Below are 56,930 nucleotides of genomic sequence, written 5' to 3'. Positions count from 1 at the left end.
ACGCTCACCGCCCTCGCGGACCGCGCGGGGGCCGTCGGCGTACAGATCGCGCACAGCGGCTCCGTCGCCGGAGTCCTCTTCGACCCGGCGGCCCCCGGGACCAGGCACCGCATCCGTCGCTGCGCGCAGGACCTGGAGCGTGAGGGCCTGCCCGTCACCCGGACCTTCACGACCTTCCCCACCCCTGAGGAGTTCGCCCATGGAGCAGCACATCGCCGAGGCGATCGGCCGACCGGACCTGATACGCCTCGACGACCGGCTCGTCTGCCTGCGCTTTGAGACCATGAAGGTGGTATCCGCCCTCACGGCCGTCGAGCACCTGCTCGCCACCGGCGCGGTACGCCGCGGCGACACCCTCCTCGACAGCTCCAGCGGCATCTACGCCTACGCACTCGCGCTGGCCTGCCACCGGCACGGCATGCGCTGCCACATCGTCGGCTCCACCACCGTCGATCACACGCTGCGCACCCAACTCGCCCTACTTGGAGCGACGTTGGAGCAGATGGAGCCGTGCGCCGACCTCAAGCTGGATCAGAAGCGGCGGGTCGCCCGGATCCAGGAGATCCTCGCCGAGCACCCCGACTACCACTGGATGCGCCAGTACCACGACGACATCCACTATCTCGGCTACCGCGCGGTCGCCGACCACGTACGCGAGCAACTCGGCGCGAGCGAGCCGCTCACGGTCGTCGGCGGCGTCGGGTCCGGTGTCTCGACCGGGGCGCTCGCCCGCTATCTGCGGGAGTCGGGCGGCGATGTCCGCCTCGTGGGTGTGCAGCCCTTCGGCAGCATCACCTTCGGCAGCGAACACGTCGCCGACCCGGACATCATCATCGCCGGGATCGGCAGCTCCATCCCCTTCGGTAACGTCCGCCACGCGTCGTACGACGTCGTCCACTGGGTCTCGTTCGACGCCGCGCTCGCGGGCAGCGTCGACCTGCTGCGCCGCCACGCCGTCTTCGCGGGCCTGTCCACGGGAGCCGGGCACCTGACGGCCGGCTGGGAACGGGCCCAGGACCCGGGGCGCACCGTGCTGTTCATCGCCGCCGACACCGGCCACCGGTACGTGGACAGTGTGTTCGCCCGCCATCACGAGGCCGCCCGCGTGGCGGATCTCGCCCCCCGCCCCGTCACATCCCTCGACGAACTCGCCCTGCCCTGGTGCCGGATGAGCTGGGCGGGGGCGGACGCGCCCGCCGCCGCGGTGGCGTAGCCGAGCGCCGACCCCGACGACCGTTCCTCTCGATGGAAAGGGTGGCCGCATGCCCCCGCCCCTCACCGCCCCGCCGACGAAGCGGTCCGGCGCTTCCCCGCCGGACCCGGCCACCGGCAGCCCGGAGCCGACCCCCGGCAAGAAGAGGCTCCTTGCCACCCTCCCCGGCCTCCTCCTGACCTGCGCGGTTCTCGGCGTGCTGCTCGTCGTCTCCGTCGTCGTCGCCATCGGCCTCGGAGCCGCCGTGGTCACCCCGGGCGAGACCGCCCACTACCTGTGGGCCGCGCTGACCGGCGGGACGATCCGGGCCGACGAGGTCACCACGTACCAGATCATCTGGCAGATCCGCACACCCCGGGTCCTGCTCGCCGCGCTGGTCGGCGCCGGGCTGAGCGCGATCGGCGTCGCCGTCCAGGCCATGGTGCGCAACGCACTCGCCGACCCGTTCGTCCTCGGTGTCTCGTCCGGCGCCTCGGTCGGAGCGGTCACCGTCACGGTCACCGGAGGCCTCGCCGCGCTCGGCATCTACGCGGTGTCGGCGGGGGCGTTCCTCGGCGCGCTGGCCGCGTCCGTCCTCGTCTACGTGGCCTCCGCGCGCCGCGGCGCGCTCTCGCCACTGCGCCTCGTCCTGACCGGCGTGGCCCTGTCGTTCGGCTTCCAGGCGCTGATGAGCGTCATCGTCTACCTCGCCCCCGACAGCGAGGCCACCAGCACCGTCCTGCACTGGACGCTCGGCGGCTTCGGCGCCGCCACCTGGGGTGTGCTGCCCCTCGTGACCGCCGTCGTGGTGGTCGGCATGGTCGTCCTGCACCGGCACGCCCGCGCACTCGACCTCCTCGCGCTCGGCGACGAGACAGCCACGAGCCTGGGCATCGACCCCGACCGACACCGCAAGGCGCTGCTCCTCCTGGTGTCACTCGTCACCGGTGTCCTGGTCTCGGTCAGCGGCGCCATCGCCTTCGTCGGCCTGGTGCTTCCGCATCTGGTGCGCATGGTCGTCGGAGCCACCCACGCCCGGGTGCTGACCGTCGCGCCGCTCGCCGGAGCCGTGTTCATGGTCTGGGTCGACCTGGTCTCCCGCACCCTGGCAGCCCCGCGTGAACTGCCCCTCGGTGTCATCACCGCGCTCGTCGGCGTGCCGGTCTTCATCACGTTGATGCGCCGCAACGGCTATGTGTTCGGGGGGCGTTGAGATGGATCTGCGCCTTGACGGCCTCTCGGTCGTCACCGACGGCAAGAGCCTGGTGCGCGACCTGTCCCTCGACGTGCCCGAGGGCCACGTCGTGGGTCTCGTCGGCCCCAACGGCAGCGGGAAGTCCACCGCGCTGCGCTGCGTCTACCGGGCCCTGCGTCCCACCTCGGGGGCCGTACGGGTGGGTGGTGACGACCTGTCCCGCCTGACACTGCGGCGCGGCGCGCAGCTGATCGCGGCCATGACCCAGGACGGCGCCGTCGACCTCGACTTCACCGTCGAGGAGGCCGTCGCCCTCGGCCGCGCGCCCCACCTGCGCGGCAACCAGCGCCTGAGCCGGCGGGAACGCGAGGTGTGCGCCGCGACCATGGAACGCCTCGGCATCCGCCACCTCTCCGACCGGGGAGTCCTGACCCTGTCCGGCGGCGAACGCCAACGCGTCCTGGTCGCCCGCGCGCTCGTCCAGGACCCCGAGATCCTGGTCCTGGACGAACCGACCAACCACCTCGACGTACGCCACCAGGTACAACTCCTCGCCCTGCTACGGGAGTCGGGGCTCACCGTCCTGATCGTCCTGCACGACCTCAATCTCGCGGCGGCCGCCTGCGACCGGATCGGCGTGCTTTCACAGGGACGCCTGGTGACTGCCGGGACACCGAAGGACGTCCTCACGCCCGAGCTCGTCCGGGACGTGTTCGGGGTGGAGGCCAGCGTCGTCCCGCATCCGCTGACCGGCGACCCCCAGCTGCTCTACTCGCTCACCTCCACCGCCACCTCCATCCCTTCCCCGGCCCCCTGACACACCCACTCGCCACTCGCCACACTCCGAAAGGTGCACCACACATGCCGCAACTCCTCCCGCCCCGCGCCTCGTTCCGCAGACGGGCCGCCCTGAGCACCGCCGTGGCCGCCGCCTTCCTGACCACCGCCTGCGGCGCCTCCGTGGAACCCGACTCCAAGACGGCCACCGCCGAGAAGACCACCGTGAAGCGATGCGGCGAGAGCGTCGCGTACACGAAGCCGAAGCGCGCCGTCGCCTACGAGGGCGGCAGCGCCGACAAACTCTTCAGCCTGGGCCTGACCGACCGGGTGCTCGGCTACGTCATGCCGCCCGCGAACCCGCCGGTCGAGGAGTCCCCCTGGGCGAAGGAGTACGCGAAGGTCAAGAAGCTCAGCGACGACCTGCTCAACAAGGAGATCGTGGTCGACGCCAAGGCCGACTTCGTGGTCGCGGGCTGGAACTCCGGTTTCAGCGACCAGCGGGGCATCACCCCCGCGATCCTCGACAAGCTGGGCGTGCAGAGCTTCATGCACACCGAGAGCTGCTTCAACTACCCCAAGCACCCACAGACGTTGACACCCTTCAATGCTCTCTACTCCGACCTCGACCGACTCGGCAGGATCTTCGGTGTGGAGGAGCGTGCGAAGGACGTCGTCGGCGACCTCAAGCAGCGCGTTCGGGCCGTCGAGGCGAAGGCCCCCAAGGGCGAGCGCGTGCCGGTCTTCCTCTACGACTCGGGCACGGACCAGCCGTTCACGGCGGGCGCCCAGGTGCCACCCACGGACATCATCAAGAGCGCCGGAGGCCGCAACGTCTTCGCCGACGTCGATCAGCGCTGGACCCAGGTCAACTGGGAGGCCGTCGCCACCAGTCGGCCCGAGGTCGTCATCGTCCTGGACTACGGTGACCAACCCGCCAAGAAGAAGATCGACTTCCTGAAGAGTTCGCCGCACACGAGGGACCTTCCCGCGGTCAAGAAGGACAACTTCTTCGTCCTCGACTACAACGAGGGCATCAGCGGACCGCGCAACATCGACGGCCTGGAGAAGTTCGGCACGTATCTGCGCGACCTGAAGGGCTGAAGTTCGGGGGGTGCTACTCCAACGGGCAACTGGTGAGCAGCGTCGCACTGTCCGCTGCGGCCGGGCGCCGGACGGTGTGGTCGGCCGGGGGCCGCCCCTTTCCGGCGCCCCACTCCTCCATGGCCTCGAAGGCCGAGCGATAGCACGGCACGATGGGGCGGAGTTCGTCGGGGAAGGTGTCGACGAGGGAGTCGACGTGGGTGCCGTCCTCGATGCGGTAGTAGCGCAGGAGCGCGCCGCGTCCGGACTCCCGCACCATCTTCGCGTAGACGTCGGAGTCCTTGCTGATGGGCAGCAGGACGTCGAGGGTGCCCTGGAGTGTGATCAGAGGTTTTCCGATACGTCCCGTCAACGCGATGCGGTCGACGGCCTGTTGGACTGCCTTGGGCCGGTCCGCGTAGTCGTAGTCGGCGTCGCAGGCGGGGGTTCCCGGGGCACAGTAGGGGGTGCCGGCGTCGGTCGCGCCGTCGTAGTCCGGGTCGAGTTCCTCGCGGTAGATGCGCTGGGTCAGATCCCAGTAGACCTTGTGGTGGTAGGGCCACAGGAACTCGGAATCTTCCGGGTATCCGGCCTGGTGCATGGCCTGTTGTGCGGTGTCGGCGCCCTCGCCCCCGGCGGCGTACGTCGGATAGTTCCTCAGGGCCGGGGGCAGGAAGGTGAGCAGGTTGGGGCCCTTTGTGCGCCAGAGCGTGCCTTCCCAGTCGACTCCGCCGTCGTAGAGCTCGGGGTGGTTCTCCAGTTGCCAGCGCACGAGGTAGCCGCCGTTGGACATGCCGGTGGCGAGGGTGCGGGCGGGTGCGCGGTGGTAGCGCTGGGCGACAACTGCCTTGGCGGCGCGGGTGAGTTGGGTGACGCGGTCGTTCCACTCGGCGATGGCGTCGCCCGGCTTGTGGCCGTCGCGGTAGAAGCTCAGGCCGGTGTTGCCCTTGTCGGTGGCGGCGTACGCGTAGCCGCGCTTGAGGACCCAGTCGGCGATGGCGCGGTCGTTGGCGTACTGCTCGCGGTTGGCCGGTGTGCCGGCGACGACGAGCCCGCCGTTCCAGCGGTCGGGCAGCCGGATCACGAACTGGGCGTCGTGGTTCCACCCGTGGTTGGTGTTCGTGGTGGAGGTGTCGGGGAAGTAGCCGTCGATCTGGATGCCGGGGACGCCGGTGGGGGTGGGCAGGTCCTTGGGGGTGAGGCCGTTGTAGTCGGCCGGGTCCGTGTGTCCGGACTGGACCGTACCCGCCGTGGTCAACTCGTCGAGGCAGTCTGCCTGTTGGCGCTCCGCACCGGGTACGTGGAGTGGGGCACGGGCGGCGCAGTGGCCACCGGGGGCTGCCGCCGCGTCGGCCGCGGGTACGGTCGCGGCGGACGCGAGAACGAGTGAACAAGCCCCCACGAGCGAGAGCGCCGCGCATGCGGTGCGTCTGCGGGGTGGGGTGGTTTGCGTTTGCGTTTGCGTTTGCGTGCGGGCCGGGGGCATCCGTTCCTCCAAGTGACGTGGTGCGGACGAGCCGGAGGCTAGAGCCTGCGTGGGCGCCCCGGACATGTGTGGGCCCGCCATGACGTCGGCGTCGACAAGGGCGCCGGACACCATGGCGGGCCGGTGATTGCTTACCCCGCGAGGCCGAAGAACTTGCTGATCCAGTGGCTGGAGCAGATCGAGTCCAGGAAGTACGGGGCGCCGGTGCTGCCGCACTGTTCGGCCCCGGTTCCCGGGTCGACGGGGGTGCCGTGGTTGATGCCGGGCACCTTGTCGACCTCGACGGCCACCGTCCCGTCGGACGTCGCGTAGGTGTCCTGCTGGGTGGCGTTCGGGCCGATGCTGCCGGTCTTCGTCGGCGTCTGGCCCACGCCGTGCAACTCCGTCCACTGGTCGCGGAGTTCGGTGCCGTTGCGCGGTGCGACGGTGGTGTCCTTGTCGCCGTACCAGATGGCGACGCGCGGCCAGGGGCCGGAGTGCGACGGGTTGGCGTCACGCACCAGCTTCGCCCACTCGCTCGGGCTCTTGTCCACGCCCGGGCTCATGCAGGAGTACGCGCTGACGACATCCTTCGCGCACCCGGAGGGTAGGCCCGCGACGATCGCCCCGGCGGAGAACACGTCCGGGTAGGCGGCCAGCATGGCCGAGGTCATGGCACCGCCGGCGGACAGGCCCGTCACGAACACCCTCTTGGGGTCGCCGCCGTAGGACGAGACCGCGTGGTCGGCCATCTGCTTGATCGACAGCGCCTCACCCTGGCCACGTTGGACATCGCCGGGCTGGAACCAGTTGAAGCACTTGTTCAGGTTGTTCGACGACGTCGTCTCCGCGAGCACGAGCACGGACTTGTCACGGTCGGCCATCTCGGGCAGGCCCGAGTTGTCGGCGTACGTCTGGGCGTTCTGCGTGCATCCGTGCAGCGCGACCACCACGGGCGCGCCCGCCGGCAGTGACGCCGGCTTGTAGACGTACATCTTCAACCCACCGGGATTTGAACCGAAGTTGCTGACCGGCATGAGGCTCACCGCGGCGCTCGCCGAGGATGCGGGACCGACGAGAACGGACGCGAGCACGAGCGAGGCGACGGCGGCGAGGCCGGCCGCCCATCGGCTCCACCGTCTCCGTTGCCGCGCATGTTGTGGGGGCACTGACATGCGGAACGCTCCTTGATTCGACACACGCCCGGCGCCTTGGGGTCGCCGGCGCGGCGGTGTGCGCTGTGTGCGGCGCTGTGCCGTGCCGGAAGCACCGGGCGTGTTCGGAACCGTAGGGTCGGGGCCGTGTCCGGCCTATGGTCCCGGGCACCACAGGCGGACGTACCGTGTTCGGCGCCGCACGGATTGCGCGGTGCACGGCGCGTCTGCTACGCGCTCGCGCAGCGCCCGTCAGTGCTCCGCGTCGCGGACCAGGAGGGCGATCTGGACCCGGTTCTCGACCCCCAACTTGGCGAACAAGCTGCTGGTGTGCGCTTTGACGGTCCCGACGCTGATGCGCAGCCGCTCGGCGATCTGCGGATTGCCGAGCCCGTCCGCGATGGCCCTGGCGGTGTCGAGTTCGCGTGCGGTCAGCGCGGACAGCCGTTTCCGTGCCGCCTCGCGTGAGGTGTCGCGGGAGTGGGCGGAGTGCGGTGCGGTGGCTGCCGCGATGACCCGTGCCGTGGCCGCCGGGGACAGCACGGGGTGGCCGTCCGCGACGGTGCGCACCGCGTCGACGAGCTGCGCCGGCCTGGTGTCCTTGAGGACGAATCCGAGGGCTCCCGAGCGCAGCGCGCCCAGCACCAGTTCGTCGGAGTCGAAGGTGGTCAGCATGAGCACCCGCGGAGGTGCCGGTCGGCCGAGCAGTTCCCGGGTCGTGCTGAGGCCGTCGCGTCCCGGCATCCGTACGTCCATCAGCACGACGTCAGGACGCAGCTCTTCGGCGGCCGCGAGCGCGCTCTCCGCGTCGGCGGCCTCCGCGACGACGGTCAGGTCGGGTTCGCCTTCGATCACGAGCCGCAGTGCCATCCGGACGAGTTCCTCGTCGTCGACGATGAGGACGCGCACTGACTCCTGGCGGCTGTTCACTCGTGCCCTCTTTCGCCGTGGTGCTTCGCGTGCGGCCAGGGTAGGTGTGCCGTGAGGACGTATCCGTGGTCGGGCGTGGGGTGGTGGTCGAGTTCGCCGCCGGCGAGGGTGATGCGTTCGCCGAGGCCGAGCAGGCCGTATCCCGAGCGCGGTGGTGGTTCGATGCCGGTGGTGGGCCGGGAGTTGTGGACGCTGACGTGCAGTGTGTCGCCTGCCGTTCCGTCCAGCGTGATGTGCACACGGGCACCCGGGGCGTGTTTCGCGGCGTTGGTGAGTCCTTCTTGGACGAAGCGGTAGCAGGTGCGTCCCAGGGCGTCGGGCGGGTCGCCCGTCACGGTGGTGGAGCAGGTGACATCCACTCCGGACGAGCGGGCGTCGGCCACGAGTTCCGGGATGCCTTCGAGGGAGGGCTGCGGTGGTTCCGGTCCCGCCGGGTCGGCGCGGAGCACCCCGAGTACGTCACGTAGTTCCTCGAGTGCCTGTCGGGAGCCGTCGGCGATGCCGCGGACCAGCGTGCGGTTCTCCTCCGCCGGGAGGTCGCCGCGGTGGTCCAGGGCTCCGGCCTGCATGGCGACCAGGGAGATCCGGTGCGCGAGCACGTCGTGCATCTCGCGGGCGATCCGGTTGCGTTCCACCGCCCGTACCTGGGCCACGCGGGCGGCGTGTTCGCGCTCCATGCTGTGTGCCCGGTCCCGCAGGGACCGTACTTCGACGCGCCGCGAGCCGATGGCCATGCCCACGGCCACCGCGATCCCCGCGGCCAGCGCCGGGAGCACGATCTGTAGCCACCACGAGTCCTGCGGCGTCCGGATCGCGTAGACCCGGCCGGTGAACTGGGCCACGGTCACGTAGGCGAGTACGACGGCCCCGATCTCCCTCGGACGGCGGCGGGCGGCGAGCGAGGCCAGCGCCCACAGCGCCGCTCCGGCGGCGGCCGCCGAGACGGTCCCGGCAACGACAACCGTGAGGGCGACCGCGACGGGGAAGCGCCGTCGCCACAGCAGCACGGCCAGACATCCGAGGGCCACCAGCGGATCGCCGACGAGGAACCACGCCCCCGTCCCGTCGCCCTGCCAGTGCACCGCCACACCGGTGTAGAGCCAGGCGACCACGCCCACGGCCGCTGCCGCCAGCAGCCGCCAGGTCTGCTGCCACGCTCCGGGGCGTGGCGAGATGTCCGTGTTCACCCGGCAATTATCGCGAGGGCCCCCGGCCGGTACGTCCGACCTGAGGCGGGTGCGCCTATGCCCCAGGTCCAAGGCGGTCCGAGCCGCCGGGCCGATGTGCGGGCCACGCCCGGCGGTCAGAGTCGTTCACACGCCGTGCCGGCCGGGTCCGCCGGGCGCTCTCCCCATGCCACCCATCAGGAGGAAAGCTCATGCGCAGAACGCCCCTGTCCCTCGCCCTCACCCTCGCCCTCCTCGCGGTCACGGCGACAGCGACCGCGACAACCGGAGCGTCGGCGACGACGCCGGACACCGGGCTGCGGAATGCGGGATCCCCGCGCTGGGGCGCGTGCCCGCAGCCGGAATCGTCACCGCGCCTCGAATGCTCGACGCTCCAAGTCCCCCTGGACTACGGCGAACCCGACGGCCGGCGGATCGAGATCGCGATCTCCCGCCTAGCGAGCGACAAACCCTCCAAGCGCCGCGGCGTCCTGTTCCTCAACCCCGGCGGCCCCGGCGGCGAAGGACTCGCCTACCCGGCCCTGCTCGCGCGTTCGCTGCCGCAGGGCGTGCTCGACTCCTACGACGTGATCGGCTTCGACCCACGAGGCGTCGGCCGGAGCACACCCGTGACCTGCGACCTGACACCACAGCAGCGCCAACGCGGCAACTTCCCTCGGTACGCGCACACCGCGGCCGACGTCCTGCGGGAGACGAAGCACGCGCGGACCGTCGCCCGCCAGTGCGCCGACTCGCGCACATCGTGGATGCTGCCGCACATCACCACCGCGAACACGGCGCGCGACATGGACCGCGTCCGGGCGGCGCTGGGCGCGCCGAAGCTGTCCTACCTCGGTCACTCCTACGGCACCCATCTCGGCGCGGTGTACACGACGCTGTTCCCCGAGCGCAGCGACCGGATCGTGCTCGACAGCAACCTGGGCCCCGGCGGCTACGACCGCACCGCCTTCCGGATGCTGGGCCGTGGCATGCGGGACCGGTTCCCGGACTTCGCCGTGTTCGCCGCCGCGCACCCCGCGTACGGTCTCGGCGGCACGCCGCGGCAGGTGACCGCCACGTTCTTCCGGCTCGCGAAGCGGCTGGACGCGGACCCGGTCGACGGCATCGACGGGACGGCGTTTCGCGGGTTGACCTTCGACCGCCTCTACAGCGACGCCCTCATGCCCGCGCTGGCCGAGGCCTGGCAGTCGCTCGACCAGGGCGAGCCGCTGCCGCCCAGTCCGTCGATTTCGGAGAACTCCATGGCCGGCTGGCTCCACGTGCTCTGCAATGACACGTCCTGGCCGAGGAAGGTCGGTGACTACCAGCGCGACGCGGCGCTCGACCGTCTCAAGTACCCCATGGTGGGCGGGTCCACAGGGAGCATCGGGCCGTGCGCGTTCTGGCCGGACGAGCCCGCCGAGCCACCGGTACGGATCACCGACCAGGGCCCCGCGAACGTCCTCATGGCACAGAACGAACGGGATCCCGGGACGCCGCTGGCCGGGGCCAGGAAGCTGCGCCAGGCCTTCGGCGAGCGGGCCACGATGGTGACGGTCGATCAGGGCGGCCACGGTGTCTATCCGTTCGGCCGCAACACGTGCGCGAACGACACGGTGACCGCGTTCCTGACCACCGGACAGCGCCCGCCGCGGGACCTCGCGTGCGCGGCCGAGCCGGCCAAGTGACGGGGGTGCGCACATGATGCGGGAGTGGCGGCGGCGCCGAGCGGTGCGGCGCGTGGAGCCGGGCGACGGGCGTCCGCTGAAGCGATTCCGTTGGTGGCAGGTTCCGTTCCGGGCTCTGTTCCACCTGCGGCTGACACACACCGACGGGCGGCATGAGGTGTACTCCGTCGACGTCCGACACGGCCAGAACCAGTCGTCCGGCAACGTCAGGGCCCGCCTCTACCTCGGCGGCAGGCTCCACTCGCAGTCCCGGCTCCCCGCCGTCCTGCCCGTCCCCGGCGGCGTCGTCGAGGTCCGGATGAGCGGCTTCGGTCTCAAGCGCTGCCACTACGTCACCGATGACGGGGCCGAGCACCAACTCACCCCGGACCCCGCCTCGGCCGAGGGCCGCCGGGCGCGCCTCGACCGGTCACACCCCGCGCTGAGCCGGTGCGTCGCGACCTTCTCGGCAATCGTCCTCGTCGCAGCGGTGGCCGTCCTCGTGCCGCAACTCGTCGAACAGCTCACGGCACCGGCCGCGATCGCGCAGCACACCGGCCGGTTCCACTCCCCCGTCGACCTGCCGAAGTGGGCCAACATCGCGATCGGACTCGCCACGGCGGCGGCCAGCACGGAGCGTGCCCTGCGGTTGCGGTACAGCCGGCTGCTCGACGGGGCGGCGGGGTGAAGCGCAGGGCTCCCGCCGCCGGGCCCAGGCAGGCCCGCCGGCGTCTCCTTACGCCTCGCGGGGACACCGCGCCGCGCCCGCCGGGCCGTCTCCCCGCCAACGCCCCCTCACACCCCACCGATCCGTTCCAACATCCGCTGCTGGTGACGGTGTCCGATGGTCTCGTAGCCGACAACCGTGACGAACGGCGCGAGCATCACCACGAGCAGGCAGACCGCGACGGACACCCCGGCCGCGACAAGCACCACCGCGGCCGTCAGCACCAACACGGTGAGCGCGATCAACAGCAGGTGGAAGCGGTCCCCCGCGGACACCAGCAACGTGTGCAAGAGGTAGACCATGAGGAGGTAGAGGCCGACCGGCAGAGCCAGGGCGAGGACCACCGCGGTGCCGGAGACCTCCGCATGGTGCTCCATGTACAGGCCTGCCACGTGCAGCCCAGCACCGGATCCGGCGATGCCGATGAACAAGGGGATGTGACCGTAGCCGAAGAGGTATCCCCGGCCGCGGCGGTGCGCCAGGATGTCACCGAACGGCGTGGCGAAGTACACCCACCACATGCCGAAGGTCAGCCCCACCCCGGCGATGACCACGGCGACCGCGTTCCAGGTCCAGTGCGTGCCGTCGCCACCGCCCAGGAGGTCGCCCGAGGAGGCGACCGTGCCGACGACGCCCTCGCCAAGAGTGATGATCGCGAAGAGACCGTAGCGCTCGGCGACATGGTGCGGATGCCAGGGCGTGCCGCCCGCCGAGCCCTGGGTCAGCACCGGGAGGACCAGTTCGAGTACACCCAGGACCACGAACGCGACGAGGACGCCGCCGAGGGGCATGTGGACGAAGGCCACCACGATCCAGCAGACCTGGGCGATCACCGTCCAGCGGATGTTGGCCAGCCCCACGTCACGGAAGTCGGGCGACTCTCGAACGGCACGTCCCCACTGGAACACCATTGCGATGCGCATCACCACGTAGCCGATGACCATGGCCCGCAGTTCGAGGTGACCGCCCTCCTCCACGGAGTGGAACATCGCGGGCAGCCCCAGCGCGAACACGACGACGCCCATCATCTGAACCATCGTCAGGGCGCGGTAGAGCCAGTCGTCGGTGGCGAACGCGGAAGCGAACCAGGAGAAGCTGATCCACGCGACGCTGATCGCGAACATCGCCAGCACGAACGCGGCGGTCGCCTCCCCGGCGCGTCCCTGGGCGAGCATCTCGGCGAACTGGGACGCAGCCGTGCCCACCGCGACCACGAAGGTCAGGTCGAACAGCAGCTCCAGCGGTGACGACACCCGCCCGCGCTCGTCCGGGTCGCGGCCGGTCATCGGCACCAGGCGCCGCCGCAGCGCACGCGTGCCATGGGTACTGGTGGGCCGGGGATCATTCATGTGCGACATCTTTTCCGACATCTCCGGGGTGTGCCAGCACCGTGAGGTTCACGTCCGCCAGATCCAGGCCCGGCTCACCCCGACATCGGCGCCGGGGCAGCGGCCCGCTCAGCAGAGTCCGTCACCGGTCGGGTTTCCTTGGCCAGGAACACCGTGCCCGCCGTGAGGCCGCTCATCAGGGCGATGAAGACGACGACGCCGGCGACGCTGTGGTCGAACCAGAGCAGCAGCGCCGTGGCGAGCATCGGGGCGAGTCCGCCGGTCAGGACGGTGCCGATGTTGTTGGCGACGCCGACCGCGCTGAACCGGACCTTCGTGTCGAAGAGTTCGGCGAAGAAGGCGGGCTGCGAGCCGAGGATCGCGGACTGGCCGATGCCGAGCGTGACGAGCAGCGCGACCCAGATGAGCGCGGTGCTGCCGCCCTCGACGATCCAGAAGAACGGCCATGCCGCGAGCAGCAGTACCAGCGCCCCGCCGATCGACACGCCCCGCCGTCCGACGCGGTCGGAGAGCGCGCCGAACGCGGGCACCGTCACCAGTTTCACCGCCGCCGCGATCGAGATCCCGCTGAGCAGCGCGGCGGTCGACAGGCCCCGGTCCTCTGCGTAGGCGACGGAGAAGGTGCCGAAGATGTAGTAGCCGGCGTTCTCGGCGGCGCCCGCGCCGATGACGATCATCATCTCCTTGGGGTAGCGCCGCCAGGCCTCCACGAACCGGGTGCGGGCGAGGCGTTGGCGCCAGGTGCCGGTCCGTTCCCGGGGAGCGGGTGCGCCGCTCTCCTTGAACTCGGCGGTCTCGTCGAGGGACCTGCGCACCCACAGGCCGAACAGGGTGAGCACCGCGCTGAGCAGGAACGGGATGCGCCAGCCCCAGGCCAGGAACGCGTCGTCGCTGAGCAGCCCGGTGCACAGTGCGAAGACGCCGGTGGACAGCAGAGTGCCGGTGCCCGTGCCGATGGCGGGCAGCGAGGTGAGCAGCCCGCGCCATTTCGGCGGGGCGTTCTCGAAGAGGATGATCAGCGCGCCGGTCTTCTCGCCGCCCGCGGCGAACCCTTGCACGAAGCGCAGCAGCGTAAGGAGCACCGGTGCGGCCACGCCGATCTGCCCGTAGGTCGGCAGCAGCCCGATGGCGGTGGTGGCCAGGCCCATCAGGAGCAGTGTCGCCACGAGGACCTTCTTGCGGCCCTGGGTGTCTCCCTTCTCACCGAAGTAGGCGCCGCCGAGCGGGCGGGCGAGGAAGCCGATGGCGAAGGTGCCGTAGGCGAGGATCGTGCCGACGAGCGGGTCGCTGTCGGGGAAGTACACCTTGTTGAAGACCAGGGACGCCGCGGTGCCGTAGAGCGCGAAGTCGTACCACTCGACGGTCGTCCCGAAGACGGCCGCGACCGCCACCCTCGGCTGCACCAGCCGCCTTCTGCTTGCCACTTGACTCATGGGACTCCCTCGTCGCCGAACGTCCGGCACGGACGAGAATCACCGGCGTACCGCCTGGTGGTTCTCTTGTGCCGCTGAATGGTTCGGTGATGTTATGGAGGGGCCCACCCCGTGACAAGGGGTCGGCGCCGACCTGTTCTGTTTCCGGGAGGAGACCCATGCCCGAGTCCGAAGCGGGGGGTGTGCGCAGCGTGCAGCGCGCGGTCGACCTGCTCGCCCTGTACGACGCCGAGCACCCGGCCCGCACCGTCCGCGAGCTGGTCGACGAGACGGGACTCGCCAAGTCCACCGTCGTCCGCCTCGTGCACACCCTGGAGCAGTGCGGCCTCCTGTGGAGCCGCGGCGACGGCCGCACGGTGCCGGGTCCCGGACTGCTGCGCTGGGCCGAACTGGCCACCTCCACCTGGCAGTTGCCGGAAGCCGCGCTCGCCCTGATGAAGCGGCTGAGCGAGGCCAGCAGCGGCGAGGCCGTGCACCTGTACGTGCGTCAGCAGGGCGCCCGCGTCTGCATCGCCCGGCAGGAAGGCACCCGCACCCTGCGGCACGTGGTCCGCGTCGGCGAAGAGATGCCGCTGTGGTCCGGCGCCGCCAGCCATGTCCTGCTCTCCCGCGCCGACCGCGCCGACGTCGAGGCCGTCGCGGCCGGGGCGCCGCACGAGGACTGGCCCGCGCTGCTGTGGGAGAGGGCGCAGCGGGCCGCGGTGGCGGGCTGGGCGGCCAGTGACGGGGAGCGCGAGGCGGGTGTGTCCGGTGTCGCCGCGCCCGTCTTCGACCCGTCCGGGCGCGTCGTCGCCGCGCTCGCGCTGGGCGGGCCCACCACCCGCTTCACCGAGGAGACCGTCGCCGACTTCGGGAAGCTCCTGATCGATGCCGCCACCGCACTCACCGCCCTCGACTGCATCGGAGGCACCGCCCGATGAGTACGCCACTGCTGGAGGGCATCCGCGTCCTCGATCTCACCAACGTCCTCGCCGGACCCTTCGCGGGCTACCAGCTCGCCCTCCAGGGCGCCGATGTCGTCAAGGTCGAGATGCCCGAATCCGGCGATCTGGCACGGCAGTTGGGCGCCGACCGCGCACTCAGCGAGGACCTGCTCGGCGCGTCGTTCCTCGCGCAGAACGCCGGCAAACGCTCCCTCACCCTCAACCTCAAGGAACCGGCGGGCAAGGAGGCCCTGCTCCGCGCCGTGCGCGACGCGGATGTCCTCGTGGAGAACTTCCGGCCCGGCGTGATGGACCGTCTCGGTGTCGGCTGGGACGTGCTCAAAGGCGAGAACCCGGGCCTCGTCTACTGCGCCATCTCCGGCTTCGGGCAGACGGGACCGATGCGCCACCGCCCCGCGTACGACCAGATCGTGCAGGGCCTCAGCGGCATGATGAGCGTCACCGGCACTCCTGATGTCACACCGCTGCGGGCCGGATTCCCGGTCGCGGACACCCTGGGTGGCATGGCGGCGGCGTACGCGATCGCGGCCGCGCTCGTGCGCCGGGCGCGGACGGGTGAGGGCGCCCTCCTCGACGTGTCGATGCTGGAATCCGCGCTGACCGCGATGGGCTGGGTCACCTCCAACTACCTGATCACCGGCCGCAGTCCGGAGCCCATGGGCAACGAGAACTTCACCGCGGCGCCCTCCGGTACCTTCGCGACCGCCGAAGGACACCTCAACATCGCCGCGAACCGTCAGCAGCAGTTCGCGACACTGTGCCGCCTCATCGACCGCGCAGACCTGCTGTCCGACCCGCGCTTCGCGCACCCCGCCGACCGCAAGACACACCGCGACGCCCTGCGCACCGAGGTCGAGGCCGGTCTCGCGCTGCGGACCGCCAAGGAGTGGGAGGAGATCCTCTCCGACGCGGGTGTCCCCGCGGCCCGCGTGCTGTCCGTCCCGGACGCGCTCGGCCTGGAACAGCTGGCGGCCCGCGGCTTCGTCCACCACCTCCCCTTCCCCGACGGCCGCGACCGGCCCCTCCAGGTACTGGGCAGCGCGATCCAGGTGGACGGCGAGCCGGTCGGCCCGGGCGGCCCGCCCCCGCGGCTCGGCGAACACACCGACACGGTCCTGGCCGAACTCGGTTACGGAGAGCGGGAGATCGAGGAACTGCGCACAAAGGGAGCGGTGTGAATGAGCGAGTCACCCATACCTGAAGGCCTGATCGAGCAGGACCGGGTCACGGACTGGTGGTCCACCGCCGTGAGCCGTATCCGCCCCGGTGAGATCCTGCTCCGCGGCTACCCGGTGGAACAGCTCATCGGCCACATCACCTTCGCCGAGCAGATCTGGCTGATGCTGCGCGGCCAACTCCCCACCCCCGCACAGGGAAAGCTCCTGGAGGCCGCCCTCGTCGCCGCCGTCGACCACGGCCCGCAGGCCCCCTCCATCGCCGCCGCACGGATGGCCGCCACCTGCGGAGTCGGCCTCAACAGCGCGGTCGCCACGGGCGCGGGACTGCTCGGCGACACCCACGGCGGGGCGGGCCAGCAGTGCATGGAGGTCCTGGAACGGATCGCAGCGGGGGCCCAACCCGCGGACGTGGTCGCGGAGTTCAGGTCACGCAAGGCGTACGTGCCCGGGTTCGGGCACCGCTTCCACCCGCACGACCCGCGCCGCGATCCCCTGCTGGCGCTGGTGCAGGAGGCGGTCGACGCGGGGGAAGTGCCGGGCCGCGCACTGGCCGCCGGCCTCGCCCTGGAGGAGGAACTGGCCAGCGGGCGCACCCGCCCCGTCCCGATGAACATCGACGGGGCGACCGCCATCATCTACGCCGAGCTGGGCTTCCCCGCCGAGCTGGGACGCGGCCTGTTCGTACTCTCCCGCAGCGTCGGCATCCTCGCGCACGCCTGGGAGGAGCACGAGACCGGCTCCCGGATCAAGGGCCCTTTGCCCAGGCCTCTGTTGGCCGGGTACCACGGTGCGGCGCCGCGCGACCTGGCGCCCGCCCCCGCCCCCCTCAGCGCCCCGGCGACACCGTCGACGCCCGAGGGATGAACCGCAGCGGCAGCTCACGGTGCGGAGCAGGGTCGGCGTCCGGGTCCGCGATCAGCTCCGTGACCAGGCCGCCGGCCACCGTGCCCAGGCTCACCGGGTCCTGGGCGACGGTGGTCAGGCCGGCCCACTCCGCCACCGGGTGGTCGTCGAAGCCCGACACGGAGAGCTGGTCGGGGACCTGGATCCGGGCCTCGCGCAGGGCCGTGAGCAGGTCGAGCGCGAGTTCGTCGGTCTCGGCGAAGACCGCGGTGGGCGGGTCGGACAGGGTCGTCAGGTCCCCGATGGCCTCCAGTGCCGCGCGCCGTCCGTGCGGCACCTCGCGGACGAGGGCTGGTTCGGTCCCCGCCTCGGCCAGGGCCTGGAGGCAGCCGGTCCTGCGCTGCCGCGAACTGTAAGTGAAGCCGTCGCTGCGGCGGCCGCAGAGATACGCGATGCGGCGGTGGCCGAGGGTGAGCAGGTGTCGGGTGGCGGTGCGGCCGCCCGCGACGTCGTCCACGTACACGCTCGGCCGGCCCTCGACCTTGCGGCTGACGTACACGACCGGCATGCCGAGGCCGTCGAGCCGCGCCGTCTCCTCCTCGGTGAGGTCGAAGCTGAGCACCATCAGCGCGTCGGCGTTGCGCCGGGCCGGGAGCCGCTCGAAGAAGGCCTTGCGCTCGGCCAGTTCGGCGACGGGATAGATCAGCAGGTCGAGGCCGGCGCCGCTCAGCTGCGTACTCAGGCCCTGCAACACGCAGCCGACGAACCACGAGGAGAGCGTGGGGGCCAGCACCGCGACGTTTCCCGTGCGCCCCGTGACCAGCGAGGAGGCCTGCCGGGACACCACGAACTCCAGGTCCCTGGCCGCCTGTTCGACACGCAGGCGAGCCTCGGGAGAGACCGTGGACATACCCCGCAGGGTGCGCGAGACGGTGGAGACCGACACCCCGGCCCGCTCGGCCACATCGGCCATCGTCGGGTATCGCTGGTCGGGTATCGGCATGGCGGGAACGTAGCACGGCCCTGACACGCTCCGACAGGAGCGTGACAGCGTTATCTCGCATGTGGGAGCACTGCCGGACACCATCCCGATCCGCGGGTTTCCGCAGCATGTTCACGAGAGTACGCATCGAGCTCCGTGCCGTGCAGACCCATTGACGCCCTCGGTCGGCACTGCCTAGCGTGCAAGCGTTCTCAGGAAGTTGTCAGCGACGGGTCAGCCGCCACTTCGGCAGGAGCACCTCCCCATGACATTGAGCCGTAGAAGAACCTTGTCCTCCTTGGGTATCGCTGCCGGTACCGCCGCCGCTGCCCCGCTCGTCTCGGCCTGTTCCCGGGCCTCGGCCACTCCCCCGGATCCGGCCGAGGCGCAGCAGGTGCCACGTCACGAGACGACCATCGACTGGTGGTACAGCTCGGTGGCCGCCAAGGACGGTGGCGATCTGGCACCCCGCCTGATCAGCGCTTTCCGTAAGCGGTACCCGCAGATCTCGGTGAACATCATCAAGGCGCCCGCCAGCACCGACACCCAACGCTCGGCGCTGTCCACGCAGTTGGGAGCGGGCAGCGCGAGTCCCGACGTGTATCAGGGTGACATCACCTGGGCCGCCCAGTTCGGTGCCGCATCCTTCGCGCTGCCGGTGGAGTCACTGCTGGACGAGGAGGAGTGGCAGCGTTATCCCAAGGCCCTGCTCACCTCGCTCGGTTACCAAGGTCACCGGTACGCCTTCCCGCTGTATCAGGACCAGCCGTACCTCTACTACCGCCACGATCTGCTGCACAAGCACGGGCTGCGGGTGCCACGCACCTGGGAGGAGTTGATGCGCACCGCGCAGCGGGTCCAGCGCGCCGGGGACATCAAGCACGGCTTCGTCTGGCAGGGCAATGTCTACGAGGGGATGACCTGCAACGTCACCGAGATCCTCGCGGACGCCGGGGGCCAGGCGCTCTCCGCCGACGGCAGCCGGGCCACCTTCGAGGGACCGGCCGCCGAACGGGCCCTCGGCCTGATGCGGGACCTGGTGACCAGCCGTGTCTCCCCGGCCGCCGTGGCCACGTTCATCGAGCAGAACACGATCGACGACTTCACCGGGGGCCGCTCGCTGTTCCTGCGGAACTGGCCGTACGCGTGGGGGATCGCCAACGCTCCGGCCTCCTCCTCCGTGGCGGGACGGATCGGTGCCGCGCTGCGTCCCGGCTTCGAGGGGCGCGAGGGCGGGCTCGGCTGCCTGGGCGGCTGGTGCAACTACCTCAACCCGCACTCCCGCAAGCTGGGCGCGGCCGCGGCCTTCGCCAAGTTCATCGCCCAGGAGGGTCAGATGGTCCTGGCCGAGCACGGCGCGCAGCTGCCCACCACCCGCGAGGCTCTCAACAGCCGCTGGATCCGCGGCTCGAAGAACCCCGTCTACGCCCTGGCACCGGAGATGAAACTCGTCGCGCGCCCGACCCGAAATCCGTCGTACCCGCAGGTCAGCAAGGCGATCTACACACACGCGAACCGGGTCCTCACCGGTGTGCCAGTGGCCCGCGCGGTCGCCGACGCACAGGACCAGCTGACCGCCGCGCTCGCCGGGGAGTCGCTGTGACGGCCCCGGTGCGCACCCGGCCGGGCGCGACGACGACGGTGCCCGGCCCCGAGGCCGCGCCCCGGGGAGACGGGCTGCGCCGCCGCAAGGCACGTACCGGATGGCTGTTCACCGCGCCGACGCTCGTCGTGGTGGGTCTGGTGACACTCTTCCCGGTGCTGTACTCCGTCGTGACCAGCTTCGCGAAGATCCGCTTCACCTTCGGCGGCATGGAGGTCCAGGAGTGGACGGTCGCCAACTACGCGACGATGTTCTCCAGTTCCGCCTGGCTGGACTCGCTGGTGTTCACCGTCGGCTACACGCTGGGCACGGTCGCGGTGGAGATCGTGCTCGGCATCGCGGTGGCGGTGCTCCTTGAGCGTCTGGAGGCGGGGCGCGGCTGGATCCTGGCGCTGCTCCTCATCCCCTGGTCGCTGATCACCGTCGTCTCGGCGCAGCTGTGGGCGTATCTGTACGACGCCGGGTACGGGGCGGTGACCTGGCTGTTCGGCCTGGTCATGGAGGCACCGCCGGTGATCCTCGGCAAGCCCGTGCCGGCCGTCGCGGGGCTCGCGGTGGCGGACATCTGGAAGACGACCCCGTTCGTCGCCGTGATCATCCTGGCCGGTCTGGTGAAGATCCCTCAGGAGCGCTACGAGGCGGCCGAGATGGACGGCGCGAGCGCCTGGACGACGTTCCGGCTCGTGGTGCTGCCCGCCCTGCGACCGGTGATCGCGGTGGCGGTGCTCTTCCGCGTCCTCCAGGCCTTCGGCATCTTCGACCTGCCCTTCGTCCTCACCCAGGGCGGTCCGGGCACGGCCACCCAGTCACTGGCGATCCTCGGCTACAAGGCGCTGTTCCAGGACCTCAACGTCGGCCTCGGGGCGGCGATCGCCACGGCGACGGGGGCGCTGGTCGCCATCGGCTGTCTGCTGTTCCTACGGGCCTTCAAGATGCAGGTGGACGAGGGAGGGGTGGGCCGATGAGCCGCAGCAGACGACAGGTCACCGGGGTGCGCCGCTGGCTGAACGTCGTGAACATCGGGGCGTTCGTCCTGGTCCTCGCGGTCTCCCTGCCACTGCTGTGGATGGCGGTGACGTCCTTCAAGTCGGAGGGCGAGCTGGGTGCCTCGCCGCCCTCCGTGCTGCCCAAGGACCCCACGTGGGCGCATTACGCGCGGGCGCTGACCTCGGCCGGCTTCGACCGCTATCTCCTCAACAGCGCGGTGGTCTGCCTCAGTGCCACCGCCATCGTTCTGGGCCTCGGCCTGTTCTCCGGGTACGCGCTGGGACGACTGCCGCTGCGCGGTCGCGGGCCCATCATGGTGGCGCTGCTGATGATCTCGGTGTTCCCGACCATCGCCGTGGTCACCCCGCTCTACCTGGTCGAACGGCGGCTCGACCTGCTCAACAGCTACTGGGGCCTGATCATCCCGTACGTCGCCTTCCATCTGCCGTTCGCGGTGTGGATCCTGCGCAACTCGCTGCTCGACATCCCGCACGAACTGGAGGAGTCGGCGACGGTCGACGGCGCGTCCCCGGTCCGCACGCTCCTCTCCGTGATCCTCCCGCAGGCCAGGCCCGCCCTGTTCACCGCCGGGGTGTTCACGTTCACCGCCACCTGGACCGAGTTCCTGATGGCCCTGACCTTCAACTCCGCCGACGACTTCCGCACGGTGCCCGTGGGCATCGCCCTCTTCTCCGGGGTCTACGAGATCCCCTTCGGCACCATCTTCGCCGGCGCCATGGCCGCGACGGTTCCCATCGTGCTCCTGGTACTGATCTTCCGCCGCAGCGTGCTGTCCGGTCTGACCGACGGCGCGGTCAAGGGATGACCGCTCCCCGCCCCCTTCCGGCCACCCGACAACGTACGGAGTCCGCATGACCGACCACACCGACAACTCCCCGCAGGACGCCGACTGGTGGCGTCAGGCCGTCGTCTACCAGATCTATCCGCGCAGCTTCGCCGACGCCAACGGTGACGGCATCGGTGACCTGATCGGCATCACGCGCCGCCTCGACCACCTCGCCGATCTCGGCGTGGACGCGATCTGGCTGAGCCCGTTCTACCCCTCGGAGCTGAAGGACGGCGGCTACGACGTCGCCGACTACCGGGACGTCGATCCCCGTCTCGGCACCCTCGACGACTTCGACACGATGGTCGGTAAGGCCCACCGCCTCGGCCTGAAGGTGTTCGTCGACATCGTCCCCAACCACACCTCCGACCAGCACACCTGGTTCCAGGAAGCGCTCGCGTCCCCGCCGGGCTCGCCGGCCCGCGAGCGCTACGTCTTCCGCGACGGGTCGGGGCCCGACGGCTCGCTCCCGCCCACCGACTGGGAGGCCAGCTTCTCGGGCAACGCTTGGCAGCAGGTGCCCGACGGGCAGTGGTACCTGCACCTCTTCGCCCCCGAACAGCCCGACCTGAACTGGGAGCACGAGGACGTACGCGCCGACTTCCTGGAGACCCTGCGCTTCTGGTCGGACCGCGGCGTCGACGGCTTCCGCATCGACGTGGCCCACGGCTGCGCCAAGGACCTCGCCGGGCCGCTGGCGGACATCGGCCGCCCCCAGTACAAGGGCATCCACGACGACATGCCGCCGGGCACCCACCCGTACTGGGACCGCGACGAGGTGCACGAGATCTACCGGGACTGGCGCACGGTCCTCGACTCCTACAACCCACCGCGCGTCGCCGTGGCCGAGGCCTGGGTGACCAACTCCCGCAGGGTGCTCTACACCCGCCCCGACGAGCTGCACCAGGCCTTCAACTTCGAGTTCCTACAGGCACCTTGGCGCACTCCCGATCTCGCCAAGGTGATCGAGGAGTCACTGCACGCGGCCGGTTCGGTGGGCGCGACGGCGACGTGGGTGCTGTCCAACCACGACGTGGTCCGGCATGCCTCACGGCTCGGCCTGCCGCCCGGCACCGACCTGGAGGCCTGGCTGCGCGCCGACGGCCGCCTCCCCGAGCCGGACCGCGAACTCGGCCTGCGCCGTGCCCGCGCGGCCACGCTGCTGATGCTGGCCCTGCCCGGCTCCGCGTACATCTACCAGGGCGAGGAGCTGGGCCTGCCGGAGGTGGCCGATCTGCGCGTCGAGGACCTCCAGGACCCGGTGTACGGGCAGTCCGGCGGCCGCCGCAAGGGCAGGGACGGCTGCCGGGTGCCGCTGCCGTGGGAGAGCACCGGCCCGTCGTACGGGTTCGGGGAGGCGGCGGGCTGGCTGCCGCAGCCGGAGGGCTTCGGCACCCTGTCGGTGGCGGCCCAGGACCAGGACCCCGACTCTCATCTCGCTTTCTACCGGGCGGCGTTGAGGTTGCGCCGTGAACTGCTGCGACCGGGTGCGCCCGGCAGCGAGGTACTGGGCGAGCCCCGCCGGAAGTGGGGGCTTCCCGCCGCGGCCGAGGCCGACGGCGTGGCGGACACGGGTGACACGGCGATGGGAGAGGCGGAGCAACTGCTGCACTTCACCCGCCCGGACGGCTGGGAGTGCGTGGTGAACGTCGACGGCCCGCCCGCCCATCTCCCGCCCGGAGAGGTGCTGTTGGCGAGCGGCCCCCTGACGGAGGAGGGCCTACTGCCCGCGGACACGGCCGTGTGGCTGCGCACGGGCGGCGGTGAATCCACCGAGGCCGGAGCCGAGGGCTGACGGTTCGGTGGGCGGCCGTGCGCTCGGGCGGCCGCCCACCGGGGCGCGCCGGGTGACCCCGACCGCCCCTCGCCCCTCACATCCCCCTCCCCCGTCACATCCCCTTCGCGCCCTCCCGGATCGCCTCCCGGATCCGGAAGTACGTGCCGCACCGGCACACGTTCCGGATGCCGTCGAGGTCGGCGTCGGTGATGGCGCGGCCCTCGTCCTTCGCCCGGCGGACCACCGCCACCGCGGCCATGATCTGGCCGGGCTGGCAGTAGCCGCACTGGGCGACGTCCTGGTCGAGCCAGGCCTGTTGCATCGGGTGCAGGTCGGCGTCCACCGTGTCGGCGAGGCCCTCGATGGTCGTCACCTCGTCGTCGGAGGCCAGCTCCTTGACGGGGATCGAGCAGGGGTTGACGGCCTTGCCGTTGAGGTGGCTGGTGCAGGCCTTGCAGACGTTGATTCCGCAGCCGTACTTCGGGCCTGTGACGCCCAGGATGTCGCGCAGCACCCACAGCAGGCGTACGTCGTCCTCTACGTCGACCGTCACCTGCTCGCCGTTGACGCGAAAAGTGTGCTTGGGCACGGGTTTTCCAGTCTCCCTGATTCGTCGGTGGGTCAGATGGTGTGTTCGCGGCCGTCGGTCGGTGACTGCGGGACCGGCGGGACGGTCGGCTTGGGGGTGAAGGAGAGGGTGTCGTGGTTGATGGGGAACGTCGTCGGCATCGTGCCGGTCGCCCGCGCGTACGCGCACGCCACGGCTGCCATGGATGCGGCGACCCCCAACTCCCCTGCCCCGCCGGGCTTTTCGCTCGTGTTCGGCATGACGATGATGTCGAGTTCGGGCGGAGTATTCCACTGGCGCGTGTAGAGGTAGTTGTCCCAGCTCGCTTCCAGGAAGTGGCCGTCCTTCAGGTGCAGGCTCGACGTGAGGGTCTGCGCGATGCCGTCCATGAGGCAGCCCATCATCTGGGCCTGAAGGCCCCGGGGGTTCACCGCGAGACCCACGTCCACCGCGCACACCGCCTTGGTGACACGGGGCCCCGTGACGCCGTCACGGATCGGCCGGTTCACCGTCTCCGGGCGGCAGTCGATCTCCACCAGGACCGCGTTGACCGCGTGGTACTCCGTGTGCACGGCCACACCTTGTGCCACACCGTCCGGCAGGCTCCTCCCCCACTGGCCGACCTCGGCGACCTTGTCGAGGACCGCGCGCGCCCGCTTGTCGTGCAGGAAGTCGCGGCGGAACGCGAGCGGGTCCTTGCCCATCTTCGCGGCGAGCCGGTCGACGATGAGCTCGCGGGCGCAGGTCACGTCGGGCGAGTAGACGTTGCGCATGCTGCCGGTGTTGAAGCCCTTGTCCGTCTCGTTGAGGAGCCTGCTGTAGGCCCCGAACTCGTACGGCATCGACTGCGACAGCTGGAAGAACGTCTCGGAGAAGGCGAGGTCGGCGACCGGTAGCTTCGCGGCCACGGAGGTGAGTGCCTCACCGAAGCCCATGCCGAGGTCGGTGGAGACGCTGGTGTGCCGCTGCTTGAAGCCGAGCACCTTGTCGCCCGCGTACGAGGCGCGTACGCGCGAGGTGGCCATCGGGTGGGCGCGGCCCTGGCGTGCGTCGTCGGCGCGGTGCCACATGAGCCGGACGGGCTTGCCCATCTTCTGGGAGATCTCGGCGGCTTCGAGGGCCGCGTCGAAGAACAGCTTGCGGCCGAAGGAGCCGCCGCTCTCGGTGACATGGACGGTGACGGCGCCGACCGGGAGGCCGAGGCGGGCCGCGATGGTCTGCTTGGCGACGATCGGCGACTTGAGGCCGCCCCAGATCTCCGCCTTGCCGGAACGGACGTCGGCGATCGCGCAGTTGGGCTCCAGTGCGCTGTTGCCGCGGAAGTGGAAGGTGAAGCGCTCTTCCACGGTGCGGCTCAACGAAGGCAGCCCCATGGAGGGTTCGGCCTTCTTCAGCTCGGCGAGGACCGTGTCGTCGGACTTGCCCTCCGCCGTGCCGCCCCGCCACGACACCTCCAGGGCGCGTACGGCGTCGATGCACTGGCCGAAGGTGCGGGCGCGCACGGCGACTCCGGTGGAGACGACCGCGGCGTCGGTGACACCGGGCATGGCCCGTACCGCGTCGAGGTTGGCCACCGAGGCGACCTTGCCGTTGATGGTGGGAGCGCGGCACACCATGGTGGGCAGCGCGTCCGGCACGGCGAGGTCCATGGCGAACTTTTTGCGTCCGGTGACGGCGTCGCGGGCGTCGACGCGGCCCTGGGGCGTACCGATGACGGTGAACTCGTCGGCGGACTTGAGGCGCGCCGTGGCCTTCTGCGTCGTGGTCGCGGCGGCCTTCTCCGCGAGCTCGCCGATGCCGATGCTCTTGCCGGCCGAGCTGAGGATGACTCCTGCCTTGACCTTCAATTCGCTGACCAGCGCGCCCAGTTCGAGCGCCGCCGCGTCGAGGAGCCGGCCGCGCGCGATGGCGGCCGCCACCCGCACCGGGGTGTAGGTGGCGATCGTCGTGTTGGAGGCGCCGGTGAGCTGGTTGAAGAGGAGTTCCGGGCGGGCGTCGGCGAGCGTGACGTGCACCCGGTCGAGGGGTACGTCCATCTCCTCCGCGATCAGCATCGCCGTCGAAGTGGTGATGCCCTGACCTACCTCCGCGCGCGGCAGCGCGAAGAACACCGTGCCGTCCTTGTTCACCTGGATCGTGATGAGCGCGGAGGTCGGCGCGGCCGCCAGGGTCATGGCGTCGTTGAGGTCGACGACCTCCGTGATGTCGAGGGACGGCAGGCCGCCGGCCCCCGCCACATCCTTCGCCGTGGCCCCCGAGGCGGCCGCTTCCCTTACCGGTGCGAGTTCGGCCGCGGCGACCAGCGTGGGTGCCGCCAGTACGTAGCCGAGCAACTGTCGTCTGCGCATACTCTCTCTCACTCCGGCCGGTTCATATCCGGAAGGTTGATGGCGATCGGCTGCCCCTCGGCCAGGAACAGGAGCACGAACCGACGGATCGCCTCTTCCAATGTCCACATGACCGCCGGCACCCCCGGGACGGGGATGAGCCCCTCGCGGAAGGCCACGAGCAGTGGCCAGGCGCCCGCGACAAGCGGTTCCAGGATCGGTTCCTTGGACAGGCCGATCATGTCGCCGACCCGGCCGCCCAGCGTATACCGGGAGAACGCGCTGATCAGGGGGCGGGTCAGTCCCAAGTCCAGTTCGGCCACGATGCCGAGGAGAACATCGGTCAGCGCCTCGCCCTCCTTGGTGTGCGCGAGGATCGGGTCGAGGACCTGCTTCGACTGGGCGTTGGCGGCGTCCCATGTCTTCGGGATGTACTCGTCCTGGACGCCGAGCATGGCCGCGCTCACCTGCCACACATGCAGATACGCGTCCGCGTCGGCGGCGCTGATGCGCACACCCCAGTCCTTCAGCTTGCGCATGACGAAGGTGGCGAGGCTGTGCCAGGTGACGAGGATGTCGGCCTGGCTGATCGGGATCTTCTGCCCGCCGCTGACCTGTGTCCACGCCGGGGACTGCGGCAGCAGGTGCCGCACCGCCGCGTGCACCATCCGTGTCTTGACCGCGGTCACGACCATCGAGCCCTCGGGCTTGTAGGCGTCCAAGTCCCCGATGTCGTAGCCGAGTTTGGCGGTCTTGGCGATGCGGTCCTTCATGTCCGCGCCGCCCTTGGAGTAGTACACGGCGCGTGACTCGCGGGGTATGGCGGTGCTCATGAGGCCGCTGCCGAGGCCGTACAGGGCACCCACGTAGATGCCCTTGGTCTTGCTGAACTTGGAGCCTCGGTCGAGCTTGCCGGTGTCCGCCCAGGAGGGCAGCTTGCGGGCGTCCTCCATGAACGCCCGCAGGTCTGCCGGCAGTCCGTCGGGCAGCGGCTGGTCGTTGCGCTTCCATTGCGCGAGGAGGTCGTTGACCTTGGCGACTTCACCGCGCTTCATGACTCCGGCGATCACCGGGTCGGCCTGCTCGTCCCACACCCACTCGGGGTCGATGCCCGCGCCGGAACCGGCGATGGAGGCCTTCGGTGACCAGGTCCACAGGGACCGGGCGCTGGCGGGTGACGCGAGGCCGATCGCACCGAAGGCGCCCAACGCCCCACCCGCGAGGAGCATGTTCCGTCTGCTGAGCCCGTGCTGTCCGTCGTTTCCGTTCATCGCTGGTCTCGTCTCCTCAACGGCCGCTGGGCCGGTTGGTGTCGGGGATCTCGATGGCGGTGCCCTTGCCCTTCGTGAGGAAGGCGAGGATGTACTGGCGTGCCGCCTCGTCGACCGTCCAGGCGAGCGGCGGCACCAGGGGCAGCGGCAGCAGCCCTTCGCGGAAGGCGACGAGCTTCGGCCAGACCGTCGCGATCGTCTTCTCCCAGAACGGCTCCTGAGGGATGCGGTCCATGTCGGCGACCCGGTCACCGACGAGATAGCGGGCGAGCGCGTTGCACAGCGGCCGGTCGATCCCGCCGGGGCTGGTCTGTTCCGCGAGCTGGCCGAGCAGGATGTCGGTGAGCTCGACGCCTTCGTTCGTGGAGGTGAGGATCGGGTCGAGGACCTGCTTGGACTGGGCGTTGGCGGCGTCCCACGTCTTCGGGATGTACTGGTCCTGGACGCCGAGCATGTGCACGGTGACCTGCCACAGGTGCAGATAGGCATCGGACTCGGCCGGGCTCACCGGCACCTTCCACTCCAGCAGCTTGCCCCTCGCGTACGTGGCGAGGCTGTGCCAGGTGACGAGGATGTCGGCCTGGCTGATCGGGATCTTCTGGCCACCGCTGACCTGCGACCAGGCAGGTGACGTGGGCAGCAGATGCCGCACCGCCGCGTGCACCATGCGGGTCTTGACGGCCTGCACGACGCAGTCGCCGTCGGCGCGGTAGGCGTTGAGGTCGCCGACGGAGAAGCCGAGGATGCTCGTCTTGGCGACGCGGTCCTCCATGTCGGCGCCGCCCTTGGAGTAGTACACGGCGCGCGCCTCGCGGGGGATGGCGGTGCTGAGCATGCCGCCGCCGATCCCGTTGAGCACGTTGAGGTAGAAGCCGCGCGTCTTGTTGAACTCGGCCGCCGTCTCCAGCTTGTCCCGGTCGGCCCAGGAGGGAAGTTGGCGCGCCTTGTCCATGAACTCCCGTACGTCCTGCGGGAGTCCGGCCGGTGCCGCCTGGTCGTTGCGGGTCCAGGTGCGCAGCTGCTCGTTCACCTTCGCTACGTCGCCGCGGTCGATGACCGAGGCGATGAGCCGGTCCACCTCGTCGTCCCAGACCCACTCGGGGTCGACACCCGCGCCCGCCCCGGCGACCGAGTCACCCGGGGACCACGTCCACAGGGATCGGGCGCTCACGGGGGACGCCGCACCGAGTGTTCCCAGCGCGCCGAGGGCGCCGCCCGCGAGCAATATGTTCCGCCTGCTCAAGCCATCCATCGCTCCGAACTCCTCCTTGAGTTCCGTGACTCGCTCGACCGGCAACAGACCCTGCCGAGACGGCAGTTGCCTTGGTACGATGAAACACGTTGAGCATCTCTGTATCAGTACCACAGGGGAGCACAGACGAGGCATGAACGCCAGAGGCTTCACGCAATCAGGGAGGCACCTGTGGAACCGAACGTGCTCGAGCTGGCCTTCAGCGAATCCGCCGTCGAGGCCGACACCGCCGGCGACACGGACGAGGTGACCGTCCGGCTGCTCGACGCCGCGTACGAACTGTTCTGCCGGATGGGCATCAAGCGCTCGACGATGGCCGACGTGGCGCGGCTCGCGGGCGTCTCCCGGATCACCGTCTACCGCCGGTTCGACACGAAGGAGGCGCTGGTCGAGCACGTCGTGCGGCGTGAATTCCGGCGCTACTTCGAGCAGTTCGCGACCGAGATCCGCGGCGCGGACACGGTCGCCGACCGGGTCGTCCTGGGCTTCGTGAGCTCGCTGCGCGCGATCCGCCACAACCGGCTCATCGGCGGCCTGCTGGCGGTCGAACCGGATTCCGTGGTGCCGTCGATGACCACCGACGGGGGCCGCACCCAGTACGTGGTCCAGCAGTTCGTCGCCGCGCGGCTTCGCGAGGAGCAGCGGGCGGGACAGGTCGCCGACGGGGTGGACGTGGATGTGGTGGCGGAGATGATGGTGCGTGTCTGCACGTCGTTCCTGGTCGTGCCCAGCCACGTCATCGACCTGGACGACGACGAGCGGATGCGGGAGGTGGCCCGGCAGTTCCTGGTGCCGATGCTGGGCCCACCGGCGTAGGCCCAGCCACCGGAACTGGTCCCCGGCTACGACGACGCGACTTATTGACACAGCGCCAATAACGGTCCACGGTGGGCACCGCTCACGCACAGTCCGCCCCACCCCGCACGTTCCGTCGTACGTTTCCGGGAGCCGCCGTGACGTCAACAGAGCCGCTACGTCAGTCCGTTGACGGACTGACGATCACCAAGCTATTGCGCCGCAACGCCCAGGAGTTCGGGGACCGACCCGCCCTCACCACCGGCATCGGTCCGGACGCGGGCACCCTGACCTGGACCCAACTGCGCGCCGAGACCGCCGCACTCACCCGCGGCCTCGGCCAACTCGGCCTGAGCCGCGGCGATCGCCTGCTCATCGCGATGTCGAAGCGGGCCGAGCACTGGGTCACCGACCTGGCCGCCGCCCACATCGGCGCGCTGCCCTGCAGCACGTACGACACCCTGAGCACCGAGCAGATCGGCGTCATCGCCCGGCACAGCGCGGCCACCGTGCTGGTCCTGGAGGGCGAGGAGCAGGTGCGGCGCTGGGCGCCGGTCCTCGACGACCTGCCCCATCTGCGCGCCGTCGTCGTCCTCGACTGGTCGGCCGCACCCACCGACGACCCGCGATTCGTCAGCTACGCGGCCGTGCGCAATGCGCTGCCGCCCGACGACGCCGCCTTCGAGACGCTCACCGACGCCGTCACCACGGACCAGCCGCTGGCCCTCGTCTACACCTCGGGCACCACCGGCGACCCCAAGGGCGTGGTGCTCTCGCACCGCAACGTCATCCACGAGTCCGTCATGCAGGAGCAGTTGGTGCCGCTGCCCGAGCACCCGCGTTCGGTCGCGTACCTGCCGATGGCGCACATCGCGGAGCGGGTCCTCGGGATCTACATGCCGATCTGCAGCGCAGGGCATGTCACCATCTGCCCCTCCCCCGACCAGCTGCTGCCCGCGCTGCAGAAGGTCCGCCCGCACGGCTTCTTCGGTGTGCCACGGGTGTGGGAGAAGCTCACCACCGGCCTGCGCACCCAGCTCGCGGCGCTGCCCGAGCAGCAGGCGACGGCCCTGGCGCAGGCGCAGAAGACGGCGCTCGAAGTCTTCCGGCTGCGCTCCGCGGGGAAGGACGTACCGACCGAACTGGCCGAGCAGCTACAGACGTTGGACGAGCTGGCACTGCGCCCGCTGCGCGCCGCGATCGGCTTCGACGACTGCCTGCGGGCGTTCAGCGGCGCCGCGCCGATCCCCACGGCCGTCCTGGAGTTCCTGGCGAGCGTGGGCCTGCCCGTGTACGAGGTGTGGGGCCTGAGCGAGACGACGGGCGCGGCCACGGTCAGCACACCCGACGTGTTCGCCCTCGGCTCGGTCGGCCGCCCGGGGCCCGGCATCGAGGTCAGGGAGGCCAAGGACGGCGAACTGTTCGTCCGCGGCCCCGTCGTCTTCTCCGGCTACCTCCAAGCGGACGGCGACATCGCCTCCGGCACGGACGCCGACGGCTGGCTGCCGACCGGTGACGTCGGGACCGTCGACTCCCGGGGCATCGTCACCGTCACGGACCGCAAGAAGGAACTCATCATCACCGCCGGCGGCAAGAACATCGCCCCGACGAAGATCGAGTCGCTGCTGCGGGCACACCCGTTGATCGGCCAGGCCGTCGCGATCGGCGACCGGCGCCGCTATCTCACGGCGCTGCTCGTCCTCGACGAGGAGGCGGCGCCGCATTGGGCGCGCGCCAACGGCCTCCCCACGACCCGACTCGACGAACTCGCCGTGCACGCCGATGTGTTGACGGCGCTGGACGCCGCGGTCGAGGAGGCCAACGCGGTGCTCTCGCGGGTGGAACAGGTCAAGCGGTACCGGGTCGTCGCGGGCCCGTGGACCGCGGAGACCGGCGAGCTGACGCCCAAGCTGAGCCTGCGCCGCCGGGCCATCGACGACCTGTACGCGGCGACGATCGAGTCGCTGTACGAGCCGGACGAGCCGAATGAGTCGGACGAGTCGCACGCGTCCGCCGGCAAGGAGTAACGCGCCCATGGGAGGCAAGGCCCAGGCCACCCGGCGGCGCCGGATGGAACCCGACGCGCGCCGCGCCGAGATCCTCGCCGTGGCCCGCCGACGGTTCGGGTCCGCCGGCTACGCCTCGGTGTCGATCTCGGACATCGCGGCCGAGTCCGGCGTGGCCCGGGCCCTGGTCAACCACTATTTCGGCGACAAGCGGCAGCTGTACCTGGAAGTGGTGCGGCAGATGATGGTCATCCCGGCCTCCGTGTCACAGCGGCTGCCGCGGACCACGGCCGAGGAGCGCCTGGCCGTCTGCGTCGACCGCTGGCTCGAAGTCGTCGAGCGGAACCGGGAGATGTGGCTCGCGGCCATCGGCATGGAGTCCCTCGGCGACCCGGAGGTCGACCGGATCATGCTGGAGGCCGACGAGATCGCCACCGACCGGATCCTCGAAGCCGCCATGATGACGGACGTCGACGAGGACGCGGGCCGCGAGAAGCTCCGCGCGATGATCCGCGCCCACAGCGCCATGCTCAAGTCCGCGTCCCACGAGTGGCTGGAGCGCGGCACGCTCACCCGTGACGACCTGCACGTGATGCTCACCCGCTCGGTGCTCCACCTGCTGCACACCGTCTTCCCCGCGGTACGCAACGGCTGACCACACGTCACGTACACACCTTTCGTATTCCTCAGGAGACACACCATGCCCCGAGTCCTGTCCGATGAACGTGGCGATCTGGTCAAGGCCATCGCGGACTTCTGCGGTCGCGAGTGCGGCACGAAGGAACAGCGCGACAAGCTGACGGCCAATGGCGCGGAGCACCACAACCAGCAGCTGTACGAGAAGATGGCGAAGCTCGGCTGGCTCGGCATCGCCGTCCCCGAGGAGTACGGCGGCGCAGGACGCGGCATGGTGGATCTCTCCCTCTTCCTCCAGGAGACGTCCTACGGCCGGGCCCCCATCAGCGGTTTCGGGACGACGATCATCACCGCGGCGGCGTACGAAAAGTTCGGCACCGAGGCGCAGAAGCGCACCATCCTCGAAGGCGTGGTGAACGGCCGGGTCGAGTCGGTCTCGATGTCCGAGCCGGGCGCCGGTTCGGACGTGGGCGCGCTGACCTGCCGTGCGGAGCGCACCGCGGGCGGCTATCTGGTCAACGGCCAGAAGACGTGGTGCTCCAACGCGCACTTCGCCGACCACATCCTCCTCATCGCCCGCACGGAACCGGGTTCGGCGAAGCACGAGGGCCTGACCCAGTTCATGGTGCCGGCGGACGCCGAGGGCCTGACCATCAGGGGCATCGACACGATGGGCGGCAAGGAGGTCAACGACCTCTACTTCACGGACTGTTTCGTCCCGGACTCGGCGGTGGTCGGCGCGCCGGGGAAGGCCTGGACGCAGTTGATGGCGGGCCTGAACCTGGAGCGGATGATCCTCGCCGCGATGATGCTGGGCGTGGCGCGCCGGGCCTTCGACGACACCTTGGCGTACGTCCGCCAGCGCGAGCAGTTCGGCCGCCCCATCGGCTCCTTCCAGGCGCTCAAGCACCGCATCGCCGACATGGCGACGGAACTGGAGTGCGCGCAGCTCCTCCTGGACGACACCGCCGCGACGATCGACGCGGAGCCGGGCAAGGTGTTCCCCCGCGAGGCCTCGATGGCGAAGCTCAAGTGCACGGAGCTGGCGAAGCACATCACCTTGGAGGGCATGCAGATGATGGGTGGCTACGGCTATGCCACCGAGTACGGCATGGAGGCCCTGCTGCGGGCGACGGTCGTGTCGACGGTGTACGGCGGGACGAGCGAGATCCAGCGGGACATCATCGGCAAGACGTACGGGCTGTAGACGGGCTGTAGACGGCCGCGCGGTGCGGTGTGCTCCCGGAGGGTCCCTTCGATGAGTTTCCGGCGGTTGTCCGGTCTACCCGTCGACGAAGGGAGCACACCATGAGCAGGATCATCGTCTGTACGTTCCTGACGCTGGACGGCGTGATGCAGGCGCCGGGCGCCACCGACGAGGACGCCGAGAACGGGTTCGAGCACGGCGGCTGGCAGAAGCCGACGGACGACGAGGAGGTCGGCGCGGCCATCGCCGGCTGGTACGAGCACGCCGAGGCGATGCTGCTGGGCCGCAAGACGTACGAGCTCTTCGCTTCGTACTGGCCGACCGCCGATCCCGGCAACCCGTTCACCGAGCGGATGAACAGCATGCGCAAGTACGTGGCGTCCCGGACCCTGACGTCCGTCGAGTGGCAGAACTCCACGCTTCTGGAGGGCGACGTCGTCGACGCGGTGCGCAAGCTGCAAGCGTCCGGTGGCGGTGAGATCAACGTCGTCGGCAGCGGCGACCTCGCCCAGACCCTGATGGGCAACGGGCTCGTCGACGAGTACCGGCTGACCATCCACCCGGTCGTCATCGGCACCGGCAAGCGGCTGTTCGCCGGCGGGGCGATCCCCACCGCCCTCGAACCGGTCAGCGTCTCGGCGACGAAGGGCGGCACCGTCGTCGGCGTCTACCGGCCGAACGGTGAGCCCAGCTACGACAGCTACTGATACAGCAGCACTGATACGGCAGCTGCTGATACCCCGGCTACTGACCGGTCGCCCGGGACGCGGTCCGCTGGGCGAGGAGGTCGGTGACCAGTGCGAGCGGCGGCCAGCCCAGGCGGCCGTGGCGCCCGACGACATGGGCGCGCAGCACCACCTCGGGGCCGGTGAGCGGCAGCAGCCGGACCCCGGGGACGGTGGGGGTGTCCATGGGGAGCAGTCCCACTCCGAGCCCGGCGGTGATCATGCCCTGGACCAGGTCGAGGCTGTCCGCCTGGTGGGTGACACGGGGTGTGAACCCCGCCATGGAGGCCAGGGTGTGGATGACCGTCGCGTCGGAGGTGCCACGGGAGTTCACGATCCAGTCCTGCGCGCGGAACCCGTCGAAGACCTCAAGGGTGTCCGCCCCATCGGACACCTCGGCGTCGGCGGGGACGCCAAGGCCCCAGGGCGCGGTCCACAGCGCGGTGGTGTGCAGCGCCGGGTCCGGGTCCGCGGGGGCCAGGTTGTAGTCGTAGGTGAGCGCGAGATCGGTCTCGTCCGCCGCGAGCAGTTCCAGGGCCTCAGCGGGTTCGTGCTCACGGACGAGGATGTGCAGCCGGGGATGGCCGGCCGCCAGCTCGGTGACGAGGGGCAGCAGGTGGACGCGGATGGCGGTGGCGAACCCGGCCACCCGCAGTGTTCCGTTCGGCTCGGCCCCCGGAGCGAGGTCGAGGCGCGCGGTCTCGACGGCCGCGAGGATCACCGCGGCATGCTCGGCCAGTCGCCGTCCGGCCGGGGTGAGCCGCACCCGCCGCCCCTCCGGCTCGATCAGCTCGGCCCCCATCTCCCGGGCCAGCACGGCGAGTTGCTGCGAGACCGTCGAGGTCGTGGTGCCCACCGTGTCCGCGACCGCGCGCATCGAGCCCAGCCGGGACAGCTCCACCAAGAGTCGCAGCCGTCGTGTCTCCATCCCGCCATTGTCCAGGATCATCGAACAGTACGTCCATGATCGGCACGTGGACACGAACGATGCATGGGGCATTGACTATGGCCCATGAGTTCGCCCCAGCCCCTACACCGCTCCCGTCCCAGCGGCGCGCAAGCCGGATTCGCGATGGCGGTCGCCTCCATGTCCACCGTCCAGCTCGGCTCGGCCCTGACCGTCCCCCTCTTCGGCCAGCTCACCGCGCTGGGCACGGCGGGCCTCCGCCTGGGCTGGGCCGGTCTGATCCTGCTCGTCCTCGTCCGGCCCCGCCGCCGTGACTTCACGCCGTCGGACCTGCTGGCCTGCACGGTGCTCGGCGCCGCGACCGCGGGGATGATGGTGTTCTTCATGCTGGCCCTCGCCCACCTGCCCCTGGGCACGGCGAGCGCGCTGGAGTTCCTGGGCCCGCTGGCGGTCTCCCTGTTCGGGCCCGGCCACGGCCGCCGGATATGGACCGCGGCGGCCGCGATCGGCGTCGTCCTGCTGACCGAACCCTGGCACGGCGGCCTCGACGCGCTCGGCGTGGTGTACGCACTCGCCGCGGCCGGCTGCTGGGCCGCCTACATCCTGCTCACCCAGCGCGTAGGCGACCGTGTCACCGGCCTGAAGGGGCTCGCGGTCTCCATGCCCGTCGCCGGCGTGCTCGGCATGCTCATCGCCGCGCCCGCCGTCTCGGCCCACGTCACCTGGCCGACCCTGTGGATCATGCTCGCCCTGGCCGCCCTGAGCCCCGTCCTGCCCTTCGCCCTCGAATTCCTCGCCCTGCGCCGCCTGACCACGTCGGCCTTCGGCACCCTGATGAGCCTCGAACCCGCCATCGCGCTGCTGGTCGGCCTCGTCGTGCTCGGCCAGAATCCCGGCCTGGCCCCCGCGGTCGGCATCGCCTTCGTGGTCGCAGCCGGCATCGGCGCCACCCGCGCGGGCACCCGCCGACCGACGACGCCCGTCGCCGACACACCACGTCACGTACGGGAAGCGGAGTGCCAGGTCTCCGGCGCCGAGGCGTGAGCGAGCACGCCGACGGCCATGAAACCGGCAACGTACGATCACGACATGGTGCAAAGCTCCGCCGCGAACGTGGACGACTACCTCGCCGAACTGCCCGACGAGCGCAAGCCCGCGCTCAGCGAGCTCCGGCGGCTGTGCCGCGCCGAGTTGGCCGGTTTCACGGAGGTCATGGCGTACGGCATGCCCGCCTACGAGCGGGACGGTGTCGCCGAGATCGCGTTCGCGAGCCAGAAGCAGTACATCTCCTTCTATCTGATGCGCGGCGACGTGCGTGAGGCCTTCACCGAGCGGCTCGCCGGACAGGACATGGGCAAGGGGTGTCTGCGGTTCCGGAAGGCGGCCGCCGTCGACTTCGAGCTGGTGCGGGAGCTGCTGCGGGCGACGGCCGCACGGCCGGGCACGGTCTGCTGATCACGCCTGCCGACGGCGCTCGGAACGGGCGCGTGCCGCGTCGTGCGCGGCGCGCAGCAGCCGCAGGACCGTGTCGTACGTCCGCTCGCCGGGATTGACGACGCAGACCCAGCCCTGGGCGCCGTACACGGGGTGCGGCAGCACGGTGTCGACGGCCGCGTAGTCCACAGAGGACTCTCCAGTGAGCTGTCGGAACGTGGCCCGGTCGGTCTGGATGTTCACCCGCAGGCGGCCGGGTGCGTCCAGGTCCGACAGCACATCGCCCGGGTAGTTCTTGGTGACGATCGTCCCGTACGGCTGCACGGCCTGCGGGACCTCGCCGTCCGGCGCGTAGTAGAAGAACGCGTCGCCCCAAGCGATCTCGGGGGCATCGCCGCCGGGCTCCGGAGCGAGGACGAGCGCGCCGTCGAAGCCGCGCACGCTCGTGATGATCTGTTCCATACTCGTGTCGCTGGTCATGGTTCAAGCATCGGCTTGAAGTGCTTATGTGGGGTTGAGAGGGGATCGATGGCAGACCAGATCGCGCTCAGGACCGTCGACGTCGCCAGGGAGTCGGGGTACTCCGTGCAACAGGTGCGCGACCTGGAACGGCTCGGGGTGGTTCCGGCGGCCGCGCGGTCGAGCAATGGCTACCGGGTCTACACACCCGTCCATGTACGGGCGCTGCGCGCCTACCGGGGGCTGGCCGGAGCCATCGGGCCCGTCGCCGCCCGGCAGCTGATGGCACAGCTGTGGACGCGGACGCTCGCGGAGGCGGCCGCCGCGATCAGCGCCGTGCATGCCGGCCTCGCACGCGAACGCGACGAAGTGCTGCGCGCCCAGCGGGCGTTGTGGGCGATCGAGTCCGAGGCCGCACACCATGCCGCGGCCGAGGGCGATGACACCATGACCATCACCGAACTCGCCGCCGCGCTCGGCGTCCGCACCTCGACGCTGCGCTTCTGGGAGCGGGAGGGCCTCGTCGCGCCCGATCGTGTGACCTCGCTCCGGGCCCGCCGCTACGCCCCCTCGGCGATCGGCGCGGCCAGGATCGTCGCGGCGCTGCGCGGCAGCGGATACGGCATTCCCGCGGTGCGGGACATCATCGACTCGCTGCACTCACTGGAGGAGGGCGGCGGTCCTGAGCGCGTCCGGCGCATCCTCGTGGAACGCCTCGACCAGATCGCCGCGCGCTCCGTGGAACTGCTGCGCGCGGGCGCGGACCTCGCCGCCGTCGTGGACTCCCTCACTCCTGCCCGGACTTGACCGCGACGAGCCGTTCGATCACACCGAAGCTGTAGCGCTCACGCTCGACGACGCTGAATCCCGCCTCCCGTACGAGGTGCAGCGGGCGGCGGAGTTGGTGGTCGTCGGCGAGTTTCAGCATCAGGGGTTCGATGGCCCGCTGGAGCGTGCGGACGGCGAATCGGTGGCTGATGACATGGTCGATCAGGAGGAGCGTGCCGCCAGGTGCGAGGACGCGGTGCATCTCGGCGACGGCCGCGCGGTCGTCGGGGATGCAGCACAGGGCCAGCGCGCAGACGACCGTGTCGAAGGAGCCGTCGGGGAACGGGAGCCGGGTCGCCGACGCCTCGCTGAGCGTGGCGTCGACGCCCAGGTCCGCGGCCCGCACCCGGGCGCGGGCCAGCATGTCCGGGGAGAGGTCGACCCCGGTCAGGTCGGTGCCCTTGGGGTAGTGCGGCAGGTTCAGGCCGGTGCCGACGGCGACCTCCAGGACCCGGCCGTGCGCCCGCTCGCACAGCCGGTCGCGCCCGCCGCGGAGCATGAGGCGGTCGAAGCGGCGCATCCAGCCGTCGTAGTGGGGCGCGTCGCGGGCCCAGATCTTCTGGGTACGCAGGTCCTGATCGCGAGCGGTCACGGCGGCCTCCCCTTCGGCGCGGGCGTCCGGTCCCAGCATGCGGCCCGCCCGCCCCAAAGGCGAGCACCCTGCGCGGGTGCTGCCACAAGCCCTCAGGCGAGCCGCGCGCCCTTGCGCTCCGGGATGACGAACATGGCGAGGATGTCGGCGACGTAGATCGCGGACAGCAGGCCGATGGCGACGGCGAAGCCCCACCGGTCCGCGCACAGGGCCACGACGACGGGCGCGAAGCCGCCCACCGCACGGCCGATGTTGAACAGGGTGTTCTGCGCGGTGGCCCGCACCTGCGTCGGGTACAGCTCGGCCATCAGCGCGCCGTAGCCGCCGGTCATGCCGTTGGCGAAGAGGCCCATCACGGCGCCGCCGACGAGCAGCGCCCAGGGCGAGACGAGCTGGCTGTACGCGAGGACGGAGACGGCCGCGCCGACCTGGAAGAACCAGAACGTCCTGCGGCGGCCGAGGCGGTCGGCGAGTTCGCCGAAGAGGAGGATGCCGAGCGCCATGCCGACGACGGTGACGGCGGTCCAGCCCGAGGACTTGGTGAGGCTGTAGCCGAACCGCTCGCTCAGGTAGGTCGGCAGCCACGTCATGATGCCGTAGTAGCCGAAGTTCTGGACCGAGGTCAGGACCAGGACGCCGAAGCTGGCGCGGGCCGTGGGGCCGTCCTTCACCAGCAGCCTCAGTGAGGCGAGCGTCGACAGGCGCGGGCCCTCGCTGCGGGTGCGCGTGAAGTGCTCGGGCTCGTGCAGCCGGGAGCGCAGCGCGATGGCGACCACCGCGGGCACCGCGCCGATCAGGAACAAACCCTGCCAGCCCCAGGCGCCGAGCACCGGCGCCGAGATGAGCGCGGCGGCCAGCACACCCGCCTGGAAACCGAGCGCGACCAGCGACGTGGCGCGGGCCCGCTTCTTGCTCGGCCACGCCTCCGCGGCGAGCGTCATGCCGATGCCGAACTCGCCACCGATGCCGACGCCGGCCAGGAACCGGAACGCGGACAGCTCCCCGTACGAGGTCGCGAGCGCCGAGAGGCCGGTGAACACGGCGAAGAAGATCACCGAGTACGTGAGGACCTTCACCCGGCCGATCCGGTCGGCGAGCATCCCGAACCCGAGTCCGCCGACGACGGCGCCGATGAGCGTGATGGTGGCGAGCGAGCCGCCCTGCGCCTTGTCCAGGCCCAGGTCGGCGGAGATGGCGGCGAGGGCGAAGCTCAGGATCAGCAGGTCGAAGCCGTCCATCGCGTAGCCGAGGGAGGAGGCGAACACCGCCTTCTTCGCGTAACGGCTGGGCTTGTCACCGCCGTCCGCGCCCTGCGCACTGTCCACCGGGCCTGCGGCGCCCGGGCTCGCGGCCATCTCATCCAGTTGTGTCATGTGGCTTGGTTCCGTCGTTCCGTCGCGCGAGGTGGACAGGGGCAGGCGCCGGGGCGGGCGTCCTGCCCCACCCGCTCATGCCGACGTCCGGACACGGCGCGACCGGGGGAAACGGCCGCGGCATCCGGAGAACGGAAAAAGAGATGGTGGCGTCGACGGTCTCCATCGGACCGTGCTCACACCGGCAGGGTGAAATTCTTTCACACTGCACGCGATGCCCTCGACGCGACCTCCTGCCAACGAATCGCCGTCGACCGCTCGCCGTCGATCACCGGCCGTGGGTCGTTCCCGACCGGAAGTCCGTGTACGTGTAGGGGTTGTCGAGGATCTTCGTCTCGGGGATGTCGGGGTTCATCCCGGCCCGCCACGCCTCCTCGCCCAGCGTCGACCGCAGGTGCTCGACGGTGGCCTCGGCCTCGCGTCGTACGGCGGCGAGGTCGATGTCGACGAGGCGGTGCTCGTGCTTCACCACCCGCCCGTCGACGAGGACAGTGTGCACGTCACCGCGCTGGGCCTGGAAGGCCACGTGCCCATAGGGGTTGAGGAGCGGGAAGGAGACGGGCGAGTCATCGTTCTTGATGAGAACGAGATCCGCCTTCTTGCCCTCCTCCACGCTGCCGAGGTCGCGGTCACGGCCGAGTGCCCGCGCGCCACCGACGGTCGCCCACTCCACCACCTGCTCCGCCCGCAGCGCGGAGTGTGTGACGGTCTCCCCCAGCGCGTGCGCCTCCAGATGCTCGCGGGCCCGGTCGGCGCCCAGCGTCGTACGCATCGCGGAGAACAGATCGCCGCTCCACCACACACTCGTGTCCATCGACAGGGACACCGGGATGCCATGGGCGCGCAACGCCCAGGTCGTCGGATACCCCTGGCCCGCACTCTGCTCGCTCTCCGTGGACACGGACACCGAGCCGCCGGTCGCCGCGATGCGGTGGTACGCGTCGGGTGACAGCGTCGCCGCGTGCACGTACACCGTCTCGGGTGTCATGAACCCGTGCTCGTGCATGAGGCGGATGCCGTCGTCGTTGGTGGCACCCCACACCCCGGCGTGCGTGCTGACGGGGACGCCGAGTTCGCGGGCGGCCTCGAAGGCGGGCTTCTCGGGGAAGGCCGGGTCGCCGGTGACGTCGAAGGCGAGCTGGAAGCCGAGCATGTCGTCGGCCTCGGTGACGTACCGGCGCGCGAAGGCGCGGAAGTCGGGGGCCGTGGCCCATGTGGCGGGCGCCTGCTGGATGTTGCCGTACGCGAGGACGTCCCGGCCGGGCACGGAGCGCAGCGCGTCCACGGCGGCCTCGGCGTGCCCGGTGCTCTGCAAGCCGTGCGACCAGTCGACGACCGTCGTGACTCCCGCGTCGAGCGCCTCGACGGCGGCGAGCAGGTTGCCCGCGTGGATGTCCTGTGGGCGGAAGGCGGTGCCGTGTTCGAGGTAGTACCAGACGAAGTACTGGCTGAGCGTCCAGTCGGCGCCGTAACCGCGCATGGCCGTCTGCCACATGTGCCGATGGGTGTCGATCATGCCGGGCATGACGATGCCGTCGGTGGCGTCGATCTCCAATGTGCCGCCCGGGACGGGGAGTTGTGGCCCCACGGCGGCGACGCGGTCATCGATGACCAGCACGTCGGTGTCGGGCAGGACCCGGCGGGCACGGTCCATGGGCAGTACGGTGCCGCCGCGCAGGGCGACGGGCCGTCCGGGCGGGAACGATTGCGGCGGGTTAGACGAGTTCGACGGATCCGGCGGATCCGAGGGAGCTGAGGGAGCTGAGCGACGCATCACCGGTCTCCTCTCCGGCACTCCGTCACACTCGGGCCACTTCGGACGAGTGTCCGTATGCCGGTCGGCCATTGCCACCGATGCTGATGAAGGCGCACTCTTCTGTCAATCCCCCCATGCACAATGGGGAGTTGGAAACTTCCACGGCACGGAGGAGCCGCCATGCCCCGCGAAGGAACCGGCCCCGACTTCATCGAGGCACTCGCCCGCGGCCTGGACGTGATCGCCGCGTTCCGGCCGGGCCGGCCGGTGATGTCGCTCGCCGAGGTCGCGAGCGGCACGGGCCTCGCCCGCCCGACCGCGCGCCGCATCCTGCTGACGCTCACCGAACTCGGTTACGTCCGCCAATGCGCCGCAGGCTTCGCACTCACGCCGCGCGTGCTCGACCTCGGGGTCTCCTACGTCCGGTCGATGGGCCTGTGGGACGTGGCGCGCCCCCACTTGGAGCGTCTCGTCGAGCAGACGGACGAGTCCTGCTCGATCGCGCAGCTCGACGGTTCGGACATCGTCTACGTCGCCCGGGTGGCCCGCCCGAAGATCGTCACGCTGTCCGTACAGATCGGCACGCGCTTCCCCGCGCTACAGACCTCCCTCGGCAAGGTACTGCTCGCCGCACTGACCCCGGACGAGGCGGCGCGGGTCCTCGCCGAGCCGAGCCGCTCGGGCCTCACGCCACTCTGGCGCCCCGAACGCGCCGAGTGGGAACCGGAGTTGTGCGACGTTCGGGCCCGCGGCTGGGCCCTCACCGACGAGCAGCTCGCCCGCGGCATCCGCTCAGTGGCGGCGCCCCTGCGGGACGGCACGGGCCGCGTGATCGCCAGTGTCAACGTCAACGCGCACGCGGCGGAGACGTCGGTCGAGGTCCTGGTGCACGACCACCTGCCGCGCCTGCTGCACGCGGCGGGAGAGATCAGCCTGGACTTCGCCCGGGTGGAGTCGGTGCCACATGTGACGTCGGCGCCGAAGTCGGCCGATCAAGCCCCTGCGGCGCTTGAGCAGCGGGGGCCGGGGCGGAGCCCCGAGGGCGCGCCCACTCCTTGACGCCCACTCCCGCCGAGCCCACAATCGCCCGCACGGACAAGTGTCCGGCGTCCGGACACGGAGAGGCTGGGTCCATGCCGCCAAGCACCCCATCCGACCAACCCCCCGCCGCGGGACCGCTGTCGGGCATCCTCGTCGCCGACTTCTCCCGGATTCTCGCGGGCCCGTACGCGACGATGCTGCTCGCCGATCTCGGCGCCGACGTCATCAAGGTGGAGGGCCCGCGCGGCGACGACACCCGCACCTGGATGCCGCCGGTCCACGACGGCGTCTCGACGTACTACCTCGGCATCAACCGCGGCAAGCGCTCCCTGACCCTGGACCTGCGAGAGGAGTCCGACGCCGGCCTCGCAGCCGAACTCGCCAACCGCGCCGACGTGTTGATAGAGAACTTCCGCCCCGGCGCCCTGGACCGCTTCGCCCTCGACTTCGAGACGGTCCACGCCACGAACCCCCGCCTCGTCTACACGTCCATCACCGGCTTCGGCACCGGAGCGGGCCGCGACGTCCCCGGCTACGACCTGATGGTGCAGGCCATGTCAGGACTGATGAGCCTGACCGGGGCCCCGGAGGGCCCGCCGTTCCGGGCCGGTATCTCCGTCTTCGACGTCATGGCGGGCAACCACGCCGCCATCGGCATCCTCGCGGCGCTGCGCCACCGCGACGCCACCGGAGAGGGTCAGCACGTCGAGGTGAACCTGCTCTCCTCCGCCCTCACCGGCCTCGTCAACCACAGCTCCGCGTACGTCGCCGGGGGCACGGTCCCGTACCGCATGGGCAACGCCCACCCCAGCGTCTTCCCGTACGAACCGCTGCCGACGGCCGACCACGACCTGATCGTCGCCGCCGCCAACGACGGCCAATTCCGCACGCTGTGCGAGGCGTTAGGCATCCCACACACCGCAGACGACCCTCGCTTCGCCCGCAACGCCGACCGCACGGCGCACCGCGACGAACTGCGCCCGATCCTCGTCGAGCGCCTGGCCACGCGCGGCGCGCACGAATGGTTCACGCTGCTCGTGAAGGCCGGAGTCCCGAGCGGCCCGATCAACACGATCGACGGCGGCTTCGCGATGGCTGAGGAGTTCGGCCTTGACCCGGTCGTCACGGTCGGCGAGGGCGACCGCGCCCTGCCCACGACCCGCCACCCGATCCGCTTCTCGGCGACCCCGGCCGCGTACCGCCTGCCGCCGCCCGAACTGAACGAGCACGGCGAGGAGTTGCGCACCTGGCTGGCGAAGCCCCCGACCAGGGAGCCCCCACATGCCTGACGAGCCGCCCCACTCGACATCCCCCACCCACGCCTCCTACCCGACCGCCCTGGGCGCATCGGACCCGAAACGGATCACGCTCCTCGGCCAGGACCTGGCCGAGGACATCATGGGCTCCGTCGGATTCGGCGAGCTGGCGTTCTGGCTGGCCACGCAGCGCCGCCCGAGCCCCGGCGAGACCCGCGTCTTCGAGGCGGTCCTGGCCGCGCTCGCCGACCACGGCTTCACCCCGACCGCGATCGTCTCCCGCCTCACGTACCTCTCCGCCCCGGACTCGGTCCAGGGCGCCCTCGCCGCCGGGCTCCTGGGCGGCGGCTCCCGCTTCCTGGGCGTCACCGAGGACACGGGCCATTTCCTCAACGCGGTGGTGACCTCCCTGGGCGACGCCCCACCATCGCCCGACGACCGCCCGGCCTGGGACACGATCGCACTCCGCACCCTCCAACACAGCCGCGCCGCACACCAGTTGATCCCGGGACTCGGCCACCACCTCCACAAGGAGGGCGACCCGCGCACCCGGCGCCTCATGGACATCGCCCGCGAGGAAGGCGTCTTCGGCCCGCACCTGACCCTCTTCGAGGCCATCGGCCGCACCCACCCGAGCGTCCTCGGCCGCACACTCCCCCTCAACGGCGCCGGGGTGTGCGGAGCCGCCCTCGCCGACCTGGGCCTCCCGCTCCCCCTCCTGCGCGGCTTCGCCCTGCTCGCCCGCACCGCGGGCCTGATCGGACAGCTGGCGGAGGAGATCCGCACGCCGGTCGCCCGGGACATCTTCGCCTCAGTGGAACAGCACAGCACTCCGATCCCTCCGACCCCCGACTCCCCGCAGGAGTAGCCCGTGTCCACCGACGAGCACGATCTCACCGAACTGGCCGTCGACCGCTGGTCCACGGCCGAGTCCCCGCGCCTGGCCGAGCTGATGACCTCCCTCGTCCGCCACCTCCACGCGTACGCCCGCGAGGTGAACCTGACGGAGGACGAGTGGGCGGCCGCGATCACCTGGCTCACGGCCGCCGGCCGACTCAGCGACGACAAACGCCAGGAACTCGTGCTGGCCTCCGACGTCCTGGGCCTGAGCATGCTCACCGTGGAACTCGGCCACCGCTTCTCCGAGCGTGCCACGCCCGCCACGGTCCTCGGCCCGTTCCACATCGACGGCTCCCCCGCCGTGCCCTACGCCCACGACATGTCGGACGGCCTCCCCGGCACCCCGCTCTTCCTCACCGGCACGGTCACCGACACGGCGGGCACGCCGCTCCCCCACGTCGTCCTCGACGTATGGCAGGCCGACACCGACGGCGCGTACGAGTCCCAGGTCCCCGGGGTCGACGAGGCCCGGCTGCGCGCGAAGTACACCACCCGCGGGGACGGCACGTACTGCATCCGCACCGTCGCGCCCCTCGGCTACGCCATCCCCATGGACGGCCCGGTGGGCGAACTGATCCACAGGACCCGGATCAGCCACTTCCGCCCGGCGCACGTGCACTTCCTCATCGATCACCCCGGCCACCACAGGCTGATCACCCACCTGTTCCGGGAGGGCGGTCAATACCTGGACAGCGACGTCGTGTTCGGCACGAAGGACTCCCTGGTCGTCCCCTTCACGGAACGCCACCCGGCATCCGCCCCACCACCGGACGGAAGCAAGCTCACGGAGCCGTACCTCCAGGCCGAGTACACCTTCGTATTGGAGCCGGAGTAGCGCGCATCCGCACGCGCCGTCCGGGACTGTGACGGCTACCCACGAACATTTCGTGGGTAGCCGTCACAGTCCCGCGGCCAGCACCGCTTGCGCCGCCTTGCGCGCGTGCAGTGCGGCGTCCGCGTCCCCGGAGAACGTCGCGAGGGCCATCGCCCCGTCGAACAGCACGGCCAACTGGGCGCCCACCGCGACCGAGTCGCGCACACCCGCGGCCTCCGCCAACTCCGTCAGGAGGGCGCGCAGGGCGAGCTTGTGGGTCTGCACGGCGGTCACGACGATCGGCGCGGCGGCGCCCACCTCCCCGAAAGCGCCCGCGAACACGCAGCCGTGGAAGCCCGGTTGGCGGAACCAGTCGTTCAGGAAGTCGAACGGGCCGAGGAGCTTCGCGACGGGGTCCTCGATCGAGCCGACGCGCTGCCCGATCGCCGAACGCGCGATCTGGTCACGCCGGTCGAGGCAGGCCGCGAGGAGCAGGTCCTTGGAGGGGAACATCTGATAGAGCCGCTTCAGCGGCACGCCCGCCGCGTCACGGATGCGGTGCATCGTCACCGGGTGGACACCGTGGGTGTAGAACAGATCGTCCGCCACCTCGACCACATGAACCCGCAGGTCGTCCGGTATCAACGGGACGCCTCCTCCAAACGACTCGCCGCCAACCCACGGCCCCCGCACGCCCCTTGAGCGCCCGACGCGCCTCGCGCGCCGCCTTGAGAACCGCCGTTCTCGCCACTATGGTCCCAGCATAGGACACTTCAGGACGGCGCGCGTTCCGGTTCACCTGACCACCCCGGAGCGGGTGTCCGCACCACCCAACGCCGTGGCGGATTCGGGGGAAGCCGTGCTGCGTATTCACTTCAGTGCCGGGGATCTGGCCCGGACCAGGATCGCCGAGGAACCGGATCCGCTCTGGGAAATCGTGCTGAGCCTGCATCAACTCCGGGAGATGCGGCGTGAACCGGTGCTCAACGCGTGGCGGAGGCGGCAGTGCCCGCGCGACATGAGCGCGCTGCGGATGCTGTCGCCGCTGATGCCGCCGCGCGGCTACTTCCCGGACTTCCTGACGCCCGCCGCGGGTCTCGCCGGGCTCGAGTGCGGAATCGATGCCGTCCTGTCCACTCCCCGCCGTCAGCTACGCGCGGAGATGACGTTGCTGGCGGCCCAGAACAGCACGTTGCCCGCGTGGAGTCGGCCGCTGGCCGCCGGTGACCTGGGTTCGGTGCACCGGCTCGGCCAGGCCCTGCGCATCTACCACGCCTCGGTACTGGCGCCGGCCTGGCCGCAGATCGCGGCCCGCGTCGAGGGCGACCGGCGGCACCGGACCGGGGCGCAGGGCCGGCTCGGCACCGAGGAGATGCTGCGCACCTTCGCGCCCATACTGCGCTGGCAGTCACCCGTGCTCGTCGCCGACTACCCCGTTGAACGGGACATCCACCTCCAGGGGCGCGGGCTGCTCCTCGTACCCTCGTACTTCTGTCGCCGCACGCCGGTCGCGTTGCTGGACGAGGCGCTGTGGCCCGTCCTGGTGTATCCGGCCCGGCCGTTGAGCCCGGAGGTGGCCGACGGGCCGGGCCCGAGGCTCGCCCCGCTGCTCGGGCACACGCGGGCGGCGGTTCTGCAGGTCCTCCAAGAGCCGTGTACGACAACGGAGTTGGCGCGCCTGGCGGGGGTTTCACTGTCCTCGGCGAGCGAGCACGCGGCGGTGCTGCGGCGCGCCGGACTCATCGCCAGCACCCGGGAACGTCACCGGGTGCACCACAGCCTCACCCAGCTCGGCAGCCATCTGCTGAGCGGGGCGTTGGTGGGCTGAGCCCCCGCGAGCCGAGTGTTTCGGGCACGGCCGAACCAGGGCGCGCCCGCCCGCCTCCTCCCGACACCCTGAGGGCCACAGGGCAACGGGAGGGCAGGAGATGCGTAGAGGGCGAAGTGCCGGAAGCTGCCTGGTCGCGATGTGCACGGCGCTCGCCGTCGCCGCCACGGGCTGCGGCTCGAGCGACAGTCATGCCGATCGACCGAAGCACACCGAACTGGGCGGCCCCGACAGGGTCGCCGAACTCAGCGACGCCCAGCTGGCCGAGGTGTCCCACGCCCAGGAGCTGCTCACCAAGCACTGCATGGCGGACCGGGGCTTCCGGTACGGGGTGGCGAAGCAGCCGACCGCCGACGAACTCCGCACCCCCGGCTACGTACTCGACGACCCGCGCTGGGCGCGCGAGTACGGGTACGGCGGACAGCTCGAGCGCGAGCAGGACCGGGCACGCAAGGCCGACCCCAACGTCGCGCACTACCGGACGCTCTCGCGTGACGGTCAACTCCGTTGGAGCAACGCACTGTTCGGCGGTCCCGAGTCCGGGACGGTCGAGGCACGCACGCCCGGCGGCGGCACCGTGAGCATGGCTACCGGCGGCTGCAACGCCGAGGCGCTGCGCGCGCTGTACGGGGACCTCAGGACCTGGTTCACGGCGGACAAGACGGTGTCCGGGCTCGGCGCCCTGTACGAGCCCCGGATCAAGCGGAACAAGCGCTTCGCGACCGCCGTCGACTCCTGGTCCGTGTGCATGAACCGCCAGGGTCACCGGTACGCGGACCCCGCCTCGCTGCGCGAGCGCGTCCCCACGCTGACCCACGGGGTGAGCCATCGTCGGGCGCACGCGGTCGAGGTCCGGCTCGCCACCGCCGAGGCAACGTGCGCGCGCAGCAGCGGACTTGGGAACATCGCGCGGGGCCTTGAACGCACGTACCGCGCCGAGTACGCAGCGGGCCGCTTCCGCGAGCCGTTCGAGACACGTGTGCGGCTTCAGCACAAGGCGCTGGCCAAGGCCGAGCGCGTACTCGCCGATGTATCGGGCTGACCGACGGTCCCACCCGGCCTCACCGCTGCCGGGCCGCCGTCACGCTTCCCCGCCCGCGCGGGCGATCTGTCCGCGCAGCGCCGCCACGACGAACCCCACCATGTTGGCGAGGATCAGCGCCGCGACGATCCCCCAGATGATCGGAAGCGAGCGCGCGGGCCAGTCGTTGGCCGACTGGAGCCACAGTGTCAGGAGGGCCGTGATGCCGAGGGGGATGCCGTGCAGGCGCACCACCCTTCCGGCCGCGTCGTGGCACCGGTTGCCGCGGGCGAGCGCCGACCACAGGGAGCCGACCAGGGCTGCCGCGCCGAAGGAGAGGCACGCGAGCGCGCCGGCGAGGCGGTCCGTCGGCCAGTCCAGGGGGCCGTCGGAGGTCTCCTGCTGCTCGCCTTCGGTATCGCGCAGGTCGACGACGTCGCCGCGCCAGATCAGCCCGACCACCTTGTCGTGCGGTTCGAGGCCCGACAGCACGGGGTTGGTGTTCCGGAAGGTCACATGCCACGGCTTCCTGGAGGGCAGCAGCAGCTCGGCCTCCGGCGGCTTGTGCCTCGATCCGCGGTGCAGGTCCACGCTGCGCACGGTGAACTTCTGCTTCCAGCGGCAGTTCGACACCTCGACCGGGACGGAGGCGCACACCGGCGCCGCCCGGAACTCCCGCTCCCGTTCCTGCGCCGCGCGGAACTCTGGAATCATCGCCGCCCCCAGGGCGAGCATCAGCACCGCGCCCATCAACCACATGAGTGTCCGCGCGCCTCTGTCGCCTTTGCCCGTCATCCCGCCACCCGCCCCTTCGCCGCCGACCCGCGCGGCGATCCCGCGCGACACCCCACTCCCTCGGCCCGGATATGGGAACACATGGTGATTCAGGGGTCGCTGGCAGGGTCCTGGTGGCTCCGCGCAGCCTCTTGACTCGTGCAAGTGCCGGTGATCAGTTGGACTCACGCGCGGATCAAGGGATCAAGGGACCAGGCGACCAGGGGATCAGGGGATCAGGGGAGAGCGATGAAGCTGTCGGAGTTGCAAGGGCCGCTGTCCGGACGGGCCGATGCCGGCCTCGACGAGGTCGTCGACCGGCTCGATCGTCTGCTGTCCGCCGATCCCGATCTGTCGTTCCAGATCGCGGCGTACGTGGACGGGCGCATCGCCCTCGACGCGTACGGCGGGCCGCATCTGGGACGTGACTCGCTGATCGTGCCGTACTCGACGTCGAAGAACATCATCGGTGTCTCGGTCGGGCTCCTCGTCGAGCGCGGGCTGCTCGACCTCGACGCGACGGTGGCCTCGTACTGGCCCGAGTTCGCACAGGCCGGGAAGGCGCGGGTCACCGTACGGCAGTTGCTGTCGCACCAGGCCGGGCTGCCGTCGGCGCAACCCCGCCTGACCTGGGACGAGTTGCTCGACCATCACAAGGGCGCCGAGCGGCTGGCAGCGACACGGCCGCTGTGGCATCCGGGGTCGGCCTTCGGCTACCACGGCCTCACGATCGGGAACCTGGCCGGCGAACTGGTCTTCCGGATCACCGGGCGCACGCTCCACGACTTCTACGAGCAGGAGATCCGCAAGCCGCTCGGCGCCGCGTTCTACCTCGGTCTCCCCGAGGGGCAGGGGCTTGAGGAGCGGCGCGTGGACGTCCTGCCGATGATCCCGCCGCTCGGCGAACCCCCGAAACCGCAGGGCCCGCCGCACGCCATGCAGCGGCTGACCATGGGGTCCCGGCCCGAACCGGCCGTCCACCTCGCCAACGACGAGCGGTCCTGGCGCTTCGGCCACCCGGCGGGCTCGGCGACGGCCGACGCCCTCGGCATCGCCACGCTGCTCGCGGCGGCGGTCACGGGTGTCGAGGGTGCCGCGCCGCTGCTGAGCCCCGACACCGTCGCCACGGTCGGCCAGCAGCAGGTGCGCGGCTACGACGAGGTGCTCGACCAGCACGACCGTGCCCACGCCATCGTCTTCCAGAAACCGAGCAAGCAGCTGGCGTGGGGCGGCCCGCGCAGCATCGGCCACGACGGCGCGTGCGGCGCGGTGGGCTGCGTCGACCCGGACACGGGCGTGGCCTTCGCCTACACGGTGGCCCGCGGCCCGTGGCCGGGCGGCGCCGATCCGCGGGCCGTCGAGGTGGCCAGGGCGATCGGGGACCTCGTCGGGTGAGCCCGTAGCGCCCGCCCCGCCCCGCCTCGCCCGGCTCACTCCTTGACGGAACCCGCGTTCGCCCCGCGCACGAAGTGCCGCTGGAACACGAAGAAGAGGATCGCCACGGGGATCGTCGCCAGTGCTGCCGCGGCCAGCTTCAGCGGGTACTGGTTGCCGCCGCCGAGGCCCCCGGCCACGAAGCGGGCGAGGCCCGTGGTCAGGGTCTCGTACTGCTCGGACTGGGTGGCGACCAGGAAGTGGGTGAACTCGTTCCACGAGCCCTGGAAGGACAGGATCGTGAGCGTGATCAGGGCGGGGCGGGCCATGGGCAGGACCACCGACCAGAACGTGCGGAAGGTGCCGGCTCCGTCGATCCGGGCCGCCTCCTCGACCTCGCGCGGCAGTTGCTCGAAGAACTGCTTCATGATGAAGATCCCGGCCGCGTCCACGAGCAGCGGGATGACCATGCCCGAGTAGCTGTCGAACATGTAGAAGCTGTTCAGGACGAGGAACTTGGGGATCAGGAGCACGATCCCGGGGACCGCCATCACCGCGAGGACGAAGACGTTCAGCATCCCGCGGCCCCGGAAGCGGAGCCTGGCGAGTGCGTAGCCGGCCATCGAGTCGAAGAGGACGCGGCCCGCCGTGACCAGCGTGGTGACCACGAAGGAGTTGGTCAGCCAGCGCAGGAACGGCACGCTCTCGCCCGCGTCGGCGATCCCGAAGAGGCGCTGGTACGCGGCCGTGGACGGGGTCGTCGGCCACAGCGCGAGCGGGTTGGCCGAGGCGTCCGCGTCGGTCTTGAAGCTGTTGGCTATCTGGAGCACGAAGGGCAGGACGTAGAGCAGGCCGATGGCCAGGGCGAAGGCGTAGCCGAGGATGCGTACGGCCCGGGGGAAGCGCCCCAGGACCGCGCGTTCGGGGACCGGCTTCGGGCGGGGAGCCTTCGCCGGTGCGGGGGCGGGCCCAGGTGTCTCGGCCCTCGCGTCGGTGCGGGCGGCGTTGTCGGTGAGTGTCATGCCGGGCGTCCTTCCTTGCCCTGCCGCTCGCGCAGCAGCCACCGCTGCGCGCCGACGAGCACCAGGATCAGCGCGAACAGGATGAAGGCGATGGCCGCGCCCTGGCCGTAGTCGGCGTTGTCGAAGGCGGCCTGGTAGGAGAGGTAGGCGGGGGTGAGCGTGGTGTTGGCGGGGGCGCCCTGGCCCATCACGTACACCATGTCGAAGACCTGCCAGCTGCCGATCAGGGCGAGGGTCAGGACGAGGAAGAGGACCGGGCGGATCGCGGGGAGCGTGACGTGCCAGAGCATGCGGCGCCGGGTGACGCCGTCGAGCGCCGCGGCCTCCTCCAGCTCGCGCGGGACGTTCTGGAGTGCCGCCAGGAAGATCAGCATGAAGGTGCCGGAGGAGGTCCAGGTCGCCATCAGGATCATGGTGCACATGGCGATGGACGGGCCCGCGAGCCATTCGCTCAGCGGCAGGCCCATGATGACGTGGCTCGCGCCGGGCGGACGGGACGGGTCGACGAGGCCGAGGCCGCCGAGCGTCGTCCACACCAGACCGCGCGAATCGGTGAGCCAGTTCGGGCCCTTGATGCCCACCCAGGACAGGAGGTTGTTGATGGCTCCGCTGCCCTGGAAGAGGAAGAGGAACACCGTGGAGACGGCGATGGTCGAGGTCACCGAGGGGAAGTAGAAGGCGGTGCGCAGCATGCTGCGCCCCTTCAGCATCCGCTGGTTGACGACGAGCGCGAGACCGAGCGCGAGACCGGTCGACAGGGGCACGGCGAGCAGGACGTAGTACGCGTTGTTGCGCAGCGAAGTGGCGAGCAGGGTGCGGTCCAGGCCGTCCCGCGTGAGGAGGTCCCGGTAGTTGTCGAGGCCGACGAAGGTGGCCTTGCCGCCGGTGAACGGGTTCGACTGGCCGTCCCAGTGCAGCAGCGACACCCACAGTGCCATGAGGATCGGCAGGGCGAGGAAGAGGCCGAGTACAAGGACCATGGGGCTGACGAACAGCCAGCCCCAGGCGCCCTCGCGGCGGCGGGCCAGGGAGGTGGGGCGCTTCACCGCTGCGCCTCCTTGATGACCGGTTCGCCGTTGTGCTGAAGGTTGCCGAGGATGGTCTTCGGCGCTGCGGACCTGAGGTTGAGGAGCTCGCTGTTGAACTGGGCGAGCGGCTTGTCCATGCCCTTCACGGTGGTCGGGCCCTGGACGCCCTTGGCCATCGGTGACCACGGCTCGAACTCGGGGTGGCGGGCGAAGTACGCCTCGGCTGAGGACTCGCGGACCGGGATCGCGCCGAACTTCTCGGCCATGGCCTGCTGCTGCTCGGACGTGGACAGGTACTGGACGAGGTCGACGGCGGCGTCCCGGTGCCGGGACTTCTGGGCGACGCCCCAGCAGGTGGTGAACGCGAGGTTGCCCTTGCCGCCGGGGCCTTCGGGCAGGTCGAACAGTTTGTAGTCGGTGTCCGGGTAGTCGTGGGCGAGCTGGCCGTCGAGCCAGCTGCCCTCGATGGTCATGGCGGCCTTGCCCTGTCCGAAGGCCTCACCGGCGTTGAGGGCGTCGACCTGCTTGGAGAACTTCCACCAGCCGGCGTTCAGGCCCTTCTTGACGAAGTCGAGGCCCTTCTCGTTCGCCTTCGAGTCGGCCGTCATCGTCGTCTGCGACGCGTTGGTGACCCAGCCCCCGGCCTGCTTCATAAAGGCACCGAGACGCTGGTACTCCTCGGAGGTGACGAGCCCGGTGACCTTGCCCTTGGTGAGCTTCTTCGCGACGCGTTCCAGGTCGTCCCAGGTCCTGGGGTGGTCCTTGTCGGTCAGGCCCGCGGCCTTCCACAGCTTCGGGTTGACGGCGAGCGCCAGCGAGCTGCCGTCCTTGGGGACACAGGTCTGCTTGCCGTCGTTCGAGAAGGACGCCAGGAGGGACTTGGGGTACGCGTCGAGGTTCCAGATCTTGTCGCCGTACGGGTAGAGGGATCCGCCCTGCGCGTAGTTGGCGAACTGGTCGGAGTTGACGTAGAAGACGTCCGGTGGGTTGCCGCCCGAGAACGCCTGGCCGAGCTGCTGGTTGATGTCGGCGGCGGTCTGCACCGTGACCTGGTTGCCGGACGTCTTCTCGTAGCCCGCCACGGCCTGCTTGACGGCCGTGGTCTCCGCGGTGCTGGAGGGTGCGATGAGCACGGTCAGGCGCTGGTTTCCCGCCCGGGTCTGCTGCTGCCCGCCGGAACTGCCGAAGCCCGAACCGCAGCCCGCGGTCGCGAGGACCGCGAGTCCGCTCAGCACGGCAGTCGTCGTCCGGGCGGTCGTTCGGGTGCGGGCGCGGGCATGCGTGTGCGGACGCGGGGGTGCCATGCGGTTTCCTTCACGGGTGAGTGCGGCGCTGCGGCTCGGTGCGAAGCGTCGTGCGGGTGCGGGTGCGTGAGGTGTCAGCGGGTGCCGGTGCGAAGCGTCGTGCGGGTGCGGGTGCGTGAGGTGTCAGCAGGTGCCGGTACTGGCGCGCGGCTTCAACTGCGGTGTGAGCAGGACGTGTTCGGGTGCGCGCTGCGGTTCGGCGAGGCGGCCGAGCAGCAGCCGTACGCACTCGCGGCCGACGTCCTCCAGCGGCTGGGCCACGCTGGACAGGCCCGGCGTGAGGAGTTCGGCGGCGGGCGAGTCGTCGAAGCCGGCCACGGCCACGTCGCGGCCCGGCGTCAGGTCCCGTTCCGCGAGGGCCCGGTAGGCGCCGATGGCCAGGGTGTCGCTCGCGGCGACGACGGCGGTGGCTCCGGCGTCGAGCAGTCCGGCGGTCGCGATGCGTGCGGCGTCCGGGTCGTTGGCGGCCTCCGCCCGCAGGCCGCGCGAGGGCAGTCCGTGCCGGCGCATCGCCTCGCGCCATCCTGCGGCACGGTCGTCGCCGACGCCGGAGCCGCGCGGCCAGCCGAGGAACGCGATGCGCCGGTGGCCGAGTTCGACGAGGTGCTCGACCGCGGCGTCGGTGCCCGCGCCGCCGTCGACGTCGACCCAGTCCCCGATCTGCCGGCCCGACCATTTGCGGCCGAAGGCGACGAACGGGATGTCGTGCCGCTCCAGCCAGGCCTGCCGCTGATCGCCGCGGCCGGTTCCGGTGAGCACGAAGCCGTCCACGTTGTAGTCGTCGACGAGCTCCTGGTAGGCCTCCAGGGCCGAACTCGCGGCGGGGGCAGCGAAAAGGAGCACGCGGTGGCCCGCCGCGTCGGCGCTCGCGGCGAGGGCGTGCAGGAAGCGGTCCATCACAGGGGCGGTGCCGCCCGCCGGGGCGGGTTCGAAACCGTAGCCGATCAGCTTGCTGGAGCGGGTGCGCAGCGTCTGAGCGGCGCGGTGCGGGCGGTAGCCGGTGGCCTCGATGGCCTGTTGCACGCGCTCCAGGGTGTCGGGGCGCAGCAGGTCCGGGGAGTTGAGCGCGTTGGAGACGGTCTGCGGGGAGACACCGGCCCGCTTCGCCACCATCGTCAGCGTGACGCGTCCGGTCGACACCATTGTTCTCCACCCGATTCTCTCAACACTGCTCGCTGCTCAGTCTCCAGGAAAATTGGAACGCTCCAAAACCTTGTGAGCAGGAGTGAACTGTGACTACGTTCATTGGAACGCTCCAATGGCTGAGAGATTGGTACCTGCGCTCCATGACTGTCAAGACCCCTGAGGCGACCGAGGCCACGAACACGGCCGCCGAGGCCGGCCTGCAGCCCTTTCTGCACGACGCGATCGTCACGATGCGCGCACCGAGCTTCGTCGTCTCCCGCCCCGACGGCCGCTTCGGCGGCGGCGCGGACGGCTTCTTCCACGGGGAGCGCCGCGCCCTGTCCCGCCTCGACATCACTGCCGACGGGGTCCCCATGGCGTGGGTGGTCGGCGGTCTGGAGGGCGCGGACCGCGCCGTCTTCCGAACGATCCTGCGGGGCGCCGCCGAGACCACACCCGACCCGGCCGTGGTCCTCACCCGCCACCGGCACACCGAGGCGGGCTGCTTCACCGACCGCATCGAGGTGGTCAACTCCGGCCGCATACCCGCCGAGTTCCGGCTCACGGTGACCGCGGGTACCGACCTGGCCACCACGGAACAGGTCAAGTCGGGCACCCACGTGGCCGACGCCGAGGTCACCGCGGGTGGGTCCGGGGCGCTGGCCTGGTCCGACGGGACGTACACGGTGTGTCTCGCCGGCACCCGCCCGGCCATCGCCGGCACCACGCCCGGTGTGCTGCACTACGACCTCGTCCTCGCGCCCGGCGAGCGGTGGGAGACCGAACTCGTCTGCACCGCCGAGGACGCCCAGGGTGTCCCCTTCCCCGCCCCGGACGCCGCCGCCCCCGCCGCCTGGTCCAGGCCCGAACTGCGCAGCGCCGACCGCTCGTTGGACCGCTGGCTCACCCAGGCGGACGCCGACCTGGACGGGCTGCTGCTCGCCGATCCGGAGCACCCCGCCGACCGTTTCCTCGCCGCGGGCGCCCCCTGGTTCGCCACGCTCTTCGGCCGCGACTCGCTCTGGGCGGCCCGCATGCTGCTGCCGCTCGGGACCGACCTCGCCGCCTCGACGCTGCGGGTCCTGGCCCGCCGCCAGGGCCGGATCGACGACCCGCGCACCCAGGAGCAGCCGGGCAAGATCCTGCACGAGGTGCGGCGCGGCGGGCTGCGCCTGGATGGCGGGGAGATCGATCTGCCGCCGGTCTACTACGGCACCATCGACGCCACTCCGCTGTGGCTCACCCTGCTGCACGACGCCTGGCGCTGGGGCCTGCCCGCCGAGGACGTCGAGGCACTCCTTCCGCACGCCGAGGCGGCGCTCGCCTGGCTGCGTGACTTCGGTGACGCGGACGGCGACGGCTTCCTCGAATACGTCGACACCACCGGCAAGGGCCTCGCCAACCAGGGCTGGAAGGACTCCGGCGACTCCGTGCGCTTCCGCGACGGCGGCTTCGCCGAGGCGCCGGTGGCGCTGTGCGAGGTGCAGGCGTACGCGTACGAGGCGGCTCGCGGCGGCGCCGCGCTGCTGAGGGCGTTCGGCCGGGGCGGGGCCGACGAGTGGGAGGAGTGGGCCGAGCGCCTCAAGTCCCGGTTCCGCAGCGCCTTTTGGGTCGAGGACGCCCGCGGCGCGTATCCGGCGATCGCGCTGGACGGGGCGAAGCGCCCGGTCGACTCGGCGACCTCCAACATCGGCCATCTGCTCGGCACCGGCCTGCTCGACCGCGCGGAGAGCGAGCTGATCGCGAAGCGCCTCACCGGGCCGGACTTCGACTCCGGCTTCGGCCTGCGCACCATCACGTCCGACTTCCCGCGCTACAACCCCACGGGCTACCACCTGGGTTCGGTGTGGCCGCACGACACGGCCATCGCCGTGCAGGGACTGGCCCGAGCGGGCCTCGGCGAGGCCGCGGGCCGACTGGCCACCGGCCTCATCCACGCGGCGGACGGCTTCGACTCCCGGCTGCCGGAGTTGTTCGCCGGTTACGGCACGGACGAGAGCCGCCACCC

General features: G+C 70.8%; 52 protein-coding genes (2 of these 52 only partly in view). 30 read left to right on the top strand and 22 right to left on the bottom strand.

The genetic code is table 11. The features are described 5' to 3' along the window. The 5 genes in view from OKJ99_RS01010 to OKJ99_RS00990 are tightly spaced (at most 49 nt apart) and all read left to right on the top strand, a layout consistent with a single transcriptional unit that may run on beyond the window. Positions 1-279, top strand: partial view of a GHMP family kinase ATP-binding protein gene (locus OKJ99_RS01010; protein ID WP_326013668.1) — the 3' portion only. The gene continues 606 nt to the left of window position 1, outside the view; 279 of the gene's 885 nt are visible here — the last part of the coding sequence; its start codon lies off the left edge, out of view; it ends in the stop codon at positions 277-279. Beyond that, the gene (locus OKJ99_RS01005; protein WP_326013667.1) at positions 200-1,213 is read left to right on the top strand and encodes a pyridoxal-phosphate dependent enzyme; all 1,014 of its coding nucleotides are present in this window, start codon (positions 200-202) and stop codon (positions 1,211-1,213) included. The genes OKJ99_RS01010 and OKJ99_RS01005 overlap by 80 nt, the downstream gene beginning before the upstream one ends. Before the next feature lie 49 nt (positions 1,214-1,262). Further along, entirely contained in the window at positions 1,263-2,405 is a 1,143-nt protein-coding gene (locus tag OKJ99_RS01000; RefSeq protein ID WP_326013666.1) for a FecCD family ABC transporter permease, read from the top strand. A 1-nt stretch (position 2,406) separates the two neighbouring features. Further along, entirely contained in the window at positions 2,407-3,204 is a 798-nt protein-coding gene (locus tag OKJ99_RS00995) for an ABC transporter ATP-binding protein (RefSeq protein ID WP_326013665.1), read from the top strand. 44 nt (positions 3,205-3,248) lie between these two features. After that, positions 3,249-4,268, top strand: a complete 1,020-nt coding sequence (locus tag OKJ99_RS00990; protein WP_326013664.1) for an ABC transporter substrate-binding protein — start codon at positions 3,249-3,251, stop codon at positions 4,266-4,268. Between the two features lie 13 nt (positions 4,269-4,281). On the opposite strand, the gene OKJ99_RS00985 is transcribed toward OKJ99_RS00990, so the two are convergent. The 4 genes from OKJ99_RS00985 to OKJ99_RS00970 form a co-directional block, all read right to left on the bottom strand. Then, a complete protein-coding gene (locus OKJ99_RS00985) occupies positions 4,282-5,733 on the bottom strand; it encodes a tannase/feruloyl esterase family alpha/beta hydrolase (protein WP_326013663.1) in 1,452 nt (483 codons plus the stop codon). 131 nt (positions 5,734-5,864) lie between these two features. Then, the gene (locus OKJ99_RS00980) at positions 5,865-6,887 is read right to left on the bottom strand and encodes an extracellular catalytic domain type 1 short-chain-length polyhydroxyalkanoate depolymerase (RefSeq protein WP_407700623.1); all 1,023 of its coding nucleotides are present in this window, start codon (positions 6,885-6,887) and stop codon (positions 5,865-5,867) included. A 231-nt stretch (positions 6,888-7,118) separates the two neighbouring features. Then, on the bottom strand, positions 7,119-7,796 hold the full coding sequence (locus tag OKJ99_RS00975) for a response regulator transcription factor (RefSeq protein ID WP_326013662.1): 678 nt from the start codon (positions 7,794-7,796) through the stop codon (positions 7,119-7,121). Next, positions 7,793-8,983, bottom strand: a complete 1,191-nt coding sequence (locus OKJ99_RS00970) for a sensor histidine kinase (protein WP_326013661.1) — start codon at positions 8,981-8,983, stop codon at positions 7,793-7,795. The genes OKJ99_RS00975 and OKJ99_RS00970 overlap by 4 nt, the downstream gene beginning before the upstream one ends. Before the next feature lie 191 nt (positions 8,984-9,174). Between OKJ99_RS00970 and OKJ99_RS00965 the strand changes: the two genes are divergently transcribed. Both OKJ99_RS00965 and OKJ99_RS00960 read left to right on the top strand, forming a co-directional pair. Beyond that, on the top strand, positions 9,175-10,650 hold the full coding sequence (locus OKJ99_RS00965; RefSeq protein ID WP_326013660.1) for an alpha/beta hydrolase: 1,476 nt from the start codon (positions 9,175-9,177) through the stop codon (positions 10,648-10,650). Positions 10,651-10,663: 13 nt separating this feature from the next. Further along, positions 10,664-11,317 (top strand): hypothetical protein, encoded by a 654-nt coding sequence (locus OKJ99_RS00960; RefSeq protein WP_326013659.1) that lies wholly within the window; start codon positions 10,664-10,666, stop codon positions 11,315-11,317. A gap of 107 nt (positions 11,318-11,424) precedes the next feature. On the opposite strand, the gene OKJ99_RS00955 is transcribed toward OKJ99_RS00960, so the two are convergent. Together OKJ99_RS00955 and OKJ99_RS00950 are read right to left on the bottom strand one after the other, a co-directional pair. Further along, the gene (locus OKJ99_RS00955; RefSeq protein WP_326013658.1) at positions 11,425-12,705 is read right to left on the bottom strand and encodes a low temperature requirement protein A; all 1,281 of its coding nucleotides are present in this window, start codon (positions 12,703-12,705) and stop codon (positions 11,425-11,427) included. 74 nt (positions 12,706-12,779) lie between these two features. After that, entirely contained in the window at positions 12,780-14,129 is a 1,350-nt protein-coding gene (locus OKJ99_RS00950) for an MFS transporter (RefSeq protein ID WP_326013657.1), read from the bottom strand. Positions 14,130-14,296: 167 nt separating this feature from the next. On the opposite strand from OKJ99_RS00950, the gene OKJ99_RS00945 reads away from it, so the two are divergent. From OKJ99_RS00945 to OKJ99_RS00935, 3 genes are read left to right on the top strand one after another with little or no spacing between them, the layout of a single operon-like run. Next, positions 14,297-15,058 (top strand): IclR family transcriptional regulator, encoded by a 762-nt coding sequence (locus tag OKJ99_RS00945; RefSeq protein WP_326013656.1) that lies wholly within the window; start codon positions 14,297-14,299, stop codon positions 15,056-15,058. After that, positions 15,055-16,260: a CaiB/BaiF CoA transferase family protein gene (locus OKJ99_RS00940; protein WP_326013654.1), complete on the top strand. Its 1,206-nt coding sequence runs from the start codon at positions 15,055-15,057 to the stop codon at positions 16,258-16,260. Before OKJ99_RS00945 ends, OKJ99_RS00940 begins: the two co-directional genes overlap by 4 nt. Next, the gene (locus OKJ99_RS00935) at positions 16,261-17,124 is read left to right on the top strand and encodes a citryl-CoA lyase (protein WP_326013652.1); all 864 of its coding nucleotides are present in this window, start codon (positions 16,261-16,263) and stop codon (positions 17,122-17,124) included. Here the strand turns inward: OKJ99_RS00935 and OKJ99_RS00930 are convergent. Continuing rightward, positions 17,087-18,106, bottom strand: a complete 1,020-nt coding sequence (locus OKJ99_RS00930) for a LacI family DNA-binding transcriptional regulator (RefSeq protein WP_326013650.1) — start codon at positions 18,104-18,106, stop codon at positions 17,087-17,089. The two genes, OKJ99_RS00935 and OKJ99_RS00930, sit on opposite strands and share 38 nt — an antisense overlap. A 277-nt stretch (positions 18,107-18,383) precedes the next feature. Between OKJ99_RS00930 and OKJ99_RS00925 the strand changes: the two genes are divergently transcribed. From OKJ99_RS00925 to OKJ99_RS00910, 4 genes are read left to right on the top strand one after another with little or no spacing between them, the layout of a single operon-like run. Then, the gene (locus tag OKJ99_RS00925; RefSeq protein ID WP_326013649.1) at positions 18,384-19,688 is read left to right on the top strand and encodes an extracellular solute-binding protein; all 1,305 of its coding nucleotides are present in this window, start codon (positions 18,384-18,386) and stop codon (positions 19,686-19,688) included. Beyond that, the gene (locus tag OKJ99_RS00920; RefSeq protein WP_326013648.1) at positions 19,685-20,653 is read left to right on the top strand and encodes a carbohydrate ABC transporter permease; all 969 of its coding nucleotides are present in this window, start codon (positions 19,685-19,687) and stop codon (positions 20,651-20,653) included. Before OKJ99_RS00925 ends, OKJ99_RS00920 begins: the two co-directional genes overlap by 4 nt. After that, positions 20,650-21,501: a carbohydrate ABC transporter permease gene (locus OKJ99_RS00915; RefSeq protein WP_326013646.1), complete on the top strand. Its 852-nt coding sequence runs from the start codon at positions 20,650-20,652 to the stop codon at positions 21,499-21,501. Before OKJ99_RS00920 ends, OKJ99_RS00915 begins: the two co-directional genes overlap by 4 nt. Before the next feature lie 46 nt (positions 21,502-21,547). Next, positions 21,548-23,317, top strand: coding sequence for a glycoside hydrolase family 13 protein (locus OKJ99_RS00910; protein WP_326013645.1), 1,770 nt, complete (start codon positions 21,548-21,550; stop codon positions 23,315-23,317). Between the two features lie 94 nt (positions 23,318-23,411). Here the strand turns inward: OKJ99_RS00910 and OKJ99_RS00905 are convergent, their stop codons facing one another. From OKJ99_RS00905 to OKJ99_RS00890, 4 genes are read right to left on the bottom strand one after another with little or no spacing between them, the layout of a single operon-like run. Then, positions 23,412-23,888 (bottom strand): (2Fe-2S)-binding protein, encoded by a 477-nt coding sequence (locus tag OKJ99_RS00905; RefSeq protein ID WP_326013644.1) that lies wholly within the window; start codon positions 23,886-23,888, stop codon positions 23,412-23,414. A 32-nt stretch (positions 23,889-23,920) separates the two neighbouring features. Next, on the bottom strand, positions 23,921-26,215 hold the full coding sequence (locus OKJ99_RS00900) for a molybdopterin cofactor-binding domain-containing protein (RefSeq protein ID WP_326013643.1): 2,295 nt from the start codon (positions 26,213-26,215) through the stop codon (positions 23,921-23,923). A gap of 8 nt (positions 26,216-26,223) precedes the next feature. After that, positions 26,224-27,465 carry an oxygenase MpaB family protein gene (locus OKJ99_RS00895; RefSeq protein WP_326013642.1) on the bottom strand — a complete coding sequence of 414 codons (1,242 nt, stop codon included), beginning with the start codon at positions 27,463-27,465 and terminating at the stop codon, positions 26,224-26,226. Between the two features lie 16 nt (positions 27,466-27,481). Beyond that, entirely contained in the window at positions 27,482-28,636 is a 1,155-nt protein-coding gene (locus OKJ99_RS00890) for an oxygenase MpaB family protein (RefSeq protein ID WP_326013641.1), read from the bottom strand. A 252-nt stretch (positions 28,637-28,888) separates the two neighbouring features. Between OKJ99_RS00890 and OKJ99_RS00885 the strand changes: the two genes are divergently transcribed. From OKJ99_RS00885 to OKJ99_RS00865, 5 genes are all read left to right on the top strand, one after another. Next, positions 28,889-29,533, top strand: coding sequence for a TetR/AcrR family transcriptional regulator (locus OKJ99_RS00885; protein ID WP_326013640.1), 645 nt, complete (start codon positions 28,889-28,891; stop codon positions 29,531-29,533). A 137-nt stretch (positions 29,534-29,670) separates the two neighbouring features. Next, positions 29,671-31,539 (top strand): AMP-dependent synthetase/ligase, encoded by a 1,869-nt coding sequence (locus OKJ99_RS00880; RefSeq protein ID WP_326013639.1) that lies wholly within the window; start codon positions 29,671-29,673, stop codon positions 31,537-31,539. 7 nt (positions 31,540-31,546) lie between these two features. After that, positions 31,547-32,173, top strand: a complete 627-nt coding sequence (locus OKJ99_RS00875) for a TetR/AcrR family transcriptional regulator (RefSeq protein WP_326013638.1) — start codon at positions 31,547-31,549, stop codon at positions 32,171-32,173. A gap of 45 nt (positions 32,174-32,218) precedes the next feature. Then, positions 32,219-33,361, top strand: coding sequence for an acyl-CoA dehydrogenase family protein (locus OKJ99_RS00870; RefSeq protein WP_326013637.1), 1,143 nt, complete (start codon positions 32,219-32,221; stop codon positions 33,359-33,361). 101 nt (positions 33,362-33,462) lie between these two features. Then, positions 33,463-34,068, top strand: coding sequence for a dihydrofolate reductase family protein (locus OKJ99_RS00865; RefSeq protein ID WP_326013636.1), 606 nt, complete (start codon positions 33,463-33,465; stop codon positions 34,066-34,068). Between the two features lie 37 nt (positions 34,069-34,105). Here OKJ99_RS00865 and OKJ99_RS00860 read toward each other — a convergent pair whose 3' ends face one another. Beyond that, a complete protein-coding gene (locus OKJ99_RS00860; protein WP_326013635.1) occupies positions 34,106-35,014 on the bottom strand; it encodes a LysR substrate-binding domain-containing protein in 909 nt (302 codons plus the stop codon). An 84-nt stretch (positions 35,015-35,098) separates the two neighbouring features. Between OKJ99_RS00860 and OKJ99_RS00855 the strand changes: the two genes are divergently transcribed. Both OKJ99_RS00855 and OKJ99_RS00850 read left to right on the top strand, forming a co-directional pair. Next, positions 35,099-36,037 carry an EamA family transporter gene (locus OKJ99_RS00855; protein WP_326013634.1) on the top strand — a complete coding sequence of 313 codons (939 nt, stop codon included), beginning with the start codon at positions 35,099-35,101 and terminating at the stop codon, positions 36,035-36,037. A 45-nt stretch (positions 36,038-36,082) separates the two neighbouring features. Then, positions 36,083-36,448, top strand: a complete 366-nt coding sequence (locus OKJ99_RS00850) for an iron chaperone (protein ID WP_326013632.1) — start codon at positions 36,083-36,085, stop codon at positions 36,446-36,448. Here OKJ99_RS00850 and OKJ99_RS00845 read toward each other — a convergent pair whose 3' ends face one another. Further along, entirely contained in the window at positions 36,449-36,889 is a 441-nt protein-coding gene (locus tag OKJ99_RS00845) for a DUF6194 family protein (RefSeq protein WP_326013831.1), read from the bottom strand. A gap of 66 nt (positions 36,890-36,955) precedes the next feature. Here OKJ99_RS00845 and OKJ99_RS00840 point away from each other — a divergent pair, with 66 nt between their 5' ends. Beyond that, a complete protein-coding gene (locus OKJ99_RS00840; RefSeq protein WP_326013631.1) occupies positions 36,956-37,693 on the top strand; it encodes a MerR family transcriptional regulator in 738 nt (245 codons plus the stop codon). On the opposite strand, the gene OKJ99_RS00835 is transcribed toward OKJ99_RS00840, so the two are convergent. The 3 genes from OKJ99_RS00835 to OKJ99_RS00825 form a co-directional block, all read right to left on the bottom strand. After that, complete coding sequence (locus OKJ99_RS00835) at positions 37,674-38,306, bottom strand: class I SAM-dependent methyltransferase (RefSeq protein ID WP_326013630.1); 633 nt, start codon at positions 38,304-38,306, stop codon at positions 37,674-37,676. The genes OKJ99_RS00840 and OKJ99_RS00835 overlap by 20 nt on opposite strands. A 92-nt stretch (positions 38,307-38,398) precedes the next feature. Continuing rightward, on the bottom strand, positions 38,399-39,679 hold the full coding sequence (locus OKJ99_RS00830) for an MFS transporter (RefSeq protein ID WP_326013629.1): 1,281 nt from the start codon (positions 39,677-39,679) through the stop codon (positions 38,399-38,401). A 268-nt stretch (positions 39,680-39,947) separates the two neighbouring features. Further along, the gene (locus tag OKJ99_RS00825; RefSeq protein WP_326013628.1) at positions 39,948-41,333 is read right to left on the bottom strand and encodes an amidohydrolase family protein; all 1,386 of its coding nucleotides are present in this window, start codon (positions 41,331-41,333) and stop codon (positions 39,948-39,950) included. A gap of 282 nt (positions 41,334-41,615) precedes the next feature. On the opposite strand from OKJ99_RS00825, the gene OKJ99_RS00820 reads away from it, so the two are divergent. From OKJ99_RS00820 to OKJ99_RS00805, 4 genes are all read left to right on the top strand, one after another. Continuing rightward, positions 41,616-42,494 carry an IclR family transcriptional regulator domain-containing protein gene (locus OKJ99_RS00820; RefSeq protein WP_326013627.1) on the top strand — a complete coding sequence of 293 codons (879 nt, stop codon included), beginning with the start codon at positions 41,616-41,618 and terminating at the stop codon, positions 42,492-42,494. Positions 42,495-42,568: 74 nt separating this feature from the next. Next, the gene (locus tag OKJ99_RS00815) at positions 42,569-43,765 is read left to right on the top strand and encodes a CaiB/BaiF CoA transferase family protein (RefSeq protein ID WP_326013626.1); all 1,197 of its coding nucleotides are present in this window, start codon (positions 42,569-42,571) and stop codon (positions 43,763-43,765) included. Continuing rightward, a complete protein-coding gene (locus OKJ99_RS00810; RefSeq protein WP_326013625.1) occupies positions 43,758-44,600 on the top strand; it encodes a citryl-CoA lyase in 843 nt (280 codons plus the stop codon). Before OKJ99_RS00815 ends, OKJ99_RS00810 begins: the two co-directional genes overlap by 8 nt. 3 nt (positions 44,601-44,603) lie before the next feature. Beyond that, positions 44,604-45,467, top strand: coding sequence for a dioxygenase family protein (locus OKJ99_RS00805; RefSeq protein WP_326013624.1), 864 nt, complete (start codon positions 44,604-44,606; stop codon positions 45,465-45,467). Positions 45,468-45,530: 63 nt separating this feature from the next. Here the strand turns inward: OKJ99_RS00805 and OKJ99_RS00800 are convergent, their stop codons facing one another. Further along, positions 45,531-46,091 carry a TetR/AcrR family transcriptional regulator gene (locus tag OKJ99_RS00800; RefSeq protein ID WP_326013623.1) on the bottom strand — a complete coding sequence of 187 codons (561 nt, stop codon included), beginning with the start codon at positions 46,089-46,091 and terminating at the stop codon, positions 45,531-45,533. Between the two features lie 172 nt (positions 46,092-46,263). Between OKJ99_RS00800 and OKJ99_RS00795 the strand changes: the two genes are divergently transcribed. Both OKJ99_RS00795 and OKJ99_RS00790 read left to right on the top strand, forming a co-directional pair. Next, entirely contained in the window at positions 46,264-47,274 is a 1,011-nt protein-coding gene (locus tag OKJ99_RS00795; protein ID WP_326013621.1) for an ArsR/SmtB family transcription factor, read from the top strand. A 100-nt stretch (positions 47,275-47,374) separates the two neighbouring features. After that, positions 47,375-48,316: a hypothetical protein gene (locus OKJ99_RS00790; RefSeq protein ID WP_326013620.1), complete on the top strand. Its 942-nt coding sequence runs from the start codon at positions 47,375-47,377 to the stop codon at positions 48,314-48,316. Positions 48,317-48,355: 39 nt separating this feature from the next. Here the strand turns inward: OKJ99_RS00790 and OKJ99_RS00785 are convergent, their stop codons facing one another. Next, a complete protein-coding gene (locus tag OKJ99_RS00785) occupies positions 48,356-49,141 on the bottom strand; it encodes a hypothetical protein (protein WP_326013619.1) in 786 nt (261 codons plus the stop codon). A 177-nt stretch (positions 49,142-49,318) separates the two neighbouring features. Here OKJ99_RS00785 and OKJ99_RS00780 point away from each other — a divergent pair, with 177 nt between their 5' ends. After that, the gene (locus OKJ99_RS00780; RefSeq protein WP_326013618.1) at positions 49,319-50,464 is read left to right on the top strand and encodes a serine hydrolase domain-containing protein; all 1,146 of its coding nucleotides are present in this window, start codon (positions 49,319-49,321) and stop codon (positions 50,462-50,464) included. Positions 50,465-50,499: 35 nt separating this feature from the next. On the opposite strand, the gene OKJ99_RS00775 is transcribed toward OKJ99_RS00780, so the two are convergent. From OKJ99_RS00775 to OKJ99_RS00760, 4 genes are all read right to left on the bottom strand, one after another. After that, positions 50,500-51,465 carry a carbohydrate ABC transporter permease gene (locus OKJ99_RS00775; RefSeq protein ID WP_326013617.1) on the bottom strand — a complete coding sequence of 322 codons (966 nt, stop codon included), beginning with the start codon at positions 51,463-51,465 and terminating at the stop codon, positions 50,500-50,502. Further along, positions 51,462-52,511, bottom strand: a complete 1,050-nt coding sequence (locus tag OKJ99_RS00770; RefSeq protein WP_326013616.1) for a carbohydrate ABC transporter permease — start codon at positions 52,509-52,511, stop codon at positions 51,462-51,464. Before OKJ99_RS00770 ends, OKJ99_RS00775 begins: the two co-directional genes overlap by 4 nt. Continuing rightward, a complete protein-coding gene (locus tag OKJ99_RS00765; RefSeq protein WP_326013615.1) occupies positions 52,508-53,797 on the bottom strand; it encodes a sugar ABC transporter substrate-binding protein in 1,290 nt (429 codons plus the stop codon). The genes OKJ99_RS00770 and OKJ99_RS00765 overlap by 4 nt, the downstream gene beginning before the upstream one ends. Positions 53,798-53,920: 123 nt before the next feature. Then, complete coding sequence (locus OKJ99_RS00760; protein WP_326013614.1) at positions 53,921-54,937, bottom strand: LacI family DNA-binding transcriptional regulator; 1,017 nt, start codon at positions 54,935-54,937, stop codon at positions 53,921-53,923. A 146-nt stretch (positions 54,938-55,083) separates the two neighbouring features. Between OKJ99_RS00760 and OKJ99_RS00755 the strand changes: the two genes are divergently transcribed. Then, on the top strand, positions 55,084-56,930 hold the 5' portion of the coding sequence (locus OKJ99_RS00755) for a glycogen debranching N-terminal domain-containing protein (protein WP_326013613.1). 256 nt of this gene lie beyond the right edge of the window; the window shows 1,847 of its 2,103 coding nt (coding positions 1-1,847); its start codon is at positions 55,084-55,086; its stop codon lies off the right edge, out of view.

It is taken from the genome of Streptomyces endophyticus, assembly GCF_035798155.1.
GTDB classification, from domain to species: Bacteria; Actinomycetota; Actinomycetes; order Streptomycetales; family Streptomycetaceae; genus Streptomyces; species Streptomyces endophyticus.
The sequence above is the reverse complement of the archived record's forward strand: the minus strand, read 5'-3'. Positions and strand labels throughout refer to the sequence as shown.

Coding starts and splice junctions, on each gene's coding strand:
- OKJ99_RS00910 (WP_326013645.1), top strand. CDS start 21,548: ATGACCGACCACACCGACAACTCCCCGCAGGACGCCGACTGGTGGCGT.
- OKJ99_RS00935 (WP_326013652.1), top strand. CDS start 16,261: ATGAGCGAGTCACCCATACCTGAAGGCCTGATCGAGCAGGACCGGGTC.
- OKJ99_RS00930 (WP_326013650.1), bottom strand. CDS start 18,106: ATGCCGATACCCGACCAGCGATACCCGACGATGGCCGATGTGGCCGAG.
- OKJ99_RS00960 (WP_326013659.1), top strand. CDS start 10,664: ATGATGCGGGAGTGGCGGCGGCGCCGAGCGGTGCGGCGCGTGGAGCCG.
- OKJ99_RS00855 (WP_326013634.1), top strand. CDS start 35,099: ATGAGTTCGCCCCAGCCCCTACACCGCTCCCGTCCCAGCGGCGCGCAA.
- OKJ99_RS00865 (WP_326013636.1), top strand. CDS start 33,463: ATGAGCAGGATCATCGTCTGTACGTTCCTGACGCTGGACGGCGTGATG.
- OKJ99_RS00810 (WP_326013625.1), top strand. CDS start 43,758: ATGCCTGACGAGCCGCCCCACTCGACATCCCCCACCCACGCCTCCTAC.
- OKJ99_RS00845 (WP_326013831.1), bottom strand. CDS start 36,889: ATGGAACAGATCATCACGAGCGTGCGCGGCTTCGACGGCGCGCTCGTC.
- OKJ99_RS00780 (WP_326013618.1), top strand. CDS start 49,319: ATGAAGCTGTCGGAGTTGCAAGGGCCGCTGTCCGGACGGGCCGATGCC.
- OKJ99_RS00790 (WP_326013620.1), top strand. CDS start 47,375: ATGCGTAGAGGGCGAAGTGCCGGAAGCTGCCTGGTCGCGATGTGCACG.
- OKJ99_RS00815 (WP_326013626.1), top strand. CDS start 42,569: ATGCCGCCAAGCACCCCATCCGACCAACCCCCCGCCGCGGGACCGCTG.
- OKJ99_RS00980 (WP_407700623.1), bottom strand. CDS start 6,887: ATGTCAGTGCCCCCACAACATGCGCGGCAACGGAGACGGTGGAGCCGA.
- OKJ99_RS00860 (WP_326013635.1), bottom strand. CDS start 35,014: ATGGAGACACGACGGCTGCGACTCTTGGTGGAGCTGTCCCGGCTGGGC.
- OKJ99_RS00895 (WP_326013642.1), bottom strand. CDS start 27,465: ATGAACGGAAACGACGGACAGCACGGGCTCAGCAGACGGAACATGCTC.
- OKJ99_RS00850 (WP_326013632.1), top strand. CDS start 36,083: ATGGTGCAAAGCTCCGCCGCGAACGTGGACGACTACCTCGCCGAACTG.
- OKJ99_RS00775 (WP_326013617.1), bottom strand. CDS start 51,465: ATGACACTCACCGACAACGCCGCCCGCACCGACGCGAGGGCCGAGACA.
- OKJ99_RS00945 (WP_326013656.1), top strand. CDS start 14,297: ATGCCCGAGTCCGAAGCGGGGGGTGTGCGCAGCGTGCAGCGCGCGGTC.
- OKJ99_RS01005 (WP_326013667.1), top strand. CDS start 200: ATGGAGCAGCACATCGCCGAGGCGATCGGCCGACCGGACCTGATACGC.
- OKJ99_RS00870 (WP_326013637.1), top strand. CDS start 32,219: ATGCCCCGAGTCCTGTCCGATGAACGTGGCGATCTGGTCAAGGCCATC.
- OKJ99_RS00915 (WP_326013646.1), top strand. CDS start 20,650: ATGAGCCGCAGCAGACGACAGGTCACCGGGGTGCGCCGCTGGCTGAAC.
- OKJ99_RS00965 (WP_326013660.1), top strand. CDS start 9,175: ATGCGCAGAACGCCCCTGTCCCTCGCCCTCACCCTCGCCCTCCTCGCG.
- OKJ99_RS00840 (WP_326013631.1), top strand. CDS start 36,956: ATGGCAGACCAGATCGCGCTCAGGACCGTCGACGTCGCCAGGGAGTCG.
- OKJ99_RS00820 (WP_326013627.1), top strand. CDS start 41,616: ATGCCCCGCGAAGGAACCGGCCCCGACTTCATCGAGGCACTCGCCCGC.
- OKJ99_RS00940 (WP_326013654.1), top strand. CDS start 15,055: ATGAGTACGCCACTGCTGGAGGGCATCCGCGTCCTCGATCTCACCAAC.
- OKJ99_RS00875 (WP_326013638.1), top strand. CDS start 31,547: ATGGGAGGCAAGGCCCAGGCCACCCGGCGGCGCCGGATGGAACCCGAC.
- OKJ99_RS00995 (WP_326013665.1), top strand. CDS start 2,407: ATGGATCTGCGCCTTGACGGCCTCTCGGTCGTCACCGACGGCAAGAGC.
- OKJ99_RS00900 (WP_326013643.1), bottom strand. CDS start 26,215: ATGCGCAGACGACAGTTGCTCGGCTACGTACTGGCGGCACCCACGCTG.
- OKJ99_RS00825 (WP_326013628.1), bottom strand. CDS start 41,333: ATGGACCGTGCCCGCCGGGTCCTGCCCGACACCGACGTGCTGGTCATC.
- OKJ99_RS00985 (WP_326013663.1), bottom strand. CDS start 5,733: ATGCCCCCGGCCCGCACGCAAACGCAAACGCAAACGCAAACCACCCCA.
- OKJ99_RS00830 (WP_326013629.1), bottom strand. CDS start 39,679: ATGACACAACTGGATGAGATGGCCGCGAGCCCGGGCGCCGCAGGCCCG.
- OKJ99_RS01000 (WP_326013666.1), top strand. CDS start 1,263: ATGCCCCCGCCCCTCACCGCCCCGCCGACGAAGCGGTCCGGCGCTTCC.
- OKJ99_RS00990 (WP_326013664.1), top strand. CDS start 3,249: ATGCCGCAACTCCTCCCGCCCCGCGCCTCGTTCCGCAGACGGGCCGCC.
- OKJ99_RS00955 (WP_326013658.1), bottom strand. CDS start 12,705: ATGAATGATCCCCGGCCCACCAGTACCCATGGCACGCGTGCGCTGCGG.
- OKJ99_RS00765 (WP_326013615.1), bottom strand. CDS start 53,797: ATGGCACCCCCGCGTCCGCACACGCATGCCCGCGCCCGCACCCGAACG.